This is a genomic window from Acinetobacter sp. ANC_7588 (genome assembly GCF_056783995.1).
This window is the reverse complement of the sequence record NZ_JBWYIU010000001.1, coordinates 346,030-403,700: the sequence shown is the minus strand read 5'-3', so window position 1 is coordinate 403,700 and position 57,671 is coordinate 346,030. Positions and strand designations below refer to the sequence as shown.

Genomic DNA, 57,671 nt, shown 5'->3' with positions numbered 1-57,671 from the left:
TTTTGTATGTTCCTGTCGGTGATGGAGTGTCAGCACTACCGATAGTTGCTGGGAATGAACCAACCATTTGGTTTTGTTGGTTAAACAAATAAAGTTGTTTAGCGCCTTTATGTGCCACGATTAAATGAATATTTTCTGGAAGTTCATTGCGAATGTTGGTCACAATAAGCTTTTCACCCGCTTTCTTAAATGTCGCTTTAGGATTTAGTTTCTTGAGAAACTCTTCATCCATATGGAATTTTTCAGCCAGCATTTCACTTACACGAGTGTAATAAAGACCTTTCATTTTCGCTTGTAAAGCATAGTCATGAGGAATTGAGGCTGCATAAGGACCTTTTAGGTCTGCTTCGGTAATCGTATATTCAACATAAGCAGGTTTACCAGCTTGGCGTGCAACTAGAGCATCCCAAGTTTCTTTCGTCAAAACACCTGTAGCCTTTAAACCATTCATTTGCTGGAATGAAGCAATTGCTTTAAGTGTATTTTTTCCACTTGTACCGTCAATAGCACCTGGTGAAGCATGTGAATTATTTAACATTACATGTGCACGAGCATATACAGGGAATTGACCTTTGCCAATGTTTTCATACCATTCAGCATTATTCAGACTGTCTAGCGTCCATGAATTTGCTGTAGCAGGTGCTGATGTAGATGAAGCTGGATTTGTCACTGCTGAAGATGCAGGTGCACTGCCAATGTCCGCAGTGCTATCCTCAGTTCTTTCTAGGTTTTGAAGCGTATCTGCAGCTTGATTTAGATCATTTTGCTCTTGCTGGCTAATTTGGGCTTCAGAGCTAGATTCTACCGCGAGAGGATCAATTGGATCTTGAATAGTATCTAAACTCGTTTTTGTAATTGGAGAAAGCGGTTGTTCAGCAGTACCAGAAGCAGCCAATGCAGTTCCAGACATAATACAACTTAAACTCAAAGCAAGAATTGAGCGAACGAACATGTAATTCAACCTTAAGAATTATTCATATTGATTTATAAAAACACGGATAAAGTATTGCAGAAAAAACACGGATATGCAGTATTTGTTTTGTTTAAATCAAATAAATTCCGATAGTCTCAATCTTTATTTTCATTCTAACTAAATACTTTAAAGTGCAGCTTTTTGGTATGATGAATGGAATTTCAATTTTGCATCGAGAAAGTAAATGACGACCTTAAAAAATGATCGTTTTCTGCGTGCCTTATTACGTGAACCTGTGGACTGCACGCCAGTTTGGATGATGCGTCAGGCTGGTCGATATTTACCTGAATATCGTGCGACACGCGCAACTGCGGGTGATTTTCTTTCTTTATGCAAAAATAATGACTTTGCTTGTGAAGTGACTTTACAGCCGCTTCGTCGCTATGACTTAGATGCAGCCATCCTATTTTCAGATATTTTGACTGTTCCTGATGCTTTGGGCTTAGGACTATATTTTGAAGCTGGGGAAGGACCAAAATTTAAGAAAACAGTCCGTACTGAGCAGGATGTAGCCCAATTACCAAAAATTGATGCTAAATCGGACTTAGACTATGTCATGAATGCAGTGTCGACAATCCGATCAGCATTAGGTGGCCAGGTACCGCTAATCGGGTTTTCTGGGAGTCCATGGACACTCGCGACGTATATGATCGAGGGTGGGTCGAGTAAAGATTTCCGTTACACCAAGCAAATGATGTATGCACAACCTGAAGTTTTACATGCCTTGTTAGATCATTTGGCTGATTCAGTCATAGATTATTTGAACGCACAGATTGAAGCAGGTGCGCAGGCGATTCAAATTTTTGACAGTTGGGGTGGTGCACTTGCACATCGAGAATATCAAGAATTTTCCCTCAATTATATGCACAAAATCGTGAAGGGTTTAAAGCGTGAAAATGAAGGCCGCAAAGTACCAGTAATTTTATTTACCAAAGGTGGTGGTCAATGGTTAGAACCTATGATCGCAACTGGCGCAGATGCGTTTGGACTAGATTGGACAACCCCTTTAAATGTTGCACGTCAAACTGTTGCTGGTCGCGCTGCCCTACAAGGTAATTTAGACCCTGCAACATTATATGGCTCTCCTGCGAGTATCGAAAAGTCAGTAAGATTAATGCTCGATGATGCATATGCTGCTGGTGAAAAAACGGGTTATGTTGCAAACCTTGGACACGGTATCACCCAATGGGTAGATCCTGCGAATCCTAAAGTTTTCATTGATACGGTACATGAGTACAGCGCAAAATATTTAGGCTAAACATTTAGGATGAATGTGTGAGCTTTTTAAAATCATTATTTGAGTTTCACTATAAGGCAGCATCCGCTGCCTTATTTGGTATTTTATTACTGCTAGCCTTTGCTATGACGGCTTCGATGGGGCATCAAGAATATTATGGATTGTACCGATACGACTACCTCTTGATTTATGCAATGGTTATTCAAGTCTGTTTACTGCTTTTAAAGTTAGAGTCTTGGGCTGAAGCCAAAGTTATTGCAATTTTTCATATGGTGGCCATGGTCATGGAGATTTTCCTGACACATCCACAGATTGCATCATGGCAATATCCGCAACCTGCGGTATTTAAGATTATGACCGTACCACTTTTTGCGGGATTTATGTATTCTGCCGTGGGCAGTTTTTTTGCTCGTTCACTCAGGCTCTATCGTGTAGAAATTGAGAACTTACCTAGTTTTTTTAATATGCTGAGTTTAGCGATCTTGTCCTATTTAAACTTTATGACGAAGTTCTTTATCCCAGATATACGATATTTACTGTTTGCATGGAGCGTGTTGATATTTTGGAAAACTAAAATAACGTTCAAGCTTAAATATCATGAAATGACCTTGCCAATGCTTCCTGTACTTTTGTTGCTGGCATTTATTATTTGGATTGCTGAAAATATCAGTACTTTTTATCAAATTTGGTTGTATCCAACGCAAGTGGAACAGTGGCATATGGTGGGATGGGGGAAACTTGGTTCTTGGTATCTCCTACTAATGCTGAGTTTAGTATTGGTGTTAAAAATCTTAGGTGAACGGAATTCACAGGGTTTGTGGCGATTGAAGGGCGAATAAGTTAATTCATCAAAAAAACTCAATACTTGATGGCATTGGTAAGATTTGTTTTGCGTTCTTGGCTTGATATCGCTATGTTAAAGAAGTTCGTAAAAGAACAAAATTGGAACAATAAAGAACACTTGAGCACATCAAGTTTGGAGTGATGTTATGTATAAAAAATTAGCTTTAGCTGCGGTATTGGCAGTAGGATCAACAGCTGCATTTGCTGACCGTGATGTTGGTTGTGGTATCGGTTCACAAGTTTGGGCAGGTCAGTCTGGTAAAGTTGCAAAAATCTTAGCAGGTACGACCAACGGTTTATTTGCTAACCAATTATTCGGTATTACTTTCGGGACGTTAGGCTGTAGTGGTACAGGTACAGTAACAGCACAAGCAGTAACATTTACAAATGAAAATGCCGAAGCTCTTGCACGTGATATGGCGGTAGGTGAGGGGGAAAGTCTTAACGTCCTTGCAGAGCTTCTGAATATTAAATCTGAAGATAAAGCACGTTTCTTTGCAGTATCAAAAGAAAATTTCTCTGAAATTTATTCAGCGGACAATCAAGATGCATTCCAAGTCCTTACATCTATTCAAACTGTTATGTCTCAAGACGAAGTATTAAAAGCTTACGTTTAATTGCGAAAACCCTGTCTTATGGCAGGGTTTTTTTGTTTCATCATTATTAAGTTCATTTTATGAAATTTGCTTTTTTTTCTGCCTTGATTGTCAGTAGCTTTCTGACACATGCATATACTTCTCCAGTTGAACAATATATTGCACAAGCACAACACCATCAGCTTGATAAAAATAAAACTTGGCAAAGATTAATGTATGCACATCAAGCGAAGAGTGAAGTCAGCTATTCAGGATTTTTTTTTAGTGCAAATGGTGCAGATAATTTACAAGATGAGCTGAATGCAAATATTCGTGAATTATTTATAGATCGAGGACAAGATCAATCCATTATATGTCGTTTCCCAGCTCGCTCTGCATGGTTAATAGAACAACTGAAAATAAAACAAGAGGAGCTTCCTAAAGCAGATTGTCCTGCTCTAGAGGAATGGATTGGACAGATTAAACCGTATCAAGCAACATTGATTTATGCGACAGATTTCATGGGAAATCCAAGTTCGATGTTTGGTCATACCTTGCTACGTCTTGATCCTAAAGATCAAAAAGAGCTTAATCTTATTTCTTATGCAGTCAACTACGCTGCGACGGTCGAAAATAGTGATAGTTTTTCTTTTGCTTGGAAAGGCTTAACGGGTCAATATCCAGGTGAATATTCGTTAATGCCCTACTATCGAAAAGTAAAAGAGTATGGTGATTTCGAAAGCCGTGATTTGTGGGAATACGAATTAGCATTAAACCCAGAAGAAACCACACGTTTAGTACAACATATCTGGGAGTTAAAGCATGTCCAATTTCCCTATTATTTTATAAGTGATAATTGTGCCTACCGCTTATTGGGACTCATTGATTTGGTAAAACCCGATGCCAATCTACAAGCACAGTTTAGTCATATTGCAATTCCAGTCGAAACCATCAAAGCGGTGCAGCAGCAAGGTCTCATTAAAGATACTGTTTATCGCCCAGCACTTGAAACGCAGTTACTTCATCAAGCAAAACAACATGGTAATGACTTAGCACATTCGGCACATCAATTAACGCTGGTGCAACCAGCACAAATGCGTGAATTTTTAGCTCAGTTTACGGCCAAGGATCAGGCGCGTATTCTTGAGATGGCATATGATCATTTGTATCTACAGCTCATTTCTCAAAAAATCGAAGCGAGTATTGCGCAACCTAAAATACGACAAATTTTGAGTTTAAGAAGCCAACTCCCTGTTGAAAAACAACGTACTGAAGTGGCAAGACCACGAATTGACCCTGTGGATGGGCATCATGCTCGAAAAACATCGATTGAATTTGGACGAGTGCAAGACGATACGTTTGTGCAGATCAACCATCGACAAGCCTATCACGATTTATCTGATCTTCAGGGGGGATACCGACTTGGAACGCAGTTGAAATTTCTTGAGGGGAGTCTTGAGTTTCGGAATGATCAACTCAAGTTGGCTGATTTGGATCTTTTAGAAGTGAATTCTTATAATCCAATTACACCTTTTAAGACGCCGTTGAGTTGGGGATTTGGATTCGGTTGGAAACAACTCTCAATTGATGATTCTGGAAATTTCAGTGATAGCGAGCAACATGGTGTTTTGAATCTATCAACACAGTTTGGATATAGTTGGGCAGATGCAGATCGTGAACACCTGTGTTATGCGCAGATGCAGAATCATATTCAAGCTGGAAAAATTTTAGAAAAGGGCTGGAGATTGGGGCTAGGGCCAACTGTAGGTTGTCAAAACTTATGGTCAGATCGAGTGAATAGCTTAGTGCAAATTGAAATCCCTTTTTGGGAAGATCAGCAGGCTTGGCAGCTCGGACTACGATCCTCAGTTCAGTATGCACTTAACTCGCAAAGTGCTATCTCTATTCACTGGAATTATCAATTACAAGAACAGCATGATTGGCATCAAACTAGTTTAGGATTTACACGCTATTGGTAAATACACAGTACTAGGAAGTACTGTGTTGAAAGGAGAAGCTTGTTTTTAAACGATTACATTCACATAGTACTTTTTCACTTTCTCAACGACTTCAAATGTTCCAATGAATCCTGGTGGTATTACACCTGCTTGACCTGCAGAAACTTCGATAAAGTGATTTTTACTTTGAATGTGGATGCGAACTTTTCCTTCTATAATTTGAAAGAATTCTTGTTTATTGTCGGCAAATTGAATATTCCAAGCACCAACTTCACATTCCCAAATCCCACATTCCATATGCTCGTGTTCATAAAGACTGTAGGTGTGACGTTCGGGATTGCCTTGGACGAGACGATCAGGACGCGGGAAGTCGACTGATTTTTCTGCGTGTTGTTGACCTTGACCTGCAACATGAAGAGATGTCATATATTCACCTTAAGAAATTGAGCCTTGGAATACGGTCTAAAAAAAACCTCAACAGGGTTGAGGTTTTATGAATTAATAACTTTCTGGAACAGCGCTCAGAAACTCGCGACGTTCATCTTTGTTAGTTTTAAAGTCCCCAACAAATGATACTGTACGAGTGGTTGACTCTTGTTTGCCTACACCACGCATCATCATACACATATGTGCTGAATCAATGACAACAGCTACGCCTCTAGCACCAGTCACTTGAGCCACAGCTTCAGCAATCTGTTGAGTTAGATTTTCTTGAATCTGTAGACGACGGGCAAACATTTCAGTAATACGTGCAAATTTAGATAAACCTAAAACTTGACCTTCTGGTAAGTAGGCAATATGCACACGTCCATAGAACGGCAGTAAATGATGTTCACAAAGCGAATAGAATTCGATGTTCTTGACCAAAACCATTTCACGGTTGTCTGAAGGGAAGACCGCATTGTTGGTCACTTCTTCAAGCGTTTGGCTATAACCTGACGTCAAATACGAAAAAGCTTTAGCAGCGCGCATTGGTGTATCTTTAAGACCAGGACGAGTAAGATCTTCGCCAACGGCAGTTAAAATGTTGGCGTAGGATTGCTGCATAGACATAAGACGTGTTCACTTACACAGATGTTGAACAAGGACGGCATTGTATCAGAAAACGATTACAATGCCGTATATTCAGAAAAAATTCCGATTATTGAGTAAATTTTGGATTCTTTTCTGCACGTTTAAGCAGAACTAAGACCGCGCCAGTGCCACCTTGTTTTTCAGGCGCACTGACAAAAGCCAAAACATCACGATGTTGTCTGAGCCAACTATTAACATAGGTTTTTAAAACAGCTTCAGGGCCTTTACCATGAACAATTTTAATGACGTTTTGATTTTGCTCTTTCGCCATCTGAATAATTTGCAATACAGCTGAACGTGCTTCTTCTACGGTACAGCCATGCAAATCAACTGCTTCAAACCAACGTAAATTTCCAGCTTTCAGATCTTCAAATACTTTATGTTGTAAGGTCGCAATTCGATAACTGAGACTAGCCTGACTGCCAACTGGATTGAGCATGGCTTGAGTATCAGACATCACAGTTTCATCAGTATGCATTGGACCTTCAGCAGCAGCACGTTTTGCTAAGGTTTGAGCATCCAATTTCTTTTTTACTGGTTTCTCAATTTTTGCAATATTGCCATGATCAATTTTTTGAACACCTTGCATTTGCTGACGAAAGAGTTCTAAATCTTCCTCATGCTCTTGTTCAACCGTCTTTTTAATAGGTTTAGGAGCTTCAACACGAGGAGCAGGATTACTGATTTGTTTCTTAAACTGTTTCAGTAAATTAAATTGATCTTTTGATAAAGAAGAATCATGTTTACTCATAACGTGCTTGTGACTTTAAAGTGGAAGAGGAATGAATGTGATTATAATCCGAAAATCCCTCAACTTTGTAGTGAGAAGTATTTAAGTTGATTTTAAGGTGTTGGATGAATTGGAGATAACTTAAGGGATAAAGCAAAAAAAAGAGATTGATTATTAATCTAATTTATTTTGAATTTGTTCTAGCTATTGTTGTTGGCATTAATGGAGGCAAGAATGGATTCGGAAATCCATTCTTATGAGATTGAATTATTTTTAGTCGAACAATTTACCGCAGAATATTAGAGTCAAATATTCTGCGGTTCGCCAAACAATGCGGTAAAGGCATGATCAGGACGAGGCTGTTTCATAAAACTTTCACCCACAAGGAAAGTGTGAATGTCATTTTCTTGCATCATGGTGACATCAGCTGAGGTTGCAATGCCGCTTTCCGTCACTAATAAACGAGATGGTGCAAGTTGTTTTTTTAGACGAATTGATGTGTTCAAATCAACATCGAAAGTTTTTAAATTACGATTATTAACGCCTAATAAACAACGATCTGATAATTTGAGAGCACGTTCTAGTTCATATTCATCATGCACTTCAACCAGTACATCTAAATGATGTTCAAATGCAGTTTTCGACATTTCCTCAAGTTGTTGATCTGAAAGACATGCAACAATGAGAAGGATACAGTCTGCATGCAATGCACGAGCTTCAATCACACCATAAGGATCGATTAAGAAATCTTTTCTTAGTGCAGGCAAATCACAGTGAGAGCGAGCAATATGAATGTTCTCATCGGCACCTTGGAAGAAATCAATATCTGTAAGTACTGATAAACAAGCTGCACCCGCTGATTGATACTGTTCAGCTATTTCAGCAGGATTGAAGTTTTCTCGAATAATGCCTTTAGATGGAGATGCTTTTTTGATTTCAGCAATGACAGCAGGACGTTTGTGCTGTAGTGCTTGAGCAAAACCGCGAACAGGGCTAGCGGCTTGAGCGAGTTCTTCGACGTCCTTATAACTACGTTGTTTTAATCGTGCAGCAAACTCTTCTTGTTTACGGTCAACAATTTTGCCAAGAATAGTATTCGCGATATCTAACATAAGAATGTCCTGACTTAATTAAGCTTCATAATGTTTTATTGTTTTTGTGAATTCAGAAAGCACATCCATCTTTTCAAGTGCCTGACCACCATAAATGATGTCATGTGCTAATGCCACACCTTGTTTATAACTCGAAGTTAAACCTGAGACATAAATACCAGCACCAGCATTTAATGCAATCATACTGGCCGCTTTTTCACCTTTCGGTGATTTTTTCTTACCTAGTGCATCTTTGATCAGTGCCAAACTTTCAGCAGAGCTATCAACAGATAAATGCGTCAATGTTTGAGACTCAATCTCTACATCCTCAGGGAGGATTTCCCATTCAGTAATTTCACCATTTTTTAACTCAGCAACATAGGTGGATGAAGCAAGACTGATTTCATCTAGCCCATCTTTAGAGTGAACAACCATGACGTGCTCAGCACCAAGTTGCTTAAGAACTTCAGCAATAGGTCGACATAGTTCTGTTGAGAACACGCCAATTACAAAGCGCTTTACACCAGCCGGATTCGTAAGCGGGCCAAGTAAGTTGAAAATGCTTCTGAAGCCCAATTCTTTACGAGGACCTGCTGCATACTTCATTGCTTTATGATGGTTTGGAGCAAAGAGAAAACCCACACCCAAATCGCGGATACAGCGTTCAGTCTGTGCCATATTTAGGTCGAGATTAATACCAGCTTGTTCTAATAGATCTGACGAGCCTGATTTTGATGACACACCTCGGCCACCGTGTTTGGCAATCGTTGCACCTGCAGCTGCAATTACAAAACTTGATGCAGTTGATACATTAAACAGGTTTTGTCCATCACCACCCGTGCCAACAATATCGACTAAGTATGGAAGATCACTGACATCAATCTTGATCGCATATTCACGCATCACGCGTGCAGCAGCAGTAATTTCGTCAATACTTTCGCCTTTTAAACGTAAACCCATCATTAATGCACCGATTTGTGCATCAGTCGCTTCACCATCCATAATGGTGCGCATAACAGCTTCCATTTGAGGCTGTGTTAATTCAATATTTTTCGTAATGTTGTTTAATGCTTGTTGAATATTCATGTCTTGCTCTTACGCATAAATTTCTAAGAAGTTTTGGAAAATTTTGTGGCCATGTTGGCTGAGTATCGATTCTGGATGGAACTGAACACCTTCAACGGGAAGGGTTTTATGTTTCACACCCATAATTTCTTCCATAGAACCATCTTCTTCATTGGTCCAACACGTCACCTCTAAACATTCAGGTAAAGTCGCTTGATCAATGACTAAAGAGTGATAGCGAGTCGCTGAGAATGGAGAGGGTAGATTGCTAAAGATCCCTTGATCAGAGTGGTACATGTCAGATAAACGCCCGTGCATTACTTTTTTTGCACGAACAATATCTCCACCAAATGCTTGCCCGATACTTTGGTGACCTAAGCACACCCCAAGCAGTGGAATCTTGCCTGAAAAGTGTTGAATCGTTGGGATTGAAATACCTGCCTCAGAGGGAGAGCAGGGACCAGGTCCAATGACGAGATATTTTGGTTGCCATCGCTCAATATCCTCCAAAGTCACGGCATCATTACGGACCACTTTTACTTCCTGATTTAACTCGCCAAAATATTGGACGATGTTGTAGGTAAAAGAGTCATAGTTGTCGATCATCAGAAGCATTTTAAGCTTAACCTCTTGAAATTTATAATTTAACTTAATTTAGCTTTGTTATTCACGTTGATAAGATGCATCACAGAGTGTTGACTGCATCCTTGTCTAGTAACTCAAAGCGATTAAGTGGCAGTTATCATAGCAGATTCTTTTATCAGCGCAGGTTAAATTTTGGGGTTGAAAACATCAGCAATATTGATCACTTAAATCAAATTAATGTGTGAATGAATGGTTCTAGGTGAAGAGCGCTAATAAATGAAATATTGATCTGAATCTAAAAGCTCATACGTGTTACTCATAAGTTTTTTTAATCATTCTGTTTGATGAATAAGATTTGTTTTAAAAACAAACAAACAAAATGCACTCAGTAAATTTATAATTTATAAGATTTAGTCTCGCGGTCGTTCACTTTTACATCATTTATCTAAGATATTTAATTTTACTGAACTAATATGATGCACAAAATTTAGATATATCATGGCTCGATGTGTATTAATAAAGTTATGATTGAGTTGGATTATTTGTCTTTCAAATAAAAATAAAATATTAAAATTTTTTATTTAATGATATATAAAACAATGTGTTAAACGCATGTGTCTGAAAATTTGATCCATTTTTCTAATTTATAAAAATTTATAAAATATATCGTTTGGTAAATTAGGTAATTAAATCCCTGAATAAACTTGACTTTAAGTTTAATAATTAAACGATCATGCTCTGAGATGCACCATTTTGATACAGGTTGTAAATAAATATTTTTTATTGCGATGAACTGTGCCTGAATATGGTGCATTTAGTTTTAAGCACAGTATAATAGTCGCAAAGCAAAGTGAATAAAGCTGTTAATCTGATAAGGATTTCAAGATTTTAGCTTTGCTTTTAAAAGTTGGTACGGTAATTGCTTTAAAACTACCAACTACTAACACGCACTAAATGTGCAACAAAAAATCATCGGAGCAAAATGAGCATGGCGAACAAGGTCCTACAACTCATCCAAGAAAGTGGCGCAAAATGGGTAGACTTCCGTTTTACGGACACTAAGGGTAAAGAACAACATGTTACTTACCCAGCAGATACTATCGATGAAGATACTTTTGAAGATGGTAAAATGTTCGACGGTTCTTCAATTGCTGGTTGGAAAGGTATCGAAGCGTCTGACATGATCTTACGTCCAGATGCTGAAACAGGTTTTATCGACCCGTTTTTTGCAGAGCCAACTGTAGTGGTGACTTGTGATGTTATTGAGCCATCTACTGGTCAAGGTTATGACCGTGACCCACGTTCAATTGCTCGCCGTGCAGAAGAATATTTAAAATCTACTGGTATTGGTGATACTGCTTTCTTTGGTCCAGAACCAGAATTCTTCGTATTTGACGAAGTTAAATGGGACATTGATATGTCTGGTGCTCGCCATACATTAATCGCTGAAGAAGCTGCTTGGTCTACAGGTAATTCTTACGAATCAGGTAACTCAGGCCACCGTCCACGCGTTAAAGGTGGTTACTTCCCAGTGCCTCCAGTTGATTCTCACCACGATATGCGTGCAGAAATGTGTGCGAAAATTGAAGACATCATGGGGCCAGGTCGTGTAGAAGTACATCACCATGAAGTTGCATCATGCCAATTAGAAATTGGTGTGAGCTTCAACACAATGGTTCGTAAAGCTGATGAAGTACAACAGTTTAAATATGCTGTTTGGAACGTTGCTCATCAATATGCTAAAACTGCAACGTTTATGCCTAAACCAATGGTTGGTGATAACGGTTCTGGTATGCACGTTCATATGTCAATTTCTAAAGACGGCAAGAACTTGTTTGCTGGTGATGAATATGCAGGCCTTTCAGAAATGGCATTGTATTTCATTGGCGGTATCATCAAGCACGCACGCTCATTAAATGCGATTACTAACCCTTCTACAAACTCGTATAAGCGTTTAGTGCCACATTATGAAGCGCCAATTATGCTTGCTTACTCAGCGCGTAACCGTTCAGCTTCTATCCGTATTCCATACGTTTCTAGCCCGAAAGGTAAACGTATTGAAGCACGTTTCCCAGATCCAATGATGAACCCGTACTTAGGTTTTGCTGCATTGTTAATGGCGGGTATCGACGGTATTCAAAACAAGATTCATCCAGGTGAAGCTTCAGACAAGAATTTGTATGATCTACCTCCTGAAGAAGAAGCAAAAATTCCTACAGTTGCACACAGCTTGGATATGGCTTTAGAAGCTCTTCAAGCGGATCACGATTACCTTCTTAAAGGTGGCGTATTCACTAAAGAAATGCTTGATGCTTACATTGAGCTTAAAACTGAAGAAGTTCGTCGTCTTAATACGACAACTCACCCAGTTGAATTTGATATGTACTACAGCCTGTAATTCGTTCACGAATTTCGCTGTAAAAAACCCGCGCAATGCGCGGGTTTTTTTGTGTTTTGAGTTAAAATAAATGTAGTCAAATATGAGAAATATTTCATGGCAAAGCCACGTAAAAAGCACACGGGATTTTTTCCTTGGAATGATCCAAGTGACCACGAAAAAGGATTTAAGCTCAATTTTTCTGAAGTGACCTATTTGGAAGTTGGCAGAACCATGGAAGGCTATAAACAGGCACAATTTCTTGAACTGAGAAATCCTGATTTGGCTTTACAATTTGATTATCCAAATGAATTTTATATCAGTGCCGAAGGTTTTATTTTAGTAAAAACAGCACAAGGTAAATTTGAAGTGATTGCAAAATCAGACAGTGCTTGAATGTGTGTGTCTGCGCCTAAAAAATAAGATTTATTCCTTGTGATCATCCAAGTCATATTTGAGTAAGTTTTCACGCTCATAAGGTGCATCCTCAGCAGGATATCTTAAATTTTCAATATTTTGGCTCTTGGCGATAGACCATATAATACTCTCTCCAGCGGGGATATTAGCGCTGAAATTCTTATATAGTGGATTAGTATAAGTATCTGTTGCATTGATTATTTTCCAACCTTTGCTTTCTAAGGCTAGAATGATCTCGCCTAGAAACTGTCTATTAATCGCATTCGTATGGAGTAACAATACATGTTGAGGAGAGTGTTGAAGGGTTTGCAATGCGAGTGAGTCATAATATTCAGCTCGATCAAGAAGATGATCAATATAAGCACGCTTCAATCTTTTAATGTGTGACGTTTTTCCTGCTTTTAGATACGCTAGATATTTTTGATTATAAAACCAGTCACTTGCATCAATACTGACACCACCATGCTGGTAATGATTTTGTCTTAACCAGTTTTGGACTTGATCTCTTTTCGCAATATTATTGCCTTCTTTGAGATAGGGATATCTAAAAATTTTCCTATAGTTTTTTAAATCACGAAAAACTAATTCATTAATTCTAATGCTCTTGATGTAGTCTTTCGCCAAAACTTCAGGTTTATTTAAATTTTCGTGAAAAGCACTGTGATTGCCAACAATGTGTCCGTGTTTATCCCATTGACGTATTATGTCTTTACCCGCATTGTCACCGATTTTGATGTAACTTGGGAAAATGATAGATTGAATATTTTTGTTTTTTAAATGCGCTAGTATTTGTTGATTAATGTGTGGAGCAGTAGGATCAATAGTTGGATTTAATCCATCATCAAAACTCAGTGCTAATTGACGAGCATGAGCTTGGGAAAGAAATAACAGTGATATAAATAAGTACAAGCTAAATTTAAGCATGTTTAATGAAGTTGTTTACGAATGAATGTTTATAGCATTTTTTGGGGGAGTGCAGTATGCAATGTGTGAGGGTGATGTCTTAAACTAAACCATAGGTTTGGTGCATTAGTTCTAAAGCTTGGGTACACTTGAGAGTATAAAATAATGGTAGTCTGAAATATGCTTGAAAGCCGTCAATTTAATCATCAGGAAAAATTAATGTGTCCTGAGTTAAAAAAATGGTTGTACGCCTCAGGCTCACTTACCCAACAACTGACAGATTTAGCTGATGGAATATTTAAAGTTCAACGAATCCAAGAGCGATTTAAACGTTTAAACTTTAATGATGCTAGCTGGATGGGTGTATCACATCAGCATACTTCTTGGGTTAGAGAGACTCATTTATTTGGTTCTGATTGCGAACCTTGGGTAAAAGCGAAATCTATTTTTCCAATTACCAGCCTTCAAAAAAAAGCACGTCTCTTTCAACATATTGGAAATCAGCCTATAGGTCGATTCCTGTTCCAACGCACAGAACCGCAATGCCAACGTCGCGTGATCTTACTTGAGGATGGATGGACCAGACAGAGCTGTTATACTTGGCATGGCTGTAAATTTATTGTCCAAGAAACATTTTTACCAGCATTTGAACGTTTTATAAAAACTCATTGAGCTAGACTTTATGGCAACCGCACAAGCAATCACCTGGCGCGAGCGTTTAAGCGCTTATTACTATTTATGTCGTTTCGATAAGCCAATTGGTACTGAGTTAGTCCTGTGGCCCACCTTATGGGCGCTGTGGATTGCAGCTGGTGGAATACCTGATGTAGTGACACTGCTTGCCATCGTATGTGGCACTATATTTATGCGTGCAGCGGGATGTGCCATTAATGATTTTGCTGATCGTAAAGTGGATGCACACGTAGAAAGAACTAAAAATCGTCCATTAGCCACAGGTGTGATTTCGGCAAAAGAAGCAGTTTGGGTGTTTATCGCACTCGTTGCTGCAAGTGCTTGTACATTGTTTTTCCTGCCTATTGAAACTTTTTATTGTGCTTTAATTGGGCTGGTACTTGCTTTCATCTATCCATTTATGAAGCGCTATACGCATTTACCTCAAGTGGTACTGGGGATGGCATTCTCATGGGGTATACCGATGTCATTTACTGCAATGGGTAAGCCTTTGGATTGGACGTGTTGGCTACTTTATTTCGGTAATTTGGCTTGGACTGTGGCTTATGATACTCAATATGCAATTACGGATCGCGAATATGATTTAAAGATTGGGGTTAAGTCGACGGCTATTTTGTTTGGAAAAAATGATATTAAAATTATCAGTTTATTGCAGGCGATGAGTGTTATTTTAATTGGTACTGCACTATGGCTTGAACACATACTTGTCCCTTTTGGATTAATCGCATTAGTGCTCGTGGTAGGTGATTTCATCTATCAATGGACCAAAACACGTGATAAAGATCCGCAATGGTGCTTCTGGGCATTTAGACATAACCGATGGGTAGGGGTGATGATCTTTATGGGGATTTTTATTGCATTAATTTAATCTTAACATTAAATAAAAATAAACTAATTAAGCATCCTAGTCGGATGCTTTTTTTTATGTTTAATTAAAAGTACTCATGGAGAGTGATAATAATGAATGGAAAGAATTATGAAGAGTACAATTAAAAAAACGGTTATCGCAATGTGCTGTACGGCAGCATTACTCTTAACGGCTTGTAATAGTGATGATGATAAAAATATTTTTCAAGAAAAAGTGTTTGTTGCTGAGAAAGCTTATCAAAAAGATAGTCTAGAGCAAGCTTCCAAAATCCAAATTATGACTTATTTAATGCCGAATGTTCTGGGTCAGAAAACTGAGGCTACAGCAATGGTCATGTTTCCTAAGACTGCTCAGCCAGCAGCAGGATGGCCAGTGGTGGTATGGGCACATGGAACAACTGGTGTTGGAGACGAATGTGCACCAAGCAATAATTTACTTAATTCGAATTTTGAAATTTTAGCGAACAGCCTTCTTAAAGAAGGTTATGTCATTGTAGCCCCTGATTATGAAGGTTTGGGGGTTAAAGGGATTCATCCTTATCTTCATCTATCTAGTGCTGCACAATCTGCGATTCATGCAATAAAGTCAGTTCACCAAGCATATCCATCACGATTAAATAAATCTTGGATGTCTGTCGGCCAATCCCAAGGTGGTCATGCATCATTAGGAATTGCACAATATGCCAATAATGATCCGTATTACAAAGGGGCTGTAGCGACTGCTCCAGCATCCAGTTTGGGTTACATTATTACCCAAGTCGCACCAAATGCCATTTCAGCTATAGAAAGTCAAAATAGAGATTTGGCAATCGCTATTTATTCAGAGCTATTAGCTTATGCTGCTTATACAGGCGTAGGGATTAAAGCATATGAACCTAGATTTTCATTAGCAACGATATTCCAATCTAGGTCTCAAGCTGTGGCAGAGAAATCTGAGGGGTCGACTGGTGAAAATGGCCTATGCTTGATGCCATTAATTGATGAGTTTAGAAAAGACATTAAGACTTATTTTGAATCAAATTCAACACAAAAAGTAATGGACTATCCTGGGTTAAAGGTTGGCTTTGAAAATGATCCAGTGGTGAGTAGTTTTTTAAGTAATAATCAGCCTGGAACTCAAAAACTCATGAAACCGGTTTATGTGGTTCAAGGTGAAAATGACACCGCTGTCCCATATCAAGTAACACAACAATTAGTAAATCAGTTAAATGGATTGGGGACTCAACCTCCAATTGTATTAGATATTGTGGCAGGAGCATCGCATACACAAGCGATTGTTGAGAAAAATGAAGAGGTTGTTGATTTTATTAAATCGTATTTACCGGTGCGCTAAACGTGACTATGTCAGCTAGGGTGTTGCATCCTGGTTGACACTTAAAGCTAAAGTTTTTTCTATGACTTTATTCTGTTATATTGCCTCGGACTCAATAACACAGGTTTTGTTGATGACTTCATCAAAAAAGAAATTCACCACTAAATTTATTTTATTGGCAAGTCTTGGTCCCCTTATCCCGTTGCTTATCATTGCGATCGCTTTTTTTGCAGTAAAGAGTGATGCAAAAAACAAAGCTGAGTACGATCGTTTACGTGCAGAACAGGCCGCGCGAATTGAAGCTAGAGAAAAACAAGAGCAACTTGAGCAGAATGTTTCATCTGTTGCAGAGCCTTTGAATTAATTATTTTTTAGCAAGAATGTCTTTTCTGAGACTTTGAATACTGGGGATATCGTTATAGCGAAATACTCGATATCCTGCTTCATAAAACATTTGATCGCGTTCGGCATCTTCTTGTTCCTTACCAAGATGACTTGGATCATCGAGTTCGATAATGGCGATAACTTTAAGCTGATCATCCAGTAAGACAAAGTCAGTCACTTTTCGATTAAATTTAGCTCGAATCTTTAGACTGGGGTTTGTGATTAAAGCGCTAAAAGCGACTTGAGCAAGCACATGGTATTGCGGAAAACTCTCTTTTAATCTAAAAAACATTTTACTTTCAAATGCGGTAATAATGCGTTTGGGGTAAAAGCGTTGTGGCTTTTTAAATAATTGTTGAAAGATAATGGTGAGCAGGGCAAGGGTTGCAATAACACCAATAATTAAGAAAGTAATTTGACTGGATTGAAACACAGGAATTCGTAAATAAAAGCACATATAAGAAAAAACCCACTCGATTGAGTGGGTTTTTAGAATCTTGGCTCTCCAACCTGGGCTCGAACCAGGGACCTGCGGATTAACAGTCCGTCGCTCTACCGACTGAGCTATTGGAGAATCTGGTACGCATTCTATGAGTCAAATGAAGAGAGGTCAAGCCTTAACATTGAAAAATATTAGAAATATGAATCAATTGATTTAAATTTAATCTAAGTGAAACGATCTATAGCTTTTTTAATAAATGGACATACTCTGCTTTGCTTTTCAGTGGGTTTGCTTTACGACATAAACTCATGAGTTCCATCATGGTCTGTTGTGATGATTCCACATTTAACTCATTTTGAATTTTTTTGATCAGGAGTGCGTGCTCAGAGGATAATTCCGAAGTACAGTGATACAAACGTTCATACATAAGTGCAGGGGCTACTTTATTATGTTCAGATTTCTGAGTGCATTGAAATATAAAGATGAGACTGCCAACAAGTAGAGACCAGAAAATCAGTGATTTAAGCCAAGGTGTATTCATTTTTAGACTTTTTTATAAAATTAGAATAATTCTATAGCAAATCAAAAATTTAGGCATAAAAAAACCCAAGTCATTATGCTTGGGTTTTTAGAATCTTGGCTCTCCCACCTGGGCTCGAACCAGGGACCTGCGGATTAACAGTCCGTCGCTCTACCGACTGAGCTATGGGAGATTAGATTGGCTCTCCAACCTGGGCTCGAACCAGGGACCTGCGGATTAACAGTCCGTCGCTCTACCGACTGAGCTATTGGAGAATCTGATGCGCATTTTAGGGTTGAAATTACTAGTCGTCAACCAATTATTGTAAAGAAATGAATAGTTTGATTTATTAATACTCAAATTGATGTAAATAACAAAAAAACCATCCTAAAAGGATGGTTTTTTAAACGTAATAAGACGGTTAAATCTTATTTTTCTACGCCAGCTTCTTGACCAGCATATTTCGCGTTAGCGTAATCCCAGTTCACTAAGCTTTCTAAGAAAGTAGAAATATACTTAGGACGAGCGTTACGGAAGTCGATGTAGTAAGCATGTTCCCAAACATCGATCGTTAATACAGCTACTTTACCATGAGCAAGTGGAGTATCAGCATTTGAAGTTTTCATGATAGAAAGTTTACCATTTACTTCATCAGCAACTAACCAAGCCCAACCTGAACCGAATTGAGTTGTAGCAGCAGCAGCAAACTCTTCAGCAAATTTTTCGTAAGAACCGAAAGCTTCGTCAATTTTAGCAGCTAAAGCACCAGTCGCTTTACCACCACCGTTTTTAGCCATACAGTTCCAGTAGAATGTGTGGTTCCAAACTTGTGCTGCGTTGTTGAAGATACCCGCTTTAGAAGCATCACCAGCAGAAGCTTTGATGATTTCTTCAAGCGTTTTACCTTCAAGATCAGTACCTGCAATTAGGTTGTTTAAATTAACAACATAAGTATTGTGGTGTTTGTCGTGGTGGTATTCTAAAGTTTCTTTGCTGATGTGTGGAGCAAGATCTTCGTAACCGTACGGAAGAGCTGGTAAAGTAATCGTTGTCATGTTTTAAGTTCCTTGCATTGTGCTGGGTTTTACATCGAAGTGCACTTATTGTAATAGATTCTCACCATATTTTGCGCATTACTTATAAATAAGAATACAGAATAAAGCGTGAATTAATACGTATAAGCTCACTCCAATTTAAAACGCGTGGTTAAATCAATTTAAATAGGATTATTGAGTTCAACGTAATGATATTCAAGACCAAATTGTTCACAAATTGCTTGACCTAGTCGTTGAACACCATAACGTTCAGTCGCATGATGTCCACATGCGTAATAATGCACATCTAATTCTAAAGCTTGATAAAAGGTACGCTCACTAACTTCACCTGAAATATAAGCATCGCAATTTTGTTCGGCAGCTTTAGTGATAAAGTCTTGAGCACCGCCAGTACAAAATCCAACTTTTTGAATACTTGGTTTATCAGCCATCAAATGTATCGCATCATAATTAAGTTGTTGTGACACAAAAGCTTTGAACTCATCTGGTGTCATTGCATTTTTTAAATAGCCGATATTTCCAATGGGATGACGTTCACTCGGATCAAGTGCTTCAATTTGATCAAGATGAAGTAAATCTGCTATCGCAGCATTATTTCCCAAGCTAGGGTGGCTATCGAGAGGTAAATGATAAGCTAATAGTGAAATATCATGTTGAATGAGTGATTTAATTCGCTTGCCACGCATTCCTGTAATCGGAGATGGCTCACCTTTCCAAAAATAGCCATGGTGAACCAATAAAACATCAGCTTGCAGCTCGATTGCAGCATTAATAGCTGATTGAGAAGCCGATACAGCACAAACAATTCGCTTTACTTCTGTTTTACCTTCGATTTGCAGACCATTGGGAGCGTAATCTTTAAATTCATTGGCCTTTAGGGTCTGATCACACCATTGGATAATGTCGTTTAGCTTTGCCATAATGTTCTTAAGTCTGTGAAAATATAAAGATCAAATCATATTTTTAATATTAACTAAAGCCGAACAAAACTATTTTCACAATTTTAGGTATATAAATTTTTTTTGATTACAATATGCAGTCATAAAATACTTTTGTCATCAATAAATTAAAATTCTCAGAGGATATTAAAGTGCGCCGGTCCTTTACATGGTTACCATGGGTGTTACTCATTATTGTCATTATTAGTTTTGTCACATGGCAAAAACTAAATCAACCAAAGCCTCAAATAGCAGCTGATGGATATAAAATGCCAGCTGAAAAAGTAGAACCTTTGGTGGATACGACACGTTCTGGGGGAGTAGTGTCATACAATGCTGCGGTAAAGGTCGCAGCACCTGCAGTCGTTAATATTTTTACAACACAAACTGTAAAAAAAGTGGATCATCCGATTTTAAATGATCCTGTTTTTAGAGAATTTTTTGGTGGTCAATTACCTGAACGTTTTGGACAAGAACCAAATGAAAATAGTTTGGGTTCGGGGGTGATTGTTCGACCTGATGGTTATATTCTGACTAATAATCATGTGATTGCACAGGCTGACCAGATTGTTGTGGCTTTGTATGATGGTCGTCGAGCAGAAGCCAAAGTAATTGGAACAGATCCTGATACGGATTTAGCAGTCATTAAAATCGAAATGGACAAACTGCCAGTGCTTCCTTTCAAACTGAGTGGAAATGAAGTTGGAGATGTTGTACTCGCAATTGGTAATCCATTTGGCGTGGGGCAAACAGTTACGCAAGGGATCATATCTGCGACAGAACGTTCGGGATTGGGTATAAATTTCTATGAAGATTTTATTCAAACCGATGCTGCTATTAATCCAGGTAATTCTGGGGGAGCACTCATTGATGTTGCAGGTAATTTGATTGGGATTAATACTGCAATTTTCTCGCAATCGGGTGGTTCTTTAGGAATTGGTTTTGCTATTCCTGCTAAAGTCTGCCAGCAAGTTCTGAATTCAATATTAAAAGAAGGCAGAGTAATTCGAGGGTGGCTAGGTATTGGTTTGGCGAATCCGACGCAACCCGATGTATTACAACCTCGTGAGAAGGGTGTAATTGTGAGCAGCGTCTATGAGTCTGGTCCTGCAGATAAAGCTAAGATTAAAGTCGGTGATCGGATCATGAAAGTAAATGATCAGGAGATCAACAATCCATCACAATTGATTAATTATGTTGCAATGCAATCACCGAATACCTCTGCAAAAATTGAGATTTTACGTGAAGGTAAGAGCATCAATACTGAAGTGGTTATTGGTGAACGACCAGCTGAAACCAGCGATCGTAATAGCCAGTATATTCCATTACCTCGTCGTTAAATTAACAAGCCCCAGTAATATGGGGCTTTTTTATAATTCTTAGATTCTATATTGTTTCATACCTTTGAATGAATCTGAATAAATCTGCTATTTAATAATTAAATACGGTCATGCATTCCTAAGTGACGGTGAGATAGGGTTTTAACACATGCAAAATTGAATTCACTCAAGAAGGATTAAACAGTGTACGAAACAAAAAAAGCCAGTGGTTCACTGGCTTTTTTTGAGAATAAAATTAGCTTTCCTGTTGAATACCCGCAACCAACCAATCTTGACTAGAACCTGCTGGTTTAACGAAATGCCAAACTTCAGCAAACGGTTGTGGAAGGCTATTTAAGTCTTCACTTACCGTACCCGTGAAACGAACGCTGACAACGTATTGACCATTTTCAGTCGCAGAATCAACAACCATAGCATTCAGATTTGAAAACTCAGCTACGTCTTGATCTTGGTTAGCCATGATATCGTTATACATCGATTGATAAAGATCAGGCGTCAAATAACGTTGAATCTCAGCAATATTACTTGCCGTATTCATTGATTGAATATGGTTGAAGCGTTGGCGTGCAATGCGTAAGAAAGCCGCTGGTTCAGTTCCGTCAGGTAGCTGACTTCCACTAGACATTGTTGCTGCACCAAAAGGAGCTTGTGGTGCTTGACCAAATGGCGCTTGAGATGCAGCTGTGCCACCGCCCACAGATTGACCAAAAATATTGGTATTGTCATTAGACACTGAAGGGCGAGGTGCAGCAGTTTGACCAAACGGTGCAGATTGTGGACCTGAACTGTTTGGTGCATAAGGGTTGTTAGCCGCTAATTTTTTTTTTGCTCCGAATTTACGGAAGATGAAGAACGCAGCAGCAGCAATAATCAACAACCATACCCAACTTGGGATACCACCTTCTTCCTCAGGTTGTGCAGCAACTTCTGCTTGACTCGCTGGAACAGTATCATCATCTGCTAAAGCATTTGCTGCGACTGCACCAATTGCAGCACCAGCAACACCAGCAGCGACCATACCACCCACACCAGGACCAGACTTTTGAGGCGCAGTCGCTGGAGCAGCAGGTTGTTGGGCAGGAGTAGCTTGACGTGGTTGCTGATATGATTGGGTTGGAGCAGCAGAACGGCTCATACCATGGCTTTTACCACCACCAGCACGTTTTGCTTCTGCAAAAGGCGCTACCATGAGTGTCGCCATTAAAATACCCGCAACTAAACTACGCTGTCGTACTTCCATCTAAAATTCCTATTTTAAAAAGTTAATTTCACACTGTATTTATGCAGTCTTTTGGCTTAAATTTCAACTTAAACCTCAATTTTTTTCAGTATTCATACACAGTGTATAGTTAAATAAATTGATCAGCTGAATTAATGTTCATCCGCTAAGCTCATCGCTTCAGTTAAAGCTTCATGTAGACGGGCAACGGCGATAATGCGAACACCAGGAATATCCTTTTGAGGTGCATTCGCTCTAGGGACTATAATATATTTAAACCCGTGCTTAATTGCTTCCTTCAACCGTTCCTGCCCGTTAGGTACGGGACGAATCTCTCCCGATAATCCCACTTCGCCAAATACAGCCAATTGCTGAGGGAGTGCTTTTGCTCTCAAACTTGAAGCACAGGCCAATAAGACGGCGAGATCTGAACCTGTTTCAGTAATTTTTAAGCCACCAACAACATTCACATATACGTCTTGACCAGAAGTTTGAACACCACCATGACGGTGCATGACGGCGAGTAGCATATTCAAACGGTTTTGCTCAAGACCCAATGCAACACGGCGAGGTTGACCATGCGCGTCATCTACTAGGGCTTGCACTTCAACTAAGAGTGGACGTGTACCTTCTCGACTAATCATGACGATAGAACCAGGAATCGCTTCATCATATCGGCTAAGAAAGATGGCTGAGGGATTGGCAACCTCTCTAAGCCCTTTATCAGTCATCCCAAAAACACCGAGTTCATTGACTGCACCAAAACGATTTTTAACAGCTCGAATCATTCGATAACGTGAATCAGATTGACCTTCAAAATAAAGTACGCAATCGACCATGTGTTCTAAAACACGAGGGCCAGCTAAAGCACCTTCTTTGGTCACATGACCCACAATAAATAAAGCTGTTCCGCTGTTCTTCGCAAAACGTGTCAGAAGGGCTGCAGATTCTCGAATTTGAGAAACGCCGCCTGGCGCAGACTGTAAAGTTTCAGTGTATAAAGTTTGAATCGAGTCTAAGATCGCGACAGCAGGTCGTTCATGCGCTAATACTTCGCAAATACGCTCTACGCACGTCTCAGCCATCACTTTTAATTGATCAGTTGGAAGATCCAAACGATTGGCACGTAATGCAACTTGAGATAAAGATTCCTCACCAGTGACATATAGGGCGGAACTTTTCGCGGCAGCCATATGGGTTGCCGTCTGCAAAAGAATTGTTGATTTACCAATACCAGGGTCACCACCGATCAGTACAACTGAACCAGTAACAAGCCCTCCGCCTAAAACGCGATCAAATTCTCCAATCCCTGTTGCTAAACGTGTTTCGTGAGAAACTGAAACTTGATTCAATGTAGTGATTGATGCTGCTTGACCAGCATAACCACCTGCAATTTTTGGATTTGCACGATGCGTAATCGCAGGGGCAATAGTGACTTCAACTAAACTGTTCCATTCTCCGCATTCTGAGCATTGACCTGCCCATTTAGGATGATCTGCGCCACATTGTTCACAGCGATATACACTTTTTGCTTTAGCCATAACTTAATATAGGTTTTTTGATTTTCTATATACTGAGCATACTGAGTAAAGGTTACGAAAACAAAAAAATATTGATCAAATTTTAAAACAATAAGACAAGTCATGACGTGTGCTTTAACTAGATATTAAATTAAAGCAATCATGAATTGATTTATACTCATATCAAAAATCGACTGAGTTATTTGATATGCGTTTGTACGCTCAACATATTGATGCCATCGCACGCGAAATACAGCGTGATGTGCTGTTTATTCATTTTGAGAATTACACGGATGATCAGAATGAGGAAGAAAGTATTCGAGATCATGTGATTGCATGGCTTGAACAACATGAAATTGAATTTGTGCCATGTTTAGGTTTGTCTGGTGAGGATGAAATTGACAGCTATCTGGGTGACCTATATCTAGATATTCCTTTTGATGAGCAAAATAACCAGTATCAGCTGGTTAAAAATTATCTTGAAGATGAACAGGGCAATATGAAAATTGAACATGTTCTATTTTTTGTGTTGAGCTTGGAGGTTGCGGAAGAAATTGCAAAGGATCAAGAGGAAAAACAAAATTTGAACGATCAGAAATTTTCGTGAAAAGACAAAAAAAGCCTCATCAATGAGGCTTTTTGGGGGTTTGATTCTATTAATTTGTTTAATAAAGCTCACCAGATTTTCGTCGTTCAATAAAATCTTTAGATTCTTTTGCAATAACTCCAGAAAGTAACAATAAGGCAATTAAGTTGGGTGCTGCCATTAAACCATTGAAGGTGTCTGCGAAAAGCCAAACTAAATCAAGTGTGACGACACAGCCTACAAATACTGAAGCAATATAAATGAGACGATAAATAAATACTGACTTTTCACCCAGTAAATAGGTGCAACATTTTTCGCCGTAATAACTCCAACCTAAAATAGTTGAATAAGCAAAAAAGATGATTCCGAACGTAACAACCCAGCCCCCAAATCCTGGTAGTAATTTGTCAAAAACACTAATGGTCAAAACAGCCCCAGTTTGATCACCGAAACTTTGTCCTGCCATGATGAAACCCATAACAAGAACAATACCCGTAATTGAGCACACAATAATTGTATCAATGAATGTACCTGTCATTGAAACTAGGCCTTGACGGGCAGGGTGATCAGTTTTTGCTGCTGCCGCTGCAATTGGCGCTGAACCCATACCTGCTTCGTTTGAGAATACACCACGGGCAACACCGTAACGAATCGCTGCACCAATCGCACCACCTGCTGCCGCTTCACCTGTGAATGCATAGGTAAAGATCATTTTTAAAGCAGGAACAACTAATTCAAGGTTATTGAAAATAATAATTAGCCCGCCAATGACATAGCCTAGAGCCATGACTGGAACAATAATTGAGGATGCTTTGGAAATAGACTTAATACCACCTAAAATCACCAATGCAGAGAAAATTGTAATAATGATGGCAGTGGTGAGCGTGCTTATACCCAAACTATTTTCTACTGCTAGTGCCACTGTGTTTGATTGAACTGAGCTACCAATACCAAAGGATGCTAATGTACCAAATAATGCGAAGAGGACTGCGAGCCACTTCCATTTCGCGCCAAGTCCTCGTTCAATGTAGTACATTGGACCACCAGACATTTCTCCTTTTTCATTTTTTACACGGTATTTGACCGCCAAAACACCTTCACCGTATTTGGTTGCCATACCGAAAAATGCAGTCATCCACATCCAGAATACAGCACCCGGACCACCCAGTACACAAGCAGTCGCTACCCCTGCGATATTACCTGTACCAATCGTGGCTGAAAGTGCAGTCATGAGTGAGGCAAATTGTGAGATATCTCCCGAGTCTTTTTTATCGGGGTGTTTCCCGAACACTTGTTTAAATGCCAATGGAAGCATCCTGAATTGCCAAAAAAGTAGACGGAATGTTAAGAAAACACCTGTCCCAACAATCAGCACCAGCATATAAGGTCCCCAGACTAAGCCGCTGAGTGTTTCCATGATTGATTGTATTTCTTGCATAAATTACCTTCTTATTTTCCTGATTGTTTTTTACATGCATGATCAAGCAAGGGATATGCCATACTTTTGTGCGATCAAACACATCATTCCTTTTGATTATTTTTTGCACTTATATTTTTTACATATAACAACAAGATTTTCAATATTTTACTCAAAATAAGATAAATAAATATGATGAATAAATGTTCATTTTGGCGATATATAAGAAAAATGAATTAATACTTTAAACTAATTAGAAAATATTGATCGTGCTAATTTTCTTTTTGAAATCTGATTTTTTTCAGTTAAGTTGTGCCGATTAATATATTTGGTGAATTTGAAAATGTCAGATCAAAATATAAATTCGCCTCAGCAAAATGGTGAATTACAACGAAGTCTATCCAATCGACATTTGCAGTTAATTGCAATTGGAGGCGCAATTGGAACAGGTTTGTTCATGGGCTCTGGGAAAACAATTAGCCTAGCTGGTCCTTCAATCCTTGTAATTTACATGATCATCGGTTTCATGGTTTTTTTAGTGATGCGAGCACTAGGCGAATTGTTGCTTTCAAATTTGCAATATAAGTCTTTTATTGATTTCGCCACGGATTTAATTGGACCATGGGCAGGTTACTTTGTGGGCTGGACCTACTGGCTGTGTTGGATCACCATTGGTATTGCAGATTTATCGGCGATCATTTATTACCTTCAGTTCTTCAATAATGGGATGCCTTTTAGCCCTGAAGAAGGGGTAATGATTAGCATCGCTGCAATCGTATTTATCATGGGATTGAATCTTGTTACGGTGAAACTGTTTGGTGAATTAGAATTCTGGTTTGCTTTAATCAAGATTATCGCAATTGTGGTTTTAATTGGCGTTGGCTTTTGGATGATATTTACAGGTTTCACTTCTACATCAGGTGAAATCGCAGCATTCAGTAATATTTGGTCACACGGCGGGATCTTCCCAACAGGTGCAATCGGTTTCTTGGCAGGCTTCCAAATCGCAATTTTTGCTTTTGTGGGTGTAGAACTGGTGGGTACAACCGCAGCTGAAACTAAAGATCCTGAAACGAATTTGCCGAAAGCTGTCAATTCGATTCCTATTCGAATCATTATTTTCTATGTTTTATCGTTGCTGGTGGTGATGTCGGTTACACCATGGAATACGATTGATCCGAATATTTCCCCATTTGTAAACTTGTTTAGTCAAGCAGGTATTGCAGCCGCTGCTATTATTATGAATTTGGTTGTATTGTCTTCAGTGATGTCATCGATGAACAGTGGTGTATTCTCAACCAGCCGCATGCTGTTTGGCTTATCGCGCGAAACTCAAGCACCTGAAGCGTTTGGAAGACTGAATAAGCGAGCTGTGCCAGCGAATGCCTTGTATTTCTCAGCAGTATGTTTGTTACTAGGGGCAGCACTGCAATACTTCGTACCGAATACGGTGGAAGCATTTACTTTAGCGACAACACTTTCCACCATTTTATTTATTTGTGTATGGTTGATGATCATTTGGAGTTATGTGGTCTATTACAAAACACGCCCAGAACTTCATGCCAAATCGAAATTTAAACTACCAGGTGGATTGGTGACATGTGCGATTGTTGCTATATTCTTTATTGGTATGATTGGAGTATTGGCTTTAGAAGATGATACTCGCCGTGCATTGATGGTGAGCCCGATTTGGTTTGTTATTCTGATCATTGGTTATTTTGGTTTTTATAAGAAAAAATAAAAACTTATAAATGATTTGCAATTTAAGTCAAAAGAAACGTCAGTAAAAACTGGCGTTTTTTTATTTCTGTTGCGTTAAATACTTTGGTGAATTAGATGATCAAGGTATACTTCTATAAATTTTACTGATAGGTGTAGGTATGCGTATTTTGATCGGAGTTATCAGTGCAGCCGTTGTTTCAATTTTGGCTGGATGTGGTCAGACTGGTGCATTACAACTACCCAGTGATCCAAACTATGACAAGCGAGCACAATATTTAATTTATAAAAACAGTGATCGCCCAAGTCAGGATCAAGCTGAACCTAAAGCAGATGCTGTACCTACTCAAGATTAATATTCATTTATTTTTTTTCTCCAGCGCAATTTAGAAAGGATACATCCATGAGTTTCCCTCGCATTCAAGGGGTTTTGCACGCAGAACAATGTTCATTGGATCAACTTGCTCAGCAATTTGGTACACCACTTTATGTTTATTCAAAAGCAACTTTTGAAAAACATTATTTGGATATGGATCGTGCTTTTAATTTTATCGATCACCAAATTTGTTTTGCAGTGAAGTCAAACTCAAATATCGCTGTTCTAAATGTGTTGGCGAAACTTGGTTGCGGGTTTGATATCGTGACTGGTGGTGAATTAGCACGTGTTTTACGCGCAGGTGGTGACGCTTCTAAAATAGTCTTCTCTGGTTTGGGCAAGTCTGAAGCTGACATTCGTCAAGCATTAGAAGTGGGTATTGCTTGTTTTAATGTGGAATCATATGCAGAGCTTGACCGTATTCAAAAAGTTGCAGCAGAACTTAATGTAAAAGCTCCAATTTCACTTCGGGTAAATCCAGATGTTGATGCCAAAACACATCCATATATCTCGACTGGTCTTAAAGAAAATAAATTTGGTATTCCTTCTGATTCGGTATATGAAACTTATCAGTATGCAGCAAGTTTAAGTCACTTAGATATCGTAGGAATTGATTGTCATATTGGTTCACAATTGACTGAAACTCAACCTTTTGTTGATGCACTTGATCGTGTCATGAACATGATTGAAGCATTGAAAAAATTAGGGATCAACCTCAAACATATTGATATTGGTGGTGGTCTTGGTGTGACTTATAAAGATGAAGTTCCACCGACAGTTGAAGAATATGCAAATGCTTTACGTCCTGCATTAGAAAAACTTGGACTTAAAGTGTATATGGAGCCAGGGCGTAGTATTTCGGCGAATGCTGGCGTATTGGTGACGAAAGTTGATCTTTTAAAACCAACCAATCATCGCAATTTTGCAATTGTTGATGCAGCAATGAATGACTTGATTCGTCCTTCTTTGTACGAAGCTTGGATGGATATCCAAGAGGTTAATCAAAATTCGAAAACTGAGAAAAAAGTTTGGGATGTGGTTGGTGCGATCTGTGAAACAGGTGACTTCATCGGTAAAGAGCGTGAACTTGCGATTCAAGCGAACGATCATTTAGCTGTTTTGGGTGCAGGTGCTTATGGTTTTGTGATGAGTTCAAATTACAACAGCCGAGGTCGTGCAGCAGAGGTGATGGTTGACGGTGATCAAGCACACTTAATTCGTCAACGTGAAACGATTGAGTCTCTGTGGGAACGTGAGTCCTTATTGCCTTAAGGAGACAATAGATGTTGCTAGAATTTACTAAAATGCATGGTCTAGGTAATGACTTCATGGTGGTTGATTTAATCAGCCAACGTGCTTATCTAGATCCTGTCATGATTCGCCGGTTGGCTGACCGTAATTTTGGCATCGGTTTTGATCAGTTATTAGTTGTTGAAACACCAGATCATCCAAACGTTGATTTCAAATATCGCATTTTTAATGCGGATGGTTCTGAAGTTGAGCAATGCGGCAATGGCGTTCGTTGTTTTGCCAAATTTGTTCATGATCGTCATTTAACCAATAAAACTAAATTCAAAGTGCAAACAAAGGCGGGGATTGTCGAGCCTGAGTTGGGTGCGAATGGATGGGTTCGTGTGAATATGGGGTATCCGAAGTTCTTACCGAACCAAATCCCATTTTTAGCAGAAGCGCCTGCTGCTTTATATGATTTAGCTTTAGCGGATAATGAGACGATCAGCATCGATGTGGTCAATATGGGAAATCCGCATGCAGTGACCATTGTGCCAGACGTGTTAACTGCTGATGTTGCTAAAATAGGCCCTCAAGTGGAATCTCACGAACGTTTTCCTGAGCGTGTAAATGCTGGATTTATGCAGATCGTTGATGAAAAACATGCTCGATTACGAGTTTTTGAACGTGGTGTGGGAGAAACATTGGCTTGTGGTACAGGTGCATGTGCTGCTGCTGTCTCAGGTATGCGCCGTGGTTTATTGTCTAGCAATGTGGAAATCGAACTTGCCGGCGGTAAATTGCTGATTGAATGGAAAGAGGGAGATGTAGTTTGGATGACTGGTCCAACTGCAACGGTTTATGAAGGTCGTTTGGATCTACGTTATTTTCAATAAAACTTATTTCCTGAGTAAAAAGCCCTGAAATTCAGGGCTTTTTACTTTATGATTTGTTGGAATGCCCACGAGTATTGATGATTAGACATCGATTCAATAGAGAGAAAGCCAAATGCAATATGGCGCAATGCAATTGCTGTCAATGTGGTTGAAAGAGAGAAAGATTCAAAATCAATCTGAGCATACGCTTGAGGCGTATTTCCGTGATGTGTCTGGTTTTATTGACTTTTGTTATGAAAAGAAAATTGAATTAAATCAAGTTGAAGCATCTGATTTACGAGAATATATGGCTTATAAGGTTGAACAACATCAACTCAACAGTGCAAGCTTACAACGTCATTTAACAGCCATTCGTCAATTCATGAAATGGGCTGTGGAAGGGAAATATGTATCGAATAATCCCATTCATGATTTTAAGTTAAAAAGACAGCCAAGGCCTTTGCCGGGTATGGTTGATGTCGAAACGATTCAGCAAATCTTGGATCAACCTGCACCTGAATCCTATCAAGATCATCTCTTGTGGTTAAGAGATAAAGCTATTTTGGAGTTGCTTTATTCAAGTGGTTTACGATTAGCTGAAGTACAAGGATTGAATATTCGAGATATCGATTTTAAACGACAATTACTTCGAATTACGGGTAAGGGAAATAAAACTCGGGTTGTTCCTTTTGGTTTGAAAGCGAAAACGAGTTTAATCGAATGGCTTAAAGTCCATCGTATCTGGTGTGGGGAAATTGAGTTAGATTCCCCAGTTTTTATTACTAAAAAAGGGAATCGATTGACGAATCGACAGATTGAAAATCGAGTCAAATTGCAAGCACAGAGAGCGGGCGTAAATGTGGATTTACACCCTCATTTATTGCGACACTGTTTTGCTAGTCATCTGCTTTCAAACAGTGGTGATTTACGAGCAGTTCAAGAAATGCTAGGTCATAGTAATCTATCTACGACACAAATTTATACTCAGTTAGATTTTGATCGTTTGGCTCAAGTCTATGATAAAGCTCATCCTAGAGCCCAAAAATCTTAATCCTCAGTATTAAGTATATTGAATATACTTAATACTGTACTGAATGATAAAGTTATCTGTTTAAAGTGCTGGTGTGTGTATAGGTATCATACGTGCGGGATTCACTTTTTGGAATGCGACTGCGATTTCAAATAAAGTCGGCTCATCAAATTCACGAGCAATAAACTCGATGTTAACATTCATAGGATAACTACTGCGACTTGAGTTCACTGATTTAGCAGGCATAGATAATGCAGGAAAACCACTAAACGGACTTAGGCGATTATTTGTACCTGTGGTCGGGCTACTTCCTAAATTGCCAGCAAACCCAGTAATAGAAGGGTAGGCTAAAGCGTCGTATTGTAAGCCTTTACGAGTACCATCTAGTTCAACATTATTTAAAGCGCTATTCATGCGTAAGCGCACGAAAGGACTTCTTTCAGTGGTGTTGCGCTCATAATTCTCAATATATGATGCACTTGTTGGATCAGAATTATAGCCGCTGAAGTTACGGATCATTAGTTCACTAGCGAGTAAATCTTCATACGATTGGTAAATACTTCTTGTGGTCTTTAGATATTCTGTAAGTGATATTTTAAATTCAGCACTTGAAAGACTCGAATAACGTGTCAAAATTGTATTTAGATCGCTTATTGTAACTATTTCTACAGTCGCTCCTGCCTCTTCAAGTTTAGTAATTGCGTTATCCATTGCTTCTTTAACGAGATTGTAGTCTTCTTTCTGTTGAGTGGTTGAACCTTCGGAAGGGTAAAGTGCTTGTACTATACCAATACGCTTTCCTACAAGACTTACAGTGTCATGAGGAACGTAGCTATTCGGTTGATTAATCAATTCGCGGTAAGCAGACTCTGATTTTAGAAGAGGAGAAGTACGTGCAAATTCACTACGTTGATTTGAACTTAATGAGCTATCAAATCCGATCATTGCATCCATTAATTTTGCACAGTCAATAGCTTGTCTACACATTGGTCCAGCAGTATCTTGAGTTGGTGCCAGTGGAATAATTCCATCTTGGCTCAAAAGACGTAAAGATGGTCGTAAACCGACAAGACCCTGTACTGATGAAGGCACACGAATTGACCCTCCCGTATCAGTTCCTATTCCCACCATTGCAAAACTTGCAGATATGGCAGCGCCAGTTCCTGATGATGAACCACCTGGGCCTTTACTTAAGTCATACACATTTTTAGTTTGATCACCTAGAGTTGATTTTCCACCAAAGCCGAAAGCGAACTCATCAAGATTGGCTTTTCCTAAAATGATTCCGCCATTTTCTTTGATATTTTTTATGATATAGGCATCATCATGTGGAAAATTATCTTTTAATGCTACAGAACCTGCTGTGTTCGCCATATCTACAGCATCAATATTGTCTTTAGCGAGTACAGTGACACAGTGAAGAGGTCCTGAAAGTTTCGAATTTTTTGCAAATTGTTGGTCGAGCACTTCTGCTTCTTTAAGTGCATTTGGGTTTAAAGAAATAATGCTATTGAGCTCTGGACCTTGTCGATCGTAAGCTGATATACGATTTAAATATCCTTGCACAACATCAACACAAGATGAACCTTTGCTTAAAATCGAGTTATGCAAATCACTAATGGTTGCTTCTACAGGATTAAACGGGACAGGAGGCGGCGTGTTAGAATTATTTGTGCTACTTTCATTGTCACCACAGGCTGTTAAGAAAGTTGCTATCGTGACAACAAGCAGAGTTTTTTTAAATGTGATCATGTGCATTCCCCAGATTAAGTTCAAACTGGTTAAGCAATGAATGTGCCACTCTAAAAATGAATGAAATTTACAGTTTTATGCTCCAGAAAATAGCTAATAACCATTGATATAAATAAAATGCGTTAATTTAATGCGAATAAAATTATTTGAAAAATAATGTATTGTTGGGATTGAGCTTTTGAAAGCTGCGCTTTTAAAAATAATTTTCCCTTGAACTTTAGCTTAAATTTTTCGAATTGAATTTTTTTAATACGATTTTTAAGGTATAACTTTAATAGATGGATTTAAGTTGTATACAAATTAAAAAATATTTTGCAGGAATGATTAGGTCAAGCCATGATTGACAATATTGATCAAAAGTATCAGCAACTCTCTTCAGCACAAAAAGACATTTTTGCAGGTTATGGTTTACGTCAGGTGAAACATTTTGTGGAAATCAATTTACCGATGATTGAGGCCGCTCTCCCCAACAATGCCTATGTGCAGGGTATTAATACTGAAGGAAAAATCCAAGCGATTGATCCAATAGCATCTAAGACTTATTTGTGGATTTCTGATCAGCAATGGCAAGAAAGACCTATTGCAGATCAAGGAGTTGATTTGAAAGAAGACTTTATTGAAGTTTGGAAAATTTTTGAACTAGAACAATATCCTATTATTGAATTGAGTCACGTCCATCGTGATTACTTGGCGGCGCTCAATCAAGTTTGAAAAAAATCATTTAAAAAACAGGGCTAATAATTTTAGCTCTGTTACTTTATAGAAAATTAAATTTACCCGTTTCCAACAACTCAATACATAAAGATAAAATTATTGATTAAATAACGTTCAATTTTGTTTCATATATTTATTCTGCTCATTCGATTCAGTCAAATTCTTTACACTTGTCTAATAATTTTGAATTTTTTTGGAGAGGGGTAAATGATTAAATTTCATGAAAATAATATCCATGCCGCCATTTTTGATATGGATGGCACAATGTTTGATACGGAGAGACTTCGTTTTCAAACGTTGAAGCAAGCATCATTAGAACTCATTGGTGTCGAATTTACAGACGCCTATTTATTATCTTGTTTGGGTTTAAGTGCTCGTAGTGCCGAAAAACTGGCAAATCAGCAATATGGTCAAGAAGTACCGTATGCGGAAATTAGAAAGCGAGCAGATCAGCTAGAACTTGAGCATGTAAGAAAATACGGAGTGCCGATTAAATTTGGACTCATGCAAGTTCTTGAACGTTTAAGAAAGTCCAATCTGAAAATGGCAGTAGCAACTTCGAGTCGACGTGAAATAGCTGAAGAGTATTTAATCAATGCCAATGTATATAAGTTTTTCGACATTATCGTATGCGGAGATGAGGTTGCTAATGGAAAACCACACCCAGAAATTTTCTTAAAAGCTGCTGAGCAACTGAACATTGATCCAACTTTATGTTTAATGTTTGAAGACTCAGAAAATGGAATGATGTCGGCGTTTGAAGCGGGTGGATTAACGGTATTACTTCAAGATATCAAAGAACCTAATTCAACCATGCTCGAAAAAGCGAATTTCTTTTACGAAAGCATGCATGATTTTCTGGAAGATTTGAATCAATTTACACCAAAATTAAAAATGCCTGCTCTATTTGACTCTTTTCCTCAGACTTTAAATCAGCATGTCGTGGGGATACATGGTTTTGGGGCAATAGGTGGTGGCTATATTGCCCAAGTATTGTCTCATTGGGATGGATATACTCGACCAAAACAAATCTATGCTTCAACGCGGAATTCACTCTATAGAAATAGTGTGAATACTTTTGGTGGTTACAGTATTCGTTATGGGCAACACTCTCATGACGAGCGAATAGACAATATAACCGTCATAGATGCATCAAATATTGAAATGATGCAGCACATGTATATTGAATCAAGTTTAATTGCACTGTGTTTACCTGAAAAGGCAATCGAGCAAGAGGCTAAAACCATTGCTCAAGGGTTGTATGCGCGTTATATCCATTTTGAAGAACAGTTGAATCCTCTAACAGTTTTAATTGTTTTAAACAAAGTAGGCGCAAAATCATTAATTGAACAACAAATTTGTAGTGCTTTGCATGAAATTACGGATGCGAAGACAGTCAATATCATCATGTCGCAGCACTATTTTTGCGATACAGTAGTCAATCGAATGGTAGCGAAAATTACAGATCAAAAACTATTTAGACAGTTAAAAATCAAATACAATATTTTTAGACATGTGCAGGATGAGCATGATTTAGACGTGACGGATGTGGATGAAGGGACGCGTTTAAATGCTGAACAAGAACAATTGGCTACTCAGTATATTGACGATCTATACGAAAAATTCAAATCGGCGCATATTCTACAGAATCTAGAATTAATCTTATTTCATGCCGAAACAGATATGCCACTTTATGTAGAAAATAATAGCCCTTTATTGGCAAAAATGCGCCAAATGATTCTGGTTGAAGAGATTGAAGAGATACAGTTAATCAAAAATCGCATGTGGAATGGTGTGCATGCAATGACAGCATGGGCTGCAAGTTTTCGACAGTATGAAACGATCGGGATTGCACTGTCTGATGAGCAAATTTCTAAATTTATGTTGGCAGTACTCCATGAGGTTAAAGTTGGATTAAAGGATCTACTACCACATCGAAAAGAAAATTTAGAATTGTTGGCGAAGAGTTTTATCGACTCTTGTGAGACGGCTTATAAAGACCCATGTGATCGAGTGGCACGAGACCCATATCGTAAGTTAGGTTTTGGTGAGCGGGTACTATCTTCATTGGCATACAATTTTCAACGTGGCAAGCCTTATCAGGAAATTTTCAAAGGGCTTGTATTGGGTTATGCATACGTTATATTGAAGCAAAATCAACGATTTGAAGGTGTGATTCGGCATTTAGCTCAGCAACTTAGTCAAACTGAATTGGAACTTGAGGATCAATTGTATTTGCAGGAAGAGCTGAAACGGAGACTCAAAATTTGTGATCCTAAATTGAGTGAATCAGTGGATCAGCATGTACTTCTAGAAAAAATTTTGAATGAAAAAATCGAGGTTGAAAAAACTTAAAGCATTGAACATTTAACTTTTTAACTTGATCAAAATGGATAATCGGTCCGATCTGAAAAGTCAGTCGGATCGATTGCTTAATGGTATTAAATTGATTGCAGGGGCAGTTGATAGCTTTGTTTAATGATTTGACTGGGTAAATCCGTTTTCACACTGGTAATCCCATTTTTTTTGGTTAAGTGTTCTGACTGAAATTTACGATAGTTCTCCAAATCAGGTACGACAACTTTTAACATCGCATCACATTCGCCCAAAATAATATAGCACTCCATGACTTGAGGGAGTTCTTTCATCGCTTCAATAAAAGTATCGATGGTTTCAGCGTCTTGTCCCACCAACCAAATACGCGAAAATAGAATAAGTTGTAATCCGATTTTTTGAGGATCAACAATGGTTGTGTATTGCTGGATGACTCCAGCATCTTCGAGAATTTTTACGCGTCTTAAACAAGAGGATGGTGATAAGCCAATCTCTTTGGCTAAATCATTATTTTGAATTCGACCGTTGGTTTGAAGTTCATGAATGATACTTTTATCGATACGATCTAATTTAACTGAAATTGATTTAGATATTATTTTCATATATTAGAATTAAATTCTAAAAATTAAAGAATAAATAGAATATTTGAAATCCTATTTTATGTAAATTCGAAGATACTTTTTTTTCATTTTCATTAATGATGGAAGAAAGAAAATGTCTACCTATTGGTTATTTGCTTTGACAGTTATCCCTCTTATTTTTACGCCTGGTCCGGATATGTTATTTATTCTGTCACAGGTAATGGGTAAAAATGCGAAAGCAGGCGTTATGGCGACTTTAGGGGTGTGTTTGGGTTATTTCGTCCATTCTTTTTTAGTCGTTGTGGGTATTGCGGCTATCATTATTTCTTTCCCTATTATTTTTGAAACGATCAAATGGTTAGGAATCTGTTATTTGCTTTATTTGGCATTTAATTTGATTCGATCTGCGCTTAATCACAAAAATATTGAAATTAAACAAAGTCAGGTCATTAGTCCGATTCGACGCGGTTTTATAACATCCTTACTTAATCCTAAAGGTATGCTTATTTATTTTGCGATTTTGCCTCAATTTCTTAACCAGCATACCTCTTCGATTATGGGACAGGGGATTGTCTTATCCCTAATCTTCATTGGATTATGCTTAATTATTTATTCATCATTGAGTTTTGTATTTGCATTTTTGACACAGAAAACAGGGATAAATGAAAAACGTCAAAAATGGATTGATGGTGGTTCGGGAGTGATGCTTTCATTGGCAGCAACATGGCTCATTGTGAATTAACATTAAAAAAGCGCAAACTAATGTTTGCGCTTTCTATTCAAATAGATTTAACTTTGGTTAAATTATACTCAAAAAGAATAGCTGTTATTGTAATTTTTGCTGTCTGTTATGACATTTTTTACCTCAAATTTGGTGACTCACGCCAACGCTTTTCAACGTAAAATAAGAGTCTACAGCATCAATTCAACTGATGTAGTTAATAAATTAAAAAAATATTAAAAATCAAAGTTTAATTTTTTACAAAAAATATTGAAAAGCTGACAAATTTATTAACAAAATAATTTTGTGAACGCTCCGTTCAACGAAAATTACGCTTTTTTACAGCAGTTTTGTGAATTGTGACTTGACCGAAATGCCAAACACATTGCAAGATAGGACACCTAAAAATTTTAAATGAAGAGTTATTATAACTTTTCTGAATATTTACTTCTGTTAAAACAGCCGAGGATTACATGAAGGCTCTTGTTGCTGTAAAACGTGTGGTTGATGCCAACGTTAAAGTTCGCGTAAAGCCGGACAATAGTGGGGTTGACCTTACTAACGTTAAAATGTCAATTAACCCATTCTGTGAAATCGCAGTGGAAGAAGCGGTTCGCTTAAAAGAAAAAGGAACTGTTTCAGAAATCGTTGTTGTTTCTATTGGTCCTAAAGAAGCGCAAGAACAAATCCGTTCTGCAATGGCGCTTGGTGCAGACCGCGGTATCCTAGTTGAAGCTGATGACAGCCAACTTGGTGCTTTAGAAGTTGCGAAGATTCTTAAAGGCGTTGTAGACGCTGAACAGCCACAACTTATCCTTCTTGGTAAACAAGCAATTGATGACGACTCTAACCAAGTTGGTCAGATGCTTGGTGCATTACTTGGTGCTGGTCAAGGTACATTTGCTTCAGAAGTTAAAGTTGAAGGCGATAAAGTACAAGTGACTCGTGAAATCGACGGTGGTTTACAAACTGTTGAACTAGCACTTCCAGCGATCATTACGACTGACTTACGTTTGAATGAGCCACGTTATGCTGCTCTACCAAACATCATGAAAGCACGTAAGAAACCGCTTGATACTAAATCTCCTGCAGATTTTGGTGTTAATCCTGCAACTAAGCTTAAGACTGTTAAAGTTGAAGCGCCTGCTGAACGTAAAGCTGGTGTTCAAGTGAAGTCTGTTGATGAGCTTGTTGAAAAACTAAAAAATGAAGCGAAAGTGATCTAATACAGAAGGATAAAAATCATGAGTATTTTAGTAATCGCTGAGCACGACAACAAAGCACTTAACGGTGCAACTTTAAACGTTGTAGCTGCGGCTCAAAAAATCGGTGGTGATATCACTGTATTAGTTGCTGGTTCAGGCGCTCAAGCAGTTGCTGATGAAGCCGCTAAAGCTGCTGGTGTAAGCAAAGTTCTTTTAGCTGACGATGCTGCATATGCAAACCAATTGGCTGAAAATGTAGCGAAGCTTGTTGCTTCAATTGGTACAGGTTATTCACACATTCTTGCGGCGTCTACAACGACGGGCAAAAACGTACTTCCACGTGCTGCAGCACTTCTTGATGTAAGTATGATTACTGACATTATTGCAGTTGATAGTCCTAAAACTTTCAAGCGTCCAATCTATGCTGGTAACGCGATTGCAACTGTAGAGTCTGGTGAATCAGTTGTTGTTGGTACAGTTCGTGGTACAGCGTTTGATGCAGTTGCTGCTGAAGGTGGATCTGCTGCGGTTGAAGCTGCAACTTCTACTGGTGATGCGGGTATTTCTAAGTTCGTATCTGAAGAAATCGTAAAATCAGAACGTCCAGAATTAACAGCAGCTCGCATTGTTGTATCTGGTGGACGTGGTGTAGGTTCTGGTGAGAACTACCATAAAGTACTTGATCCATTAGCTGATAAGCTTGGTGCAGCTCAAGGTGCATCTCGTGCAGCAGTAGATGCTGGTTTCGTTCCAAACGATATGCAAGTTGGTCAAACGGGTAAAATCGTTGCGCCAGACCTTTATATTGCTGTAGGTATCTCTGGTGCGATTCAGCACTTGGCAGGTATGAAAGATTCTAAGGTGATCGTTGCGATCAACAAAGATGAAGAAGCTCCAATTAATGCAGTAGCTGACTACTGGTTAGTAGGTGACTTAAATACAGTGGTTCCAGAATTAGTTTCTAAAATCTAATTCAGCATTGCTGTACTAATGCTCTGATCGAGTAATGATTCATTTCATTTTACTTGGTCAGAGCATTTTTATATTTAATCATCAAAAAAATCTCATAAAACAAAATTATAGATTATTCTCATCAAGGGATCAGAATTTACCGTTTTATATGTTTTTTGTAATTGTGATATGATTCGCCATCATTTTTTAAGCTCATTCATACTTTCAATGTATTAATGAGGGAGTTTGTGTTTTGCTGGTCGACACCCGAATAACATTACCGCTTGTTCTAATCGCGGTCTCATGTTTAATTTTTCCATTATTTAATCAAGTCCATTTCAATGTGTTTGGTATGGAAGACGTGCGTCTGATTGAAAATTTACAGGCTCTTTTATTGTTGTCCTTTGCAGTTATTAGCTATTTTTACATAAAGCCTTTACAGCTTAGAGAAGGTAAGAAAGAGTTTTGGCTTTGGGCTGTTTGCTGGTGGGTTTTATTGTTTGGTCGTAGTACCAGTTGGGGGCGAGATTATTTCCCTGATGTCCCAAAAATCTATTTTCGAGGTATCTCAATTGTATTGATTGGGTCTGTGGTTTTTCCACTATTGAACCAAAAATTACGCACAGAGATTGTGAACAAGTTTAAGACAGCTATTATCCCAGTTTGGGCCTTGGTTTTGGCTGTGATTGGGCTCGTTGTTTCTGATGCGATAGAGCATCATCGCTTTATAGGGATGCTCCTGCTCACAGAAAATAGTAATGAAAGCTTACTCGAAGAGCTGTATGAGTTTCCGTTGATTTTAAGCTTATTTGCAATTTCTTTTAGTTTAATGAAAGCGGACAAGCGCGAACTTCATCATTGAAGAATATTCATGTATTTATAAAGATCCTTACGAGGATCTTTTTTATGTATAAGTAGCAAAAAAGTGATTTTTATCATTCATTTTAGGGCAATACTGTTTAAGAATTTTGTGTTGAAAATTTAGTCATTTTTATGAATAAAATTAAACAGATCATCCATAAAATTTAGGGACAAAAATACGGATTTGTGCTATAATTTTCGGCTGAGTTTTAGAATTTAGCTCCATAGATTTTGGGCTAATTTTTTGCAAGATTGATTATATAAATCGAGCAGTTTCTTCAAGCTGTTTGTAATAAGGAGTATGCATGAGCGTATCGGAAATTCGACCGATTGCCATTGAGGATGAACTGAAGAGCTCATATCTCGACTATGCTATGAGTGTCATTGTCTCTCGTGCACTACCAGACGTTAGAGATGGTTTAAAGCCAGTTCATCGCCGTGTTCTTTATGCGATGCATGAGCTTGGAAATGATTATAACAAAGCTTACAAAAAATCAGCGCGTGTCGTTGGTGATGTAATCGGTAAATACCACCCTCATGGTGACTCTGCTGTATACGAAACAATCGTTCGTATGGCACAAGATTTCAGTTTACGTTATCAGTTGGTTGATGGTCAGGGTAACTTCGGCTCTGTTGATGGTGACAGTGCAGCAGCGATGCGTTATACCGAAGTGCGTATGCGTAAATTAACGCATGAACTGTTAGCTGATTTAGAAAAAGATACAGTAGAGTGGGAAGATAACTACGACGGTTCAGAGCGTATCCCACAAGTTATGCCAACTCGTGTGCCAAATTTACTCATTAATGGTGTCACGGGTATTGCTGTAGGTATGGCAACCAATATGGCGCCGCATAATATGACTGAAGTGGTCAATGCGTGTTTAGCCTATGCCAATAATCCGAATATCAGTATTGAAGGATTGATGGAACATATTTCGGGTCCAGACTTTCCTACAGGCGGTATCATTTACGGTAAATCGGGTATTGTTGATGCTTACCGTACTGGTAAAGGTCGTTTATTTATTCGTGGTAAGTACCATTTAGAAGAAGACCAAAAAACAGGTCGCACGACGATTGTATTCACTGAAATTCCATATCAAGTGAACAAAGCAAAAACGATTGAACGTATTGCTGAACTTGTGAAAGAGAAGAAGCTCGAAGGTATTTCAGAGTTACGCGATGAATCTGATAAAGAAGGGATGCGTATTGCAATTGACTTAAAGCGTGGTGAAAACGCTGAAGTAATTGTCAATAATTTATTCCAAAATACTCAGCTTCAAAATTCATTCAGTATTAATATGGTTTGCTTGGATAATGGCCAGCCAAAGCTGATGAATTTAAAGGACATCATTGCTGCTTTCATTCGCCATCGTCAAGAAGTTGTAACACGTCGTACGATGTTCGAATTACGTAAAGCGCGTGAACGTGGTCATATCTTGGAAGGTTTAACGGTTGCTTTAGCAAATATTGATGCCATCATTGAAACCATTAAAACCTCTGCGAATCCGCAAGAAGCACGTGAACGTTTGCAAGCAGGAGAATGGTCTGCAGGTGGCGTAGTTGCTTTATTAGAAAAAGCAGGTTCAGTTTCTGTTCGCCCAGATGAAATTGAAGGCGAAGATCCTAATAAACCGTTTGGATTATCTGGCAATATTTATCGTCTCTCACCAACTCAAGTGGGTGCAATTTTAGAATTACGTTTGCATCGTTTAACTGGTTTAGAACAAGATAAGTTGCATGCAGAATATTCTGAAATTTTGGCACAAATTGCAGAGTTGACAGCAATTCTTAATGATTTTGAATTGTTGATGAATGTGATTCGTGAAGAGCTTGCACTTATTCTTCAGCAATACGGTGATGAGCGTCGTACTGCGATTGTAGAATCTCGTGTAGATTTCTCTCGTGAGGATTTAATTCCAGAAGAACAAGTTGTTTTAACCGTTTCTCAATCAGGCTATGCGAAAACACAGCCACTTTCTGATTATGCTGCGCAACGTCGTGGTGGGCGTGGTAAATCAGCAACGTCTATGAAAGAAGATGATTACATTCAACATTTGATTGTGACATCTAACCATGCAACAGTTTTATGCTTTACCAATGTCGGCAAAGTCTATCGCTTAAAAGTTTTTGAAGTGCCTCAAGCTTCTCGTGGTGCAAAAGGTCGTCCTATGGTGAACTTATTGCCATTAGATGAAAATGAGACAATTACTGCTATTCTGCCAGTGATTGATGCACCGAAGAAATTTAAAGAACGTCTAGCCGATTTCCGTCAGTTTGTTAAATCTCATCAAGCTCAATTACAGCAAAACGAAATCATTGCTGCACACTATGATGCATTAGAAAAATCATTTGCTGATCTAGCAGATGGTGACGATCTATCGGACGAATTGCGTACACATCTGAAAGAGTTAGGAGTTGAATTATCAACTACAGATCTTGATGATGAAGTAGTAGTTGAATTTGCTGAGCTTGCAGAAAACTTACGTAAAAACTTCTATGTCTTTATGGCAACTGAATACGGTACGATCAAGCGAGTTGAACTTGAGCAGTTCTCTAATGTACGTTCAAATGGTTTACGTGCAATCGAGTTAGCTGGAGATGACCGTTTAATTGGTGTTGCGATTACTGACGGTGAACAACAAATTATGTTGTTCTCGAATGAAGGTAAAGCGATTCGATTTGCAGAAACTGATGTACGTGCCATGGGTCGTTCTGCGAAAGGTGTACGTGGTATGCGTGTCACCATTGGATTGGCTCAAGCGGAAGAAATTGAAGATAATGATGTAGATTCAGAAGATGAAGATACAGATTCTAATTTCCTAAGCCGTATTGTTTCATTAGTCGTTGTTCCGGAAACAGGTGAAGTGCTTTGTGCTTCAGCAAATGGTTACGGTAAGCGTACGCCAGTGGATGACTTCCCGACCAAGAAACGTGGTGGTAAAGGCGTCATTGCGATCAAGACATCAGATCGTAACGGAGAGTTAGTCGGTGCTGTAGCGATCGATGTTAGCAAAGAAGTTATGCTGATTTCTGATGGTGGTACGCTAGTACGTACTCGTGCATCTGAAATTGCTCAGACGGGTCGTAATGCACAAGGTGTACGTTTAATCCGCTTAGGTGAAAACGAGACATTGGTTGGTGTTGAAGCGATTGAAGCTGTTGAGGAAGATGATTTTATAGAATCAGTTGAAGGTGAAGAGGCTTCAATTGAATCTAATGAATCAGTAGATACTCAAGAAATTGATACGACTGATAGCGATGAAAAATCTACAGATGAATAATTTGTAGGAATTAAAAAAGGACGCTGAAGCGTCCTTTTTTAATTAACAATAGTCTAAAAAAGAATTTTAATTAAAAATGAAACTCAAATTTAATTATAGCTTGCTGATTGTAATAGCACTGTTTATAACAGCATGTAGTGAACCCTTTCATTTCAGCTGAATGAAGGAGAGAGGGGAATCTGAGGAATATTGTTCATAAACAAAACATTCAGCTGTAAATACTGATGCGCTTTATAATGCAGTTCAAGATAAAAATAATGAAATGGTTGTTGAAATTGTAGATCAAGATATAAAAGATGGATTTTTATTACTCAGTCATTTTAAAAGAGTCAGCTATGAATGGTATGGTGAGATGTTTTAAGTGTTCGCTTGAAATGAAAGACAATACAACGAAATAGTCATAATAAATTTTGTCAGATTGAGAGCTGTTGTAGTGAGCGATTTAAACTTACTAACTACGGTGTCTCTCAAAATATAGTAAACATAAATCTCTGATAAATGTAGAGCTTATTGAAAAAATAGCTTTAGTGTGAAAACAAGATTGAAATTATTTAAGTTGAATATACTGCAAGCTATGGTTATCTGTGGTTAAATGCCATCATTTTATTGTGTTTCACTCTGAAAGGAAAAATCATGCGCGCGTACAACTTCTGTGCTGGTCCTGCTGCATTACCTACTGCTGTATTAGAAAAAGCTCAAGCTGAGATGCTTGATTGGCAGGGTAAGGGCCTATCAATCATGGAAATGAGTCATCGTAGTGCAGACTACGTCGCTGTTGCTGAAAAAGCAGAAGCAGACTTACGCAAGTTGATGAATATTCCTGAGAACTACAAAGTGCTTTTCTTACAGGGTGGTGCTTCTCTACAATTCTCTGCGATTCCATTGAATCTATTAGGGAAAAATAACAAAGCAGATTATATCCATACTGGCATTTGGTCTGAAAAAGCTTTAAAAGAAGCAAAACGTTATGGCGAAATTAACGTGATCGAAGCTGGTATTAAAGATGCAGATGGTAATCTTGCAATTTCTGATGAAAGTACATGGAATTTATCTGCTGATGCTGCCTATGTTCATTATGCAGATAACGAAACGATTGGTGGTATTCAATTTAAAAATATCCCAACTACGGATAAACCACTGGTTGCAGATTTATCTTCTAGTATTTTGTCGGCACCAATTGATGTTTCAAAATTCGGTCTTATTTACGCGGGTGCGCAAAAAAATATTGGTCCTGCTGGTTTAACATTGGTAATCATTCGTGATGATTTATTAGATCAGGCAAAAGAAGAAATTCCGAGCATTTTGAAGTATTCAGCGCAAGCGAAGAACGATTCTATGGTGAATACACCTTCTACTTATGCTTGGTATTTATCAGGCTTAGTATTTGAATGGTTGCTTGAACAGGGTGGTGTAGAAGCAATTCATCAAGTGAACCAACAAAAAGCTGAATTGTTGTATGGTTATATTGATTCAAGTGACTTCTATGCAAATCCAATTGCGAAAGAATATCGTTCAATTATGAATGTGCCATTTACATTGGCGAAGCCTGAACTTGAAAAGCAATTCCTGAAAGAAGCAGAGGAAAATAATTTGTTAAATCTTGCAGGACATCGTTCAGTAGGTGGTATGCGTGCGAGTATTTACAATGCAGTGCCACTTGAAGGTGTACAAGCACTTGTGAAATTTATGGATGATTTTGCGAAGCGTAATGCATAAAATCAGTTCGTAAAAAAGCCTGTCATATGACAGGCTTTTTTATGTGTCTAAAACGTAGATGAAAGTAATCAACGCTAATTTATTAAAATGCTGGAATAAGATTGGTAAAGTGGAAAATAAAAGCAGCGAGGAAAACACCTAAGAAAAAGAAACAGTAAGCACCCTTGTCTACACGAATACGAGGGCGTGCTTGTTCCATTAAGCCTGTTGATTGTTCCGGTATAATTTTCATCTAGGAGCCTAAATATTACTTTATAGTTAAATCCTATTTATTTGATGTATTTTTAGCATAAATATTCGCCTGAATCCATATATTTCCACGAATATATTGACCAATTTCGAAATTTTTATAATTCTCATCCTTAGTCGCGATACGAATAAGTGTAGCAGGTTGGTTTTCTTCCAAAATAAGTGTTACATCATAAAGTTGATAAAATTGATCGTTGAACTGCATTTGGGTCTTGCCAACCACTTTTCCTTGGAACCAGGCCTCATCTTCCTGACCCATGGTTTCACCGTACAAGTAAGCCACCATTTTCGAAAAATCGACCGTTACAGGTTCTTTATCGGCATCTGATTTAGGTTCCCAAGCATCGATCAGCTGCTGTAAATTGTCTGGCGCTACACCATTGTGTTCACTCAAAATTTCATTTAAAGCACGATGGTGTTTAATTGAAGCTGGATCATCTACAACAATTTGTTCTTGATCAGCAACCTTTTCTAGCTCATAAGCCCACGCATTTAATTGGACTTTATAAGATTGATTTTTTTGGTATTGAATTTGGTTCACGCTGTATAAGCTATCAAAAGCATAAACCACACTGTTATCACTGACTTTTAATTGTAACACTGCTTGCGTGTTGGACTTACAAGTAATGATACGTTCAATCGTTGCGTTTAACGTATAAGGACTATCAAAAGTAGGGAAGGCTGTTTTGACTGCTTTAGGTTTATTGTCTTCTACAGCAATAACTTGAACCAATTGGATAGGTTGTTGTTTAGGTCCTTGAATTAGCCAAACATTCGGATCCATATCTTGTTCTTCAGCACAAATCCCCATCGGCATGACAGGTGCATTTAGTGCTTCACTCAACCATTTTGGAACCTGAACAGTCGGATCATCAGTTAACAGCGCCCAATGTTCTACATGGCTACCAAAGCTTTGATCTTCTATCGTAATAATTTCAGGTTTGTTTTGATTGTTCATATGCTCATTCTAAGATTGAGTGAATTACTTTATGTAATATCGAGGATAATTGATATTTTTCAAGTCTTGAATTGTTTTTTCTTTATGCAATCCAAAAGTTTAACGTGGCATAAATGAAAAAGAGCACCTAAGTGCTCTATGGGAATCATGAGTTAGAACTTAAATGTAACATCTGCAATGAATTGACGACCGATTTCAGGACTTGGTGTTGGTGTCACGGAGGATGTATTGGAAGAAAAATACTCATTTTTACGGTTAAGTACATTATTAATGGTTAAACCAAAAATAGTTTGCGTATTTTTTGAACTCGGTATTGTATAGGTAGTACGCATATCCCAATGCAAAGCATTTTTCGTTTTATATGCAGTGTAAGTGTCATATTTCATACCATCGAGTTCATAGACAAATTCAGTTTTACTGGTACTCAGGGTTTTTTTCATACCTGGTGTCCCTGCACGATAGCTAAGATAATGATTAATATTTAAAGGAATATTATTAAAACCAATATTCCAATCTAGTCTAACTGTCCATGGTGTATTGAAATTATCAGTGGGTTTATCTTCAGCATTAATCAGTTTGCCATCATAATAAATTTGTGATGTACCTGTGTAGTAGTTGCTTTCATAGCTATCAAAATTACGATTTGTATCTGTCATATCGGCATTTAGGCTTAAATAATGCACAGAATTTTTAAATACAAGTGGTTTAATATTTTTTAAAGAGAACGTTAATATTTCAGCTTCAGATTTTCCTGAGTTGTTATAAGACTTATTACCTTGCTGCTGGCGTAATTGGTCTTTGTTCTCTCGCTGAACATATTTTAAACCAGTATTGATGTTCCAAATATTGGTGTTAAAAGCAAATACAGATTCATCTGAAAACGGCGTATCCAGCTCTGACCTTGATTTGAAGGATGGCATATACGTCGGATCGAGTTCCCAACCTTCAGAAAGACTATTTCTCTTAAATTTTGTCTGTAATCGACCTCGTTGATCTTGTAATTCGTTGGCGAATGCGTTTAAACCATAATAGCGATTCCAACCAGCCGTGATAAATAATTGATCATTGCCAAATGGCTTCACAACAAATGAACTACGAGGTGCAATATTTGTATTTTGAGTCAGTGAATCATAATCAGCTCTTAAGCCTAAACTAGATTGAATAAATGGATTAACATAAATTGAATCTTCGAGATATGCATGCCAACGATCTTGGCGTACATTGATTTGTCCTGCATCATATTTAAATCGTTGCGTTAAATATTGCCCGTCAATTGAATTGCCTTCGTCACAAGCATCATAACGACGACCATCAGAAGCGTAACAGTTTAAGTTTTCAATATTTTTTGAAGCGATAGTAGTTGTGTAATAGTTATTAGAAACTTCAGGTCTTTCCCAATACGCTTCATAATGACCATAACCTGCACCCACTTTGAGTTGGTGTGATGAGTTCGCAAACTTTATTGGTTCAAATAAGGCTTTGATTGAGTATTCCAGTTTTTTTTCTTCTTGTGATAATGAACCATAGTTTCCATAAGATTGCGTACTTAAATTCGGATTCCAATTTTTTGTTGATGATCGAGCCCACACGTACGCATCCTGTTCTGCCTCTCGCGAGCTATTTTGTGTTTGATAATTAAGTTGTTGTTCTAACCGAACAGCATTTAATTTATTTTGTAAATTGATATAAATACTTTGGCTATCAGATATTTGCGTGTTTTCTGAGTTTAAAAATGTAGCATTGAAGTATTCACCTTTATTTTCAAATAGCTGAGTTCCTATTTTTAATGAGGTTTTATCTGAAGGTGTGTAGAAGAGTTCAACACCATAATTGCTCGCAGCACGTGTTTGGTCTAATTCTGCTGGCTCAATAAAATTCGTTTTTAATGTAATTAAGGAATGTCGAAAAGAGCCAAAAGCATTGAAGCCTAATTGGTCTGTGAGATTACCATACAGTGTTGCACTGACTCCTTGTTTAGTAAAGAAAGGTTGATTTTTTTCACTGTTGGAGGTTTCAAATTCCTGTTGGCTTTCTGGATCAGGAAAGTTGATTTTAGACCAAGAATCAGATGTATAATCATAGGTAATATTACCGTGAATTTTGCCTACCTCAGTTTTTGGTGCGCAGGTTTCTGCGCTCACTACACCGCCAGTAAATTCACCATATTCAGCGCTCACATTGCTATCAAGGAGTTTAATATTACAAATCAGGTCTGCATTGACTGCAACAGCTTGACTAGAGCCGAGTAGTTCATTATTTGAGTTCGATGTTGTTGCACCCACAGGGTTAATATTATTGTTAATGCTCATCCCATTGATTAGAAATTTATTTTCATAGGGTAAACCGCCATTGATGCTAATTTCGGCTGGGCTAAGTTCACCTTGTTGTAAGCCACTTTTAAAATTATTACCAAATTGCACATTAGGATTTACTTTTAAAAAATCAGTAATGTTCTTAGAACTATTGGGTGTCTTGTCTAAGTCATCCTTCGTATAAAGGGTTTTTCCAACTTCTTGTTGCTCAGTTGCATTCGTTACAATTGTATTGAGTTTGATTGAATCATCATTAGCTGTTGAATTTATTTCTGTTTCATTTGCACAAACTGTAGTTGAGAGAATCGTAAGAATGGCTAAATTTAATTTTGAGCGTACAAATGACATGATTTAACATTGAGAGAATAAAAACGATAGCGATTATCATTTAATAATACTTATTTCACAATATTAATGAGAATAATTATCAATACTATATTCCGATTAACATAATATAAAAAAGCGATAGTTAAAAATTGGAACAAAAAGCCCCAATACTTTTCAATTAAGATCAATCCACAGGATGATCAAGATTTCTAAAATATTGGGGTATTTAAAGATTTTTACTCTGAAACGAGTGTTTCAAGTAAATGGGGCGCTAATTTATTTAAAATATAGCAGAATAATTCAGCTGTTTTCTGTGTGTCATACAAAGCAGAGTGGGCTTCTTTACCATCAAACTCGATGCCAGCTTGAATACATGATTTAGCCAAAACAGTTTGTCCGAACATCACAGCACTCAAAGTCACCGTATCAAAAACCGAGAAACTATGAAATGGATTTTGATTCTTAGTTCCAGTACGTGCAATTGCCGCTTTTAAAAAACCAAGATCAAAATGAGCATTGTGTCCAACTAGCACAGCATGTGTGCATTGTTGTTGTTTGCGTACCTCGTTAATTGCTTTGAACATACGTTTGAGTGCAGACTTTTCATCTTCTGCCATCGCTACACGCATTGGATTAAATGGATCAATTCCAATGAAGTCGAGTGAGCGACGATCTAAATTTGCACCTTCAAATGGATTGATGTGTGCATGATGCGCTTGACCAGGTACAAACTTTCCAGATTCGTCGTAAATGATTGGAATACATGCTATTTCAAGCAATGCATCGGTATCCGCATTAAAACCAGCTGTTTCCACGTCAACAACCACGGGTAGGAACCCGCGGAAGCGTTGACCGATGACAGGTAATGTTTCAGTGGTCACACTTTTCTCCATTGAATTGTTTTACCTGCATAAAGAGGAATGATCTGTTCGCCATCTAAATATTCAAGGCTTTCAGGAATCACTTGATCTTCTTTGATCAATGTAATGGTTTCAGTATTACGAGGTAAACCATAGAAATCCGCACCAAAGAATGAAGCGAAACCTTCAAGACGTTCAATTTTACCGACCTGATCGAATGCTTGAGCATACAATTCAATTGCAGTTGGAGCGCTATAGCATCCCGCACATCCACAGGCATTTTCTTTCGCATTTTTAGAATGCGGAGCGCTGTCAGTACCTAAGAAAAATTTAGGGTTGCCACTTGTTGCGACTTCTAACAAAGTTTGCTGATGTGTCTGGCGTTTTAAAATTGGCAAACAATAGAAATGCGGTTTAACACCACCAACCAACATGTCATTGCGATTGAATAACAAATGTTGTGGTGTAATCGTCGCTGCCACATTGCGATCTTGCTCAAGTACAAAATGTGCAGCTTCGCTTGTGGTGATATGTTCTAAAACTAATTTCAATTTTGGAAATTGTTTAAGCAGCGGTGCTAAAACTTCATCTAAGAAACGTTTTTCACGATCGAAAATATCAACATGATGATGTGTTACTTCGCCGTGGAGTAAGAGAGGAACCTGATGTTCTTCAAGTTGTTCAATGACGCTATACACTTTACGTATATCACTAACGCCATTATCAGAATTTGTGGTTGCTCCAGCAGGGTAAAGCTTAATTGCATTTACATATGGAGAGTTTTTAATTTTTTGTACTTCTTCAGGAGAAGTATGATCCGTAAAGTAGAGCACCATACGAGGATCGAATTTTACATTTTCAGGAACATGCGCCATGATTCTTTCACGATAAGCATGTGCTTCTTCCACAGTTTTTACAGGTGGAACTGTATTCGGCATACAGATTGCGCGATGAAATTGCTTCGCCAAATCAGGAACAGTACGTTGAAGTGCTAAACCATCTCTTAAATGAGCGTGCCAATCATCTGGCTGGATTAAAGTGATCGTATTCAAGGCAAGTCTTACTGAAAAAATAACATAGATGATAATCGATATTGCTTGAAATTGATAACGACAAAAGCCGATAAAAGGGGTTTTACATCTATTTGTGCTGATTAATATGGAAATGAGGCATACGTTAGATGAATGAGTCATTATCCATCTAGGGAACAATGATAGATTTTAACGACCAAATAAAAAACCGCGCTCAAAGCGCGGTTTTTTTTAGGACTAAACTAAATCTTAGTTTTTGTCTTTAAGTTGTGGAACAGCAGAACCTGTACCGACAGCAAGTAAACCTGCACCAGTATAGATTCCTAACTTAGCGCGAGTATCTGTAATGTCTAGGTTACGCATGGTTAATTGACCAATACGATCCATTGGAGTGAATACAGAATCACCTTTTTCCATGGTTAAGCGTTCAGCTTCGTATGTAAGGTTCTCAGATTCAGTGTTCATAATAGTGTAATCGTTACCACGACGAAGTTCTAAAGTCACAGTACCTGTGATTGCTTTAGCAACCCAACGTTGAGCAGTTTCACGAAGCATAAGCGCTTGAGAGTCGAACCAACGACCTTGGTAAAGTAAACGACCTAAACGTAAACCGTTGATGCGGTACTGTTCAATGGTATCTTCGTTATGAATACCAGTTACAAGACGTTCGTAAGCAATGTGTAGAAGTGCCATACCTGGAGCTTCATAAATACCACGAGATTTCGCTTCGATGATACGGTTTTCGATTTGGTCAGACATACCTAGACCATGACGACCACCGATACGGTTCGCTTCAAGAATTAACTCAACTGGATCTTCAATACGTTGACCGTTAAGTGCAACAGGGAAGCCTTCTTCAAATGTGATTGAAACTTCTTCAGGTGCGATTTCAACGTCTTCTTTCCAGAAAGCAACACCCATAATTGGTTCAACGATTTTGATACCAGCATCAAGATACTCAAGATCTTTCGCTTCGTGAGTTGCACCAAGCATGTTTGAGTCTGTTGAGTATGCTTTTTCTTTTGACATTTTATAGTCAAAACCGTTGTCGATGAGGAACTGTGACATTTCTGCACGGCCACCAAGTTCATCGATAAATGTTTGGTCTAACCAAGGTTTGTAAATTTTAAGTGCTGGGTTCGTTAATAGACCATAACGGTAGAAACGCTCAATGTCGTTACCTTTATAAGTAGATCCGTCACCCCAAATGTTGACGTCATCTTCTTTCATCGCAGTAACAAGCATTGTACCTGTGACTGCACGACCAAGTGGCGTTGTATTGAAGTAAGGTACACCACCTGTAGAGATATGGAATGCGCCACATTGAATTGCTGCAATACCTTCTAATGCAAGTTGTAAACGGCAATCCACTAAGCGTGCTTTAACAGCGCCATAAGCTTCAGCTTTCTTTGGAATAGCATCGTAATCATCTTCATCTGGCTGACCTAAGTTTGCTGTATACGCATAAGGTTCAGCACCTTTTTGTTTCATCCACAATAGAGCTGCAGAAGTATCAAGACCACCAGAGAAGGCAATACCAACTTTTTTGCCTACAGGTACATTCTGTAAGATAGTTGCATTATCAGACATTGTTCATCCTAACGATAGAATATAGGCACCTAGAAAATTGGTAACCTGAAAAATATATTTCTTCAATTGTAGCACTTTTCATTGGTAATTTTTTTTAAAAAAAGATACGTGGTGCAAAAATATTAGAATAAGTAGCAATATTTCGTCGAAACTCAGAAGTAATAGGTAGTGCTTAATCTAATTCATGATTTCTTCTTGAAAATAATACAGTGCATTTATGAAGATTTTTATGCATCAATTTATTTTATTGCAATTTTTCAAAGAGAACTTAGTGAAAAATATTTTTTATAAGTGATTGAATATTAATATCTAATTTCATGGTTGGTAATTTATTATAGAAAAAGACAAAAAATTGCCATAAACAGTTATGAAAAAAGAAGTATAGTTTTATGCAACAAGTTGCAAAGCCCATAAAATAAGGAATTGCCATGACAACTCGCTATGCAAATATATTAAAACCTCTTGATCTTGGTTTCACTAGCCTAAAAAATCGTGTCGTGATGGGATCGATGCATACCGGTCTAGAAGATCGTTTTTATAACTATCCTAAATTAGCAGCATATTTTGGTGAGCGTGCTAAAGGGGGCGTAGGTCTCATCATTACAGGTGGTATTTCCCCTAACCGTCAGGGCTGGCTGCTTCCAGCTGGTGGCACAATGAATACCTTAGGTGATGTTGCCCCACACCGATTAGTGACACATGCAGTTCATAAACATGGTGCAAAAATTTTAATGCAAATTTTGCATTCAGGGCGTTATGGTTATCAACCATTTGTGGTTTCTGCAAGCCCAATAAAATCGCCGATCTCACCATTTAAACCACGTCAGATGTCAGAAAAACAAATTCTGGATACGATTCAAGATTATGCGGCTACAGCAAGTATCGCGAAAAAAGCTGGCTATGATGGTGTCGAAATCATGGGATCAGAAGGCTATTTGCTGAACCAATTTATGAGTCGTCATGTCAATCAGCGTACAGACCAATGGGGCGGGGAAATAGAAAACCGTATGCGCTTTGCAGTTGAAATTGTTAAGGCAATTCGCGCGAAAGTTGGCGAAAAATTTATCATTTGTTTCCGTTTATCTATGCTCGATTTAGTTCATGACGGTAATACAATGAATGAAGTGATCACGGTTGCCAAAGCGCTAGAAGAAGCGGGTATCACATTATTGAATACAGGTATTGGTTGGCATGAAGCTCGTGTGCCAACAATTGTAACCTCTGTTCCTCGTGCGGCATTTGTAGATTATACCGCAGAGGTGAAAAAACATGTGTCTGTGCCTGTGATTGCATCCAACCGAATCAATATGCCTGAAACTGCCGAAGTTATTTTGGCTGAAGGTAAAGCCGACATGATTCAAATGGCTCGACCATTATTGGCAGATGCTTTCTGGGTGAATAAAACTGCGACTAATCGTGTTGATGAAATCAATACGTGTATTGCGTGTAATCAGGCTTGTTTGGATCATACTTTCAAAAATAAACGTGCAACATGTTTAGTGAATCCACGTGCAGCCTATGAAACTGAACTGGTTTATTTAAAAACCAAGAAGCCAAAAAAAGTAGCTGTTGTGGGTGGTGGTGTAGCTGGAATGTCGGCAGCGACCGTTGCTGCCAGTCGTGGTCATCAGGTTACTTTATTTGAAGCCACTAATGATGTAGGGGGACAATTCAACTTAGCGAAAGTTGTTCCTGGGAAAGAAGAGTTTCATGAAACCATTCGCTATTTTAAAGTCCAAATTGAGCGCACTGGGGTTGAACTTCGTTTAAATACTAAAGTTAATCGTGAACAGCTTGAGCGTGAAGGCTTTGATGAGGTGATTGTTGCGACAGGCGTTGTACCACGTGCATTGAAGATCGAAGGAAGTGATGCACCACAAGTTTTATCTTATGCAGAAGTATTAAGAGGTGCGCCTGTGGGGCAAAAGGTAGCAGTAATTGGTGCTGGTGGTATTGGATTTGATGTGTCAGAGTTTTTATTAAAACCTGAACATCAGCCACAGCCACAACCTTTGGCAGAATGGAAACGTGAGTGGGGAGTTGATCCTGATGTTCAGTATGTTTCTGAAGGTGGTTTACAACCTGCTGAAGTGGATCATCCAGTTCGCGAAATATATTTATTGCAACGTAAGACAACGCCTTTGGGTATAGGATTAGGTAAAACCTCTGGTTGGGTTCATCGTGCCCAATTAAAAAAACATCATGTGAAAATGTTGCGTGGCGTTCAATATAAATCAGTGAGTGATGAAGGTCTGTGGATCGAAGTTGGTGGGCATGATCAATTATTACGAGTCGATACTATCGTTGTTTGTGCAGGGCAGGAATCTGTTAAAGAGATTATGCCATCAGAGACTGAAACAACTTTAGCGAAATATCACATTATTGGTGGTGCAAAGCTTGCTGCTGAGCTTGACGCTAAGCGTGCGATTCGTGAAGGTGCTGAAATTGCAGCCAAAATTTAATAAATTTGAATCATTTGGTGAAACTATATTCACTTGAATGGTTTGATTGTAATTTTTACTTGTCATGATATGAAAAGCTTCGTATTATGGCGCACATGGAAGCGTGGCAGAGCGGTTTAATGCACCGGTCTTGAAAACCGACGAGGGTGTGAGTCCTCCGTGAGTTCGAATCTCACCGCTTCCGCCAAATTCAAAAGCCCTGACAGATGTCAGGGCTTTTTTTATGAGCGAAATAATATTGCCTCATTGCCTCATATTGAATATTTAGAATTATGACGGGATCATGACAGAATTTGTCTAAATCAAAAATTTCATAATATCGCTTTAATATATATAAATATTTTAAAAATTATTAATTTTATAGAGTAATTTAGCTAAATTTTTCAAAATTCATAGTTACAAAAAAATACATGAATAATTAATTAATAATAAATAAAGAGTTAAAGATAAATTTACAAATGTGAAATGGTTTTAATGAAAATGGCAAAATGTGACTTTATTTACACTTATTTTGTAATGTAATACCATGCTTTTGCAATTTTTTGCATATCAATCGACATTTTTTAAACATCCCACCATTCCCCGAATTAGAGTAAGACTAATGAAAAAAATCGCATTATTTTCAGCAGTTTTATTAGCTACGATTGCACAAGCAAATGCAGCTGATGGAACAATTACAATCAACGGTTTAGTTACAGATAAGACTTGTGACATTGTAACGCCACAAGGCAAAAACTTTACTGTGACTCTACCTACAGTTTCAAAACAAACGCTCGCTACAGCTGGTGAAGTCGCTGGTCGTACACCGTTCACGATCAATCTAAGTGATTGTTCAGAAGGTAAAGTCGCAACTTATTTCGAACCTGGTGCAACGGTCGATTTCAACACTGGTCGTTTAAATAACCAAGATGCTAATGGTGCTAAAAACGTACAAGTTCAATTGTTAGGAAGCAACAACCAACCTATTTTAGTTCAGCAGGCTGGTGCGAATGGTGCGCAAACTAACTCTCAGTGGGTTGATGTTGTCGATGGTGGAACTGCTGCACTTGACTACTATGCAGAATACTATGCGACTGGTGCTTCTACAGCAGGTCCTGTAACTACTTCAGTTCAATACACGATTATTTATCAATAATTTGTTTTGAAAATAGAGTTAAGTTATTGATTAACTTGGCTCTAATCAAATGTATTAAGTAGAGATCAATTGCATGCTAGGTTCATTTAAAAATATAACAATGATGTTGGGACTATTGGCTTCGACAAGTTTTGCTCATGCTGAAATCATTATTCATGGAACAAGAGCAATATACCCAGCAGATGCAAGAGAAATCACACTACAGGTCAGTAACAATGGTGATAAACCATCATTGGTACAAGCATGGATTGATGAGGGTGATCCAAAGAGTAAGCCTGAACAATCTAAAGCTCCATTCATTATTACACCGCCAATCTCGCGTGTTGATCCCACCAAGAGTCAATCGCTTCGAATCACGGCTTTGCCAAATGCAAAATCATTAAGTGGTGAACAAGAAACTGTGTTTTGGTTGAATGTTTTAGATATTCCGCCTAAACCTAAAGCCAATGCTCAAAGCACGGAACCAGATAACTTTTTACAACTGGCAATACGCTCAAGAATTAAATTATTTTATCGACCAACAAATTTGAAAGATAAGGTTGCAGAAGCTCCAGCAAAATTACAATGGAAGCAAGTAGGTAATCAACTCCAAGTGATTAATCCAACGGCTTATCACGTCACAATCACATCGATATTAAGTCAACAAACTAATGGGAAATTGGTGGATTTGATGAAAGAAGGGATCATGGTGAGCCCCAAATCAAGTGAAAATATAAATCTAAAGTCAGCTATCACTCATAGTAAGTTGAGTTTTACAACGATTAATGATTTTGGTGGGCGTATTCAGACAGATTTGAAATTAAATCCCTAAATTAATGAATCAATATTCCTATTAAATATTAATAGGTAGGCAAAAATATGCTGATCCGTAACCAAAAACAAGATGATGAAAAAAAACTTCCTACAATTATGATTGTTTTGGGGGCTATTACGTTCGGATTTACTTATTTAACGCCAGCACATGGTGAAGAGATTTCAAACGAATCATCAGCGGATGGTGTGGAATTTGACTCATCTTTTTTGATTGGTGAAAACGCACAATCAATTAATACAGATAGGTTTAAATTTGGAAATCCTATTTTGCCAGGTGAATATAATGTTGATGTTTACGTAAATGGTAACTGGTATCGTAAGCATCGAGTTGTATTCAAGAATGAATTAAATAATAAATCAGCAAATGCTTATACGTGTTTTGATGCAAAAACATTAATGCAGTTTGGTGTCAAAAAGGAGATTTTAAACTTTGAGCCATCTAATTCTACTTCGACAGCTTGTCAGCG

Annotated in this window: 52 protein-coding genes and 4 tRNA genes (2 of these 56 only partly in view); 30 read left to right on the top strand and 26 right to left on the bottom strand. The window is 38.2% G+C overall.

The features are described 5' to 3' along the window. Nucleotides 1–952: the 5' portion of a L,D-transpeptidase family protein gene (locus AC1M9J_RS01950; protein ID WP_180028682.1), read on the bottom strand. Its footprint begins 278 nt before the window's first position; the window shows 952 of its 1,230 coding nt (coding positions 1–952); its start codon is at nucleotides 950–952; the stop codon falls past the left edge of the window. 205 nt (nucleotides 953–1,157) lie between these two features. Between AC1M9J_RS01950 and hemE the strand changes: the two genes are divergently transcribed. The 4 genes from hemE to AC1M9J_RS01930 all read left to right on the top strand — a co-directional run bounded on the left by hemE (nucleotide 1,158) and on the right by AC1M9J_RS01930 (nucleotide 5,607). After that, nucleotides 1,158–2,231: a uroporphyrinogen decarboxylase gene (gene hemE, locus AC1M9J_RS01945; RefSeq protein ID WP_481951763.1), complete on the top strand. Its 1,074-nt coding sequence runs from the start codon at nucleotides 1,158–1,160 to the stop codon at nucleotides 2,229–2,231. A gap of 17 nt (nucleotides 2,232–2,248) precedes the next feature. Continuing rightward, a complete protein-coding gene (locus AC1M9J_RS01940; RefSeq protein ID WP_481951762.1) occupies nucleotides 2,249–3,049 on the top strand; it encodes a DUF817 family protein in 801 nt (266 codons plus the stop codon). Nucleotides 3,050–3,199: 150 nt separating this feature from the next. Further along, entirely contained in the window at nucleotides 3,200–3,670 is a 471-nt protein-coding gene (locus AC1M9J_RS01935) for a DUF3015 family protein (RefSeq protein ID WP_481951761.1), read from the top strand. A gap of 59 nt (nucleotides 3,671–3,729) precedes the next feature. Beyond that, nucleotides 3,730–5,607 (top strand): Lnb N-terminal periplasmic domain-containing protein, encoded by a 1,878-nt coding sequence (locus AC1M9J_RS01930; RefSeq protein ID WP_481589689.1) that lies wholly within the window; start codon nucleotides 3,730–3,732, stop codon nucleotides 5,605–5,607. A 45-nt stretch (nucleotides 5,608–5,652) separates the two neighbouring features. Here AC1M9J_RS01930 and AC1M9J_RS01925 read toward each other — a convergent pair whose 3' ends face one another. The 6 genes from AC1M9J_RS01925 to AC1M9J_RS01900 all read right to left on the bottom strand — a co-directional run bounded on the left by AC1M9J_RS01925 (nucleotide 5,653) and on the right by AC1M9J_RS01900 (nucleotide 10,161). Then, nucleotides 5,653–6,012 (bottom strand): cupin domain-containing protein, encoded by a 360-nt coding sequence (locus tag AC1M9J_RS01925; RefSeq protein ID WP_481586572.1) that lies wholly within the window; start codon nucleotides 6,010–6,012, stop codon nucleotides 5,653–5,655. Nucleotides 6,013–6,084: 72 nt separating this feature from the next. Then, nucleotides 6,085–6,633: a GTP cyclohydrolase I FolE gene (gene folE, locus AC1M9J_RS01920; RefSeq protein ID WP_171076769.1), complete on the bottom strand. Its 549-nt coding sequence runs from the start codon at nucleotides 6,631–6,633 to the stop codon at nucleotides 6,085–6,087. A 94-nt stretch (nucleotides 6,634–6,727) separates the two neighbouring features. Next, complete coding sequence (locus AC1M9J_RS01915) at nucleotides 6,728–7,411, bottom strand: Smr/MutS family protein (RefSeq protein WP_481951760.1); 684 nt, start codon at nucleotides 7,409–7,411, stop codon at nucleotides 6,728–6,730. A gap of 284 nt (nucleotides 7,412–7,695) precedes the next feature. Further along, nucleotides 7,696–8,502, bottom strand: coding sequence for an indole-3-glycerol phosphate synthase TrpC (gene trpC / locus AC1M9J_RS01910; RefSeq protein ID WP_481586573.1), 807 nt, complete (start codon nucleotides 8,500–8,502; stop codon nucleotides 7,696–7,698). Between the two features lie 18 nt (nucleotides 8,503–8,520). Further along, nucleotides 8,521–9,567: an anthranilate phosphoribosyltransferase gene (gene trpD / locus AC1M9J_RS01905; protein WP_035266991.1), complete on the bottom strand. Its 1,047-nt coding sequence runs from the start codon at nucleotides 9,565–9,567 to the stop codon at nucleotides 8,521–8,523. Nucleotides 9,568–9,576: 9 nt separating this feature from the next. Next, complete coding sequence (locus AC1M9J_RS01900) at nucleotides 9,577–10,161, bottom strand: anthranilate synthase component II (RefSeq protein ID WP_481612872.1); 585 nt, start codon at nucleotides 10,159–10,161, stop codon at nucleotides 9,577–9,579. Between the two features lie 952 nt (nucleotides 10,162–11,113). Between AC1M9J_RS01900 and glnA the strand changes: the two genes are divergently transcribed. Both glnA and AC1M9J_RS01890 read left to right on the top strand, forming a co-directional pair. Then, nucleotides 11,114–12,529 (top strand): type I glutamate--ammonia ligase, encoded by a 1,416-nt coding sequence (glnA, locus tag AC1M9J_RS01895; protein WP_171076768.1) that lies wholly within the window; start codon nucleotides 11,114–11,116, stop codon nucleotides 12,527–12,529. A gap of 96 nt (nucleotides 12,530–12,625) precedes the next feature. After that, nucleotides 12,626–12,904 (top strand): hypothetical protein, encoded by a 279-nt coding sequence (locus tag AC1M9J_RS01890; RefSeq protein ID WP_180028688.1) that lies wholly within the window; start codon nucleotides 12,626–12,628, stop codon nucleotides 12,902–12,904. A 30-nt stretch (nucleotides 12,905–12,934) separates the two neighbouring features. Here AC1M9J_RS01890 and AC1M9J_RS01885 read toward each other — a convergent pair whose 3' ends face one another. Next, on the bottom strand, nucleotides 12,935–13,849 hold the full coding sequence (locus AC1M9J_RS01885; RefSeq protein WP_481951759.1) for a polysaccharide deacetylase family protein: 915 nt from the start codon (nucleotides 13,847–13,849) through the stop codon (nucleotides 12,935–12,937). Between the two features lie 159 nt (nucleotides 13,850–14,008). On the opposite strand from AC1M9J_RS01885, the gene AC1M9J_RS01880 reads away from it, so the two are divergent. The 4 genes from AC1M9J_RS01880 (at nucleotide 14,009) to AC1M9J_RS01865 (ending at nucleotide 17,064) form a co-directional block, all read left to right on the top strand. Further along, nucleotides 14,009–14,500 (top strand): chorismate--pyruvate lyase family protein, encoded by a 492-nt coding sequence (locus AC1M9J_RS01880; protein ID WP_092765955.1) that lies wholly within the window; start codon nucleotides 14,009–14,011, stop codon nucleotides 14,498–14,500. Between the two features lie 10 nt (nucleotides 14,501–14,510). Beyond that, nucleotides 14,511–15,389: a 4-hydroxybenzoate octaprenyltransferase gene (gene ubiA, locus AC1M9J_RS01875; protein ID WP_481608280.1), complete on the top strand. Its 879-nt coding sequence runs from the start codon at nucleotides 14,511–14,513 to the stop codon at nucleotides 15,387–15,389. Nucleotides 15,390–15,497: 108 nt separating this feature from the next. Then, entirely contained in the window at nucleotides 15,498–16,721 is a 1,224-nt protein-coding gene (locus tag AC1M9J_RS01870) for an alpha/beta hydrolase family protein (protein WP_481951758.1), read from the top strand. 112 nt (nucleotides 16,722–16,833) lie between these two features. Next, entirely contained in the window at nucleotides 16,834–17,064 is a 231-nt protein-coding gene (locus AC1M9J_RS01865) for a hypothetical protein (protein WP_481610722.1), read from the top strand. Here the strand turns inward: AC1M9J_RS01865 and AC1M9J_RS01860 are convergent, their stop codons facing one another. The 7 genes from AC1M9J_RS01860 to AC1M9J_RS01830 all read right to left on the bottom strand — a co-directional run bounded on the left by AC1M9J_RS01860 (nucleotide 17,065) and on the right by AC1M9J_RS01830 (nucleotide 20,021). Beyond that, complete coding sequence (locus tag AC1M9J_RS01860) at nucleotides 17,065–17,517, bottom strand: DUF2726 domain-containing protein (RefSeq protein WP_481591272.1); 453 nt, start codon at nucleotides 17,515–17,517, stop codon at nucleotides 17,065–17,067. A 65-nt stretch (nucleotides 17,518–17,582) separates the two neighbouring features. Then, nucleotides 17,583–17,658, bottom strand: a tRNA-Asn gene (locus AC1M9J_RS01855). A 106-nt stretch (nucleotides 17,659–17,764) separates the two neighbouring features. Then, nucleotides 17,765–18,067: a hypothetical protein gene (locus AC1M9J_RS01850; RefSeq protein ID WP_481951757.1), complete on the bottom strand. Its 303-nt coding sequence runs from the start codon at nucleotides 18,065–18,067 to the stop codon at nucleotides 17,765–17,767. A gap of 96 nt (nucleotides 18,068–18,163) precedes the next feature. After that, nucleotides 18,164–18,239 (bottom strand) — tRNA-Asn (locus AC1M9J_RS01845). Nucleotides 18,240–18,245: 6 nt separating this feature from the next. Next, a tRNA-Asn gene (locus AC1M9J_RS01840) sits at nucleotides 18,246–18,321 on the bottom strand. Nucleotides 18,322–18,474: 153 nt separating this feature from the next. Beyond that, nucleotides 18,475–19,101 (bottom strand): superoxide dismutase, encoded by a 627-nt coding sequence (locus AC1M9J_RS01835; protein WP_092765960.1) that lies wholly within the window; start codon nucleotides 19,099–19,101, stop codon nucleotides 18,475–18,477. Between the two features lie 161 nt (nucleotides 19,102–19,262). Further along, a complete protein-coding gene (locus AC1M9J_RS01830; protein WP_481608283.1) occupies nucleotides 19,263–20,021 on the bottom strand; it encodes a Nif3-like dinuclear metal center hexameric protein in 759 nt (252 codons plus the stop codon). Nucleotides 20,022–20,191: 170 nt separating this feature from the next. Here AC1M9J_RS01830 and AC1M9J_RS01825 point away from each other — a divergent pair, with 170 nt between their 5' ends. Beyond that, the gene (locus tag AC1M9J_RS01825; protein ID WP_180028696.1) at nucleotides 20,192–21,379 is read left to right on the top strand and encodes a trypsin-like peptidase domain-containing protein; all 1,188 of its coding nucleotides are present in this window, start codon (nucleotides 20,192–20,194) and stop codon (nucleotides 21,377–21,379) included. A gap of 235 nt (nucleotides 21,380–21,614) precedes the next feature. Here AC1M9J_RS01825 and AC1M9J_RS01820 read toward each other — a convergent pair whose 3' ends face one another. Next, on the bottom strand, nucleotides 21,615–22,619 hold the full coding sequence (locus tag AC1M9J_RS01820) for a Tim44 domain-containing protein (RefSeq protein WP_481611465.1): 1,005 nt from the start codon (nucleotides 22,617–22,619) through the stop codon (nucleotides 21,615–21,617). Nucleotides 22,620–22,750: 131 nt separating this feature from the next. Further along, nucleotides 22,751–24,139 (bottom strand): DNA repair protein RadA, encoded by a 1,389-nt coding sequence (gene radA, locus AC1M9J_RS01815; RefSeq protein ID WP_035267023.1) that lies wholly within the window; start codon nucleotides 24,137–24,139, stop codon nucleotides 22,751–22,753. A 187-nt stretch (nucleotides 24,140–24,326) separates the two neighbouring features. Between radA and AC1M9J_RS01810 the strand changes: the two genes are divergently transcribed. Beyond that, nucleotides 24,327–24,725: a hypothetical protein gene (locus tag AC1M9J_RS01810; protein ID WP_092765964.1), complete on the top strand. Its 399-nt coding sequence runs from the start codon at nucleotides 24,327–24,329 to the stop codon at nucleotides 24,723–24,725. Nucleotides 24,726–24,783: 58 nt separating this feature from the next. Here the strand turns inward: AC1M9J_RS01810 and AC1M9J_RS01805 are convergent, their stop codons facing one another. Beyond that, nucleotides 24,784–26,142: an alanine/glycine:cation symporter family protein gene (locus tag AC1M9J_RS01805; protein WP_481951756.1), complete on the bottom strand. Its 1,359-nt coding sequence runs from the start codon at nucleotides 26,140–26,142 to the stop codon at nucleotides 24,784–24,786. 322 nt (nucleotides 26,143–26,464) lie between these two features. Between AC1M9J_RS01805 and AC1M9J_RS01800 the strand changes: the two genes are divergently transcribed. The 5 genes from AC1M9J_RS01800 (at nucleotide 26,465) to AC1M9J_RS01780 (ending at nucleotide 31,372) form a co-directional block, all read left to right on the top strand. Beyond that, nucleotides 26,465–27,862 carry an amino acid permease gene (locus tag AC1M9J_RS01800; RefSeq protein ID WP_481589701.1) on the top strand — a complete coding sequence of 466 codons (1,398 nt, stop codon included), beginning with the start codon at nucleotides 26,465–26,467 and terminating at the stop codon, nucleotides 27,860–27,862. A 139-nt stretch (nucleotides 27,863–28,001) separates the two neighbouring features. Beyond that, entirely contained in the window at nucleotides 28,002–28,196 is a 195-nt protein-coding gene (lptM, locus tag AC1M9J_RS01795) for an LPS translocon maturation chaperone LptM (RefSeq protein ID WP_035267033.1), read from the top strand. Nucleotides 28,197–28,243: 47 nt separating this feature from the next. Next, nucleotides 28,244–29,488 carry a diaminopimelate decarboxylase gene (gene lysA, locus AC1M9J_RS01790; RefSeq protein ID WP_481595625.1) on the top strand — a complete coding sequence of 415 codons (1,245 nt, stop codon included), beginning with the start codon at nucleotides 28,244–28,246 and terminating at the stop codon, nucleotides 29,486–29,488. Between the two features lie 11 nt (nucleotides 29,489–29,499). Then, on the top strand, nucleotides 29,500–30,342 hold the full coding sequence (dapF, locus tag AC1M9J_RS01785; protein ID WP_092765969.1) for a diaminopimelate epimerase: 843 nt from the start codon (nucleotides 29,500–29,502) through the stop codon (nucleotides 30,340–30,342). A gap of 112 nt (nucleotides 30,343–30,454) precedes the next feature. Next, complete coding sequence (locus tag AC1M9J_RS01780; protein ID WP_481951755.1) at nucleotides 30,455–31,372, top strand: tyrosine recombinase XerC; 918 nt, start codon at nucleotides 30,455–30,457, stop codon at nucleotides 31,370–31,372. Between the two features lie 60 nt (nucleotides 31,373–31,432). On the opposite strand, the gene AC1M9J_RS01775 is transcribed toward AC1M9J_RS01780, so the two are convergent. Then, nucleotides 31,433–33,103 carry an amidase gene (locus AC1M9J_RS01775; RefSeq protein WP_481596773.1) on the bottom strand — a complete coding sequence of 557 codons (1,671 nt, stop codon included), beginning with the start codon at nucleotides 33,101–33,103 and terminating at the stop codon, nucleotides 31,433–31,435. A gap of 336 nt (nucleotides 33,104–33,439) precedes the next feature. Between AC1M9J_RS01775 and AC1M9J_RS01770 the strand changes: the two genes are divergently transcribed. Next, entirely contained in the window at nucleotides 33,440–33,814 is a 375-nt protein-coding gene (locus tag AC1M9J_RS01770; protein ID WP_481588525.1) for a hypothetical protein, read from the top strand. Nucleotides 33,815–34,024: 210 nt separating this feature from the next. Continuing rightward, nucleotides 34,025–36,172: a bifunctional mannitol-1-phosphate dehydrogenase/phosphatase gene (gene mtlD, locus AC1M9J_RS01765; RefSeq protein WP_481951754.1), complete on the top strand. Its 2,148-nt coding sequence runs from the start codon at nucleotides 34,025–34,027 to the stop codon at nucleotides 36,170–36,172. Nucleotides 36,173–36,258: 86 nt separating this feature from the next. On the opposite strand, the gene AC1M9J_RS01760 is transcribed toward mtlD, so the two are convergent. After that, nucleotides 36,259–36,753 (bottom strand): Lrp/AsnC family transcriptional regulator, encoded by a 495-nt coding sequence (locus AC1M9J_RS01760; RefSeq protein WP_092765973.1) that lies wholly within the window; start codon nucleotides 36,751–36,753, stop codon nucleotides 36,259–36,261. Between the two features lie 112 nt (nucleotides 36,754–36,865). On the opposite strand from AC1M9J_RS01760, the gene AC1M9J_RS01755 reads away from it, so the two are divergent. From AC1M9J_RS01755 to serC, 6 genes are all read left to right on the top strand, one after another. After that, nucleotides 36,866–37,474, top strand: a complete 609-nt coding sequence (locus AC1M9J_RS01755) for a LysE family translocator (protein ID WP_481951753.1) — start codon at nucleotides 36,866–36,868, stop codon at nucleotides 37,472–37,474. Between the two features lie 452 nt (nucleotides 37,475–37,926). Beyond that, nucleotides 37,927–38,679 carry an electron transfer flavoprotein subunit beta/FixA family protein gene (locus AC1M9J_RS01750; RefSeq protein WP_035266425.1) on the top strand — a complete coding sequence of 251 codons (753 nt, stop codon included), beginning with the start codon at nucleotides 37,927–37,929 and terminating at the stop codon, nucleotides 38,677–38,679. Nucleotides 38,680–38,697: 18 nt separating this feature from the next. Beyond that, nucleotides 38,698–39,630: an FAD-binding protein gene (locus AC1M9J_RS01745; protein ID WP_481951752.1), complete on the top strand. Its 933-nt coding sequence runs from the start codon at nucleotides 38,698–38,700 to the stop codon at nucleotides 39,628–39,630. A 232-nt stretch (nucleotides 39,631–39,862) separates the two neighbouring features. Further along, the gene (locus AC1M9J_RS01740; protein ID WP_035266431.1) at nucleotides 39,863–40,471 is read left to right on the top strand and encodes a hypothetical protein; all 609 of its coding nucleotides are present in this window, start codon (nucleotides 39,863–39,865) and stop codon (nucleotides 40,469–40,471) included. A gap of 304 nt (nucleotides 40,472–40,775) precedes the next feature. Further along, nucleotides 40,776–43,751, top strand: coding sequence for a DNA gyrase subunit A (gene gyrA / locus AC1M9J_RS01735; protein WP_481951751.1), 2,976 nt, complete (start codon nucleotides 40,776–40,778; stop codon nucleotides 43,749–43,751). Between the two features lie 633 nt (nucleotides 43,752–44,384). Next, complete coding sequence (gene serC, locus AC1M9J_RS01730) at nucleotides 44,385–45,467, top strand: 3-phosphoserine/phosphohydroxythreonine transaminase (protein ID WP_035266433.1); 1,083 nt, start codon at nucleotides 44,385–44,387, stop codon at nucleotides 45,465–45,467. 82 nt (nucleotides 45,468–45,549) lie between these two features. Here serC and AC1M9J_RS01725 read toward each other — a convergent pair whose 3' ends face one another. From AC1M9J_RS01725 to argG, 6 genes are all read right to left on the bottom strand, one after another. Then, nucleotides 45,550–45,699: a hypothetical protein gene (locus AC1M9J_RS01725; protein WP_171076764.1), complete on the bottom strand. Its 150-nt coding sequence runs from the start codon at nucleotides 45,697–45,699 to the stop codon at nucleotides 45,550–45,552. Nucleotides 45,700–45,732: 33 nt separating this feature from the next. After that, the gene (locus AC1M9J_RS01720) at nucleotides 45,733–46,674 is read right to left on the bottom strand and encodes a hypothetical protein (protein ID WP_035266435.1); all 942 of its coding nucleotides are present in this window, start codon (nucleotides 46,672–46,674) and stop codon (nucleotides 45,733–45,735) included. A gap of 152 nt (nucleotides 46,675–46,826) precedes the next feature. Continuing rightward, nucleotides 46,827–49,334, bottom strand: coding sequence for a TonB-dependent receptor plug domain-containing protein (locus AC1M9J_RS01715; protein ID WP_481595617.1), 2,508 nt, complete (start codon nucleotides 49,332–49,334; stop codon nucleotides 46,827–46,829). Between the two features lie 215 nt (nucleotides 49,335–49,549). Continuing rightward, the gene (rnt, locus tag AC1M9J_RS01710; protein WP_035266446.1) at nucleotides 49,550–50,206 is read right to left on the bottom strand and encodes a ribonuclease T; all 657 of its coding nucleotides are present in this window, start codon (nucleotides 50,204–50,206) and stop codon (nucleotides 49,550–49,552) included. Then, on the bottom strand, nucleotides 50,191–51,225 hold the full coding sequence (pyrC, locus tag AC1M9J_RS01705) for a dihydroorotase (protein ID WP_035266516.1): 1,035 nt from the start codon (nucleotides 51,223–51,225) through the stop codon (nucleotides 50,191–50,193). Before pyrC ends, rnt begins: the two co-directional genes overlap by 16 nt. 228 nt (nucleotides 51,226–51,453) lie before the next feature. Further along, entirely contained in the window at nucleotides 51,454–52,794 is a 1,341-nt protein-coding gene (gene argG, locus AC1M9J_RS01700; RefSeq protein WP_092765981.1) for an argininosuccinate synthase, read from the bottom strand. Between the two features lie 428 nt (nucleotides 52,795–53,222). Between argG and AC1M9J_RS01695 the strand changes: the two genes are divergently transcribed. The 5 genes from AC1M9J_RS01695 to AC1M9J_RS01675 form a co-directional block, all read left to right on the top strand. Further along, nucleotides 53,223–55,256 (top strand): FAD-dependent oxidoreductase, encoded by a 2,034-nt coding sequence (locus AC1M9J_RS01695; RefSeq protein ID WP_481951750.1) that lies wholly within the window; start codon nucleotides 53,223–53,225, stop codon nucleotides 55,254–55,256. A gap of 97 nt (nucleotides 55,257–55,353) precedes the next feature. Next, a tRNA-Ser gene (locus AC1M9J_RS01690) sits at nucleotides 55,354–55,443 on the top strand. Between the two features lie 414 nt (nucleotides 55,444–55,857). Continuing rightward, complete coding sequence (locus tag AC1M9J_RS01685) at nucleotides 55,858–56,391, top strand: fimbrial protein (RefSeq protein ID WP_035266450.1); 534 nt, start codon at nucleotides 55,858–55,860, stop codon at nucleotides 56,389–56,391. A gap of 73 nt (nucleotides 56,392–56,464) precedes the next feature. Beyond that, nucleotides 56,465–57,202 carry a fimbrial biogenesis chaperone gene (locus tag AC1M9J_RS01680; RefSeq protein ID WP_051586549.1) on the top strand — a complete coding sequence of 246 codons (738 nt, stop codon included), beginning with the start codon at nucleotides 56,465–56,467 and terminating at the stop codon, nucleotides 57,200–57,202. 98 nt (nucleotides 57,203–57,300) lie between these two features. After that, a protein-coding gene (locus AC1M9J_RS01675) for a fimbria/pilus outer membrane usher protein (protein WP_481951780.1) crosses the window boundary here: on the top strand, nucleotides 57,301–57,671 show its 5' portion. Its footprint extends 2,143 nt past the window's final position; only the first 371 of its 2,514 coding nucleotides appear in the window; the start codon lies at nucleotides 57,301–57,303; the stop codon falls past the right edge of the window.

Excerpts from the sequence above, each read along its gene's own strand:
- hemE (WP_481951763.1), top strand. The coding sequence starts at position 1,158 with ATGACGACCTTAAAAAATGATCGTTTTCTGCGTGCCTTATTACGTGAA.
- AC1M9J_RS01935 (WP_481951761.1), top strand. The coding sequence starts at position 3,200 with ATGTATAAAAAATTAGCTTTAGCTGCGGTATTGGCAGTAGGATCAACA.
- AC1M9J_RS01930 (WP_481589689.1), top strand. The coding sequence starts at position 3,730 with ATGAAATTTGCTTTTTTTTCTGCCTTGATTGTCAGTAGCTTTCTGACA.
- AC1M9J_RS01925 (WP_481586572.1), bottom strand. The coding sequence starts at position 6,012 with ATGACATCTCTTCATGTTGCAGGTCAAGGTCAACAACACGCAGAAAAA.
- folE (WP_171076769.1), bottom strand. The coding sequence starts at position 6,633 with ATGCAGCAATCCTACGCCAACATTTTAACTGCCGTTGGCGAAGATCTT.
- AC1M9J_RS01915 (WP_481951760.1), bottom strand. The coding sequence starts at position 7,411 with ATGAGTAAACATGATTCTTCTTTATCAAAAGATCAATTTAATTTACTG.
- trpC (WP_481586573.1), bottom strand. The coding sequence starts at position 8,502 with ATGTTAGATATCGCGAATACTATTCTTGGCAAAATTGTTGACCGTAAA.
- trpD (WP_035266991.1), bottom strand. The coding sequence starts at position 9,567 with ATGAATATTCAACAAGCATTAAACAACATTACGAAAAATATTGAATTA.
- AC1M9J_RS01900 (WP_481612872.1), bottom strand. The coding sequence starts at position 10,161 with ATGCTTCTGATGATCGACAACTATGACTCTTTTACCTACAACATCGTC.
- glnA (WP_171076768.1), top strand. The coding sequence starts at position 11,114 with ATGAGCATGGCGAACAAGGTCCTACAACTCATCCAAGAAAGTGGCGCA.
- AC1M9J_RS01890 (WP_180028688.1), top strand. The coding sequence starts at position 12,626 with ATGGCAAAGCCACGTAAAAAGCACACGGGATTTTTTCCTTGGAATGAT.
- AC1M9J_RS01885 (WP_481951759.1), bottom strand. The coding sequence starts at position 13,849 with ATGCTTAAATTTAGCTTGTACTTATTTATATCACTGTTATTTCTTTCC.
- AC1M9J_RS01880 (WP_092765955.1), top strand. The coding sequence starts at position 14,009 with ATGCTTGAAAGCCGTCAATTTAATCATCAGGAAAAATTAATGTGTCCT.
- ubiA (WP_481608280.1), top strand. The coding sequence starts at position 14,511 with ATGGCAACCGCACAAGCAATCACCTGGCGCGAGCGTTTAAGCGCTTAT.
- AC1M9J_RS01870 (WP_481951758.1), top strand. The coding sequence starts at position 15,498 with ATGAAGAGTACAATTAAAAAAACGGTTATCGCAATGTGCTGTACGGCA.
- AC1M9J_RS01865 (WP_481610722.1), top strand. The coding sequence starts at position 16,834 with ATGACTTCATCAAAAAAGAAATTCACCACTAAATTTATTTTATTGGCA.
- AC1M9J_RS01850 (WP_481951757.1), bottom strand. The coding sequence starts at position 18,067 with ATGAATACACCTTGGCTTAAATCACTGATTTTCTGGTCTCTACTTGTT.
- AC1M9J_RS01835 (WP_092765960.1), bottom strand. The coding sequence starts at position 19,101 with ATGACAACGATTACTTTACCAGCTCTTCCGTACGGTTACGAAGATCTT.
- AC1M9J_RS01830 (WP_481608283.1), bottom strand. The coding sequence starts at position 20,021 with ATGGCAAAGCTAAACGACATTATCCAATGGTGTGATCAGACCCTAAAG.
- AC1M9J_RS01820 (WP_481611465.1), bottom strand. The coding sequence starts at position 22,619 with ATGGAAGTACGACAGCGTAGTTTAGTTGCGGGTATTTTAATGGCGACA.
- radA (WP_035267023.1), bottom strand. The coding sequence starts at position 24,139 with ATGGCTAAAGCAAAAAGTGTATATCGCTGTGAACAATGTGGCGCAGAT.
- AC1M9J_RS01810 (WP_092765964.1), top strand. The coding sequence starts at position 24,327 with ATGCGTTTGTACGCTCAACATATTGATGCCATCGCACGCGAAATACAG.
- AC1M9J_RS01805 (WP_481951756.1), bottom strand. The coding sequence starts at position 26,142 with ATGCAAGAAATACAATCAATCATGGAAACACTCAGCGGCTTAGTCTGG.
- AC1M9J_RS01800 (WP_481589701.1), top strand. The coding sequence starts at position 26,465 with ATGTCAGATCAAAATATAAATTCGCCTCAGCAAAATGGTGAATTACAA.
- lptM (WP_035267033.1), top strand. The coding sequence starts at position 28,002 with ATGCGTATTTTGATCGGAGTTATCAGTGCAGCCGTTGTTTCAATTTTG.
- lysA (WP_481595625.1), top strand. The coding sequence starts at position 28,244 with ATGAGTTTCCCTCGCATTCAAGGGGTTTTGCACGCAGAACAATGTTCA.
- dapF (WP_092765969.1), top strand. The coding sequence starts at position 29,500 with ATGTTGCTAGAATTTACTAAAATGCATGGTCTAGGTAATGACTTCATG.
- AC1M9J_RS01780 (WP_481951755.1), top strand. The coding sequence starts at position 30,455 with ATGCAATATGGCGCAATGCAATTGCTGTCAATGTGGTTGAAAGAGAGA.
- AC1M9J_RS01775 (WP_481596773.1), bottom strand. The coding sequence starts at position 33,103 with ATGATCACATTTAAAAAAACTCTGCTTGTTGTCACGATAGCAACTTTC.
- AC1M9J_RS01770 (WP_481588525.1), top strand. The coding sequence starts at position 33,440 with ATGATTGACAATATTGATCAAAAGTATCAGCAACTCTCTTCAGCACAA.
- mtlD (WP_481951754.1), top strand. The coding sequence starts at position 34,025 with ATGATTAAATTTCATGAAAATAATATCCATGCCGCCATTTTTGATATG.
- AC1M9J_RS01760 (WP_092765973.1), bottom strand. The coding sequence starts at position 36,753 with ATGAAAATAATATCTAAATCAATTTCAGTTAAATTAGATCGTATCGAT.
- AC1M9J_RS01755 (WP_481951753.1), top strand. The coding sequence starts at position 36,866 with ATGTCTACCTATTGGTTATTTGCTTTGACAGTTATCCCTCTTATTTTT.
- AC1M9J_RS01750 (WP_035266425.1), top strand. The coding sequence starts at position 37,927 with ATGAAGGCTCTTGTTGCTGTAAAACGTGTGGTTGATGCCAACGTTAAA.
- AC1M9J_RS01745 (WP_481951752.1), top strand. The coding sequence starts at position 38,698 with ATGAGTATTTTAGTAATCGCTGAGCACGACAACAAAGCACTTAACGGT.
- gyrA (WP_481951751.1), top strand. The coding sequence starts at position 40,776 with ATGAGCGTATCGGAAATTCGACCGATTGCCATTGAGGATGAACTGAAG.
- serC (WP_035266433.1), top strand. The coding sequence starts at position 44,385 with ATGCGCGCGTACAACTTCTGTGCTGGTCCTGCTGCATTACCTACTGCT.
- AC1M9J_RS01725 (WP_171076764.1), bottom strand. The coding sequence starts at position 45,699 with ATGAAAATTATACCGGAACAATCAACAGGCTTAATGGAACAAGCACGC.
- AC1M9J_RS01720 (WP_035266435.1), bottom strand. The coding sequence starts at position 46,674 with ATGAACAATCAAAACAAACCTGAAATTATTACGATAGAAGATCAAAGC.
- AC1M9J_RS01715 (WP_481595617.1), bottom strand. The coding sequence starts at position 49,334 with ATGTCATTTGTACGCTCAAAATTAAATTTAGCCATTCTTACGATTCTC.
- rnt (WP_035266446.1), bottom strand. The coding sequence starts at position 50,206 with ATGGAGAAAAGTGTGACCACTGAAACATTACCTGTCATCGGTCAACGC.
- argG (WP_092765981.1), bottom strand. The coding sequence starts at position 52,794 with ATGTCTGATAATGCAACTATCTTACAGAATGTACCTGTAGGCAAAAAA.
- AC1M9J_RS01695 (WP_481951750.1), top strand. The coding sequence starts at position 53,223 with ATGACAACTCGCTATGCAAATATATTAAAACCTCTTGATCTTGGTTTC.
- AC1M9J_RS01685 (WP_035266450.1), top strand. The coding sequence starts at position 55,858 with ATGAAAAAAATCGCATTATTTTCAGCAGTTTTATTAGCTACGATTGCA.
- AC1M9J_RS01680 (WP_051586549.1), top strand. The coding sequence starts at position 56,465 with ATGCTAGGTTCATTTAAAAATATAACAATGATGTTGGGACTATTGGCT.